Consider the following 45,644-nt stretch of genomic DNA (forward strand, 5'->3'; position numbering starts at 1 on the left):
CCGGACGATATCGGCGCGCCGGATGGCCGTCACCCCGGCCAGGGAGTTCAACCCGTTCGGCTCGTCGATCGGCTGGCGGTCACCAGTAGCGGGATGCCGACCCCGTGCCGGGCACTCGCCTCCGCGAGCAACGCGGCCAGCCAGCCCAGCGCGTCCAACGTCCACTCGGCGAGGGCCCCCTGGAAGGTGACCCGGTGCCGAGCAGGTCCCTGCCACAGTTCATCGATGACGGCGGGTTCCAGCACCGGATGGTCGTCGTTCGCCGGAGAGAGCGAGTCATCCGAGAAGACGTGCTKGTCGAGTTTGCGCAGCCAGTCGAGCATCGCGGGGGCGGCGGAACGGATGGCCGGGTCCTGCCCGCCGTCCACCGTCACCCGCACCCGCGTTCTGTGCCGCGGGGCGCAGTCGGCGAACCAGCCGGCATCCTGCAGTAGACTTCCCACGGCGGGTGTCCGTGGCGAGATCCCGAGGCCCTCCACCGGCGACACCTGCACCGGCAGCAGGAGCTGCACCGGCAGCAGGAGCTGCACCGCCGTCAGCCGCAGCGTGCCGATCCGCGCCACGACATCGTCCGCGCAGGCCAGGAACGGCTGCACCGGCAGGGGGCGGCGGTTCGGGACCGGTTCGGTCAACGACACCTGGAACCAGGCGGCGCGGGACGGCGACGCCCCGGCGGCGGCAGGCCGGTCCTGCCCGGCATCGTTCATCCCCCACAGGCCGCCGGAGGCGTCCGGCATGGCCTCGGTGAGCCAGCCCAGCGCGGACGACCTCGCGACGAACAGGCTGTACGCGTCGGAGGATGCGACGAAGGGATCCCGCCACGGGTGCGGCGCCAGCTCGCCGTACAGGGAGGCGAACAGGGTGCCGGCGGGCCCGGCCGCGTCACCCTCGTGCACTACCGCCGGCACCTGATGTTCCGACCCGTCGTGACGAGTTTGTTCGGGTCGTCGGGCACGCCCACCAGATCCACGTCGATGACGCTACGCCACCCTGTCAGACTGCCGCTCCTGCAGTGGCCCCGCCCGGTCGCCCGGTTTCCGGCGCCGCCGCCGGACTTCACCGTCGACCGGCCCACCGCGCCGACGTTCCGCCACGTGCCGTCGCTGTAGTACTCCTGCAGCTGGACGGTGACGACCGCCTTGGTGACGTCGCAGTCGATGTTGACCCACCAGCCGTGTCCGGACGCCTCATGAGCGGAACTGGAGACGTGTACGTCGTCGCCTCTGGTCTCGAAATAACACACCCGCGCGGATTTCGTGATGCCGGCTGGGGAACTCCTGCCCCGCAGGCCATCCGCGCCGACCGCGCCAGCCGCGACCGCGGAATCCGGGACGGGCGCGGGTACCGGCCCCGCCGGCGCCGCGATCGCCGCGGTCACCGAGATCTGCGACGTTCCGATCAGCACGGTGCTCGCAATGCAGGATCCCACAGCGAGCCCACGAAGAGAGTGACGCACAAGCGCACCTCCGAATCTGGTAGAGCAGCGGAAAGAATACCACGTGCCCGGGACGGAAATTGACGACACGCACGGCACCGGCCCCACCGATCCCATCCGGTGCCGGTGGTCACAAAAAAAATTGCATCGCCGCCATGCCGCGTCAAGCAGGCAGCCGTCCACCCGGCCCGTGTCGGACCCTACCGGTCGCCGACGGAAATCTTTTTCACATGGCAGACGAAAACGGCTCGCGCAGGCGTTTCTAATTCAGCCCCGTGGTAATCGTCTCGATGCCGCGCACGACGCCGCGCACGACGCCGGTGGTGTCGCTGCCGCCATGGGCGTGGAACGCGTACGGCCGGTCGGCCGTACGCCGCGCTCCCGTCGGTCTGGAGCGATCCCGCTTCCGTGGACCGGGGGTGTGAGACGGCTACGCCGAGGCCCGGCGAGCAGGACGTTCCCGCTCGGATCACACCGGCGCCCACCAGCCGGGATACATCACATCCGGTTCCCCGGGCCGGTACATTACGGCCATCGTGTCCAACATGCGCGGTCCAGGCGATGCGCCGCGGCGGCTCGACCGGCCGCTCGGCGGCGTACACCCGGTCCCGGCGGTCCCGGCGGTCCCGCTGTCTCCGACGCTCCCCGACGAGGCACCCAGCCCGATGAGTACGCCCGCGCGGGGCGGCCGCCATCCCGCCGGCGCGTCCGGCCGCCCGCCGGCAGCCGCCCCGCGGGCCGGCTCCGCCTGACGGACCGAACGATCCGTGTTGCTCTTCATCCCGCTGGCCCTGTGCGCCGCGTTCCTGCTCGCGTCGTCCGCGGCTCTGCAACAACGCGCCGCCGGACGCAGCCGGTTCGCCGCCCGTGACGACCGGACGCACGCGCTGCCCGGAATGGGGCATCTGGTCGACCTGGCACGCGAACCGATGTKGCTGCTGGGCTGGCTGACAAACGTCGCCGGGTTCTTCACCCAGGCGCTCGCCCTACACCTTGGTTCCCTCGCCGAGGTGCAGCCCCTCATGGTCACCCAGTTACTGTTCGCGCTCCCGCTGGGCCTGGTCCGCACCCATCTACGGATGGCGCGGGGAGCATGGTGGGCGGTGGCATCGATCTGCGCAGGCCTCGCGCTGCTCCTCACGGTCCAGGGACGCCTACCCGCCCATGCTCCCCTGGACGAATACCGGCTGGCGCTGACCATCCTCGCGATCATTGCCCTCGCGGCGACGCTGACGGTCTTCTCCCGCGGCCGGCGACCAGCAATGCGTGCGGCGATGCTCGGAGTCGGCGCCGGGCTGTTCTTCGCGCTGAGCGCCCTGCTGATGAAGCAGGCCACCGACGAGACCCTGAACGAGGGGATCGCTACCACCGCGACCCACTGGTTCGCCTACGCCCTGTGCGGAGTCACGATGGCCAGCCTCGTATTCGGGCAGATGGCGTTCGCCGTGGGTCCGCTCGCGCCGACCGTCACCGCCATGAACATCACCAATCCGACGGTCTCCTACACTCTCGCCGTGCTCGTCTTCGGGGTACCCGCCCCGGACACCCCCGGGGTTATCACGGGTGTCACGGTGGCGGCTCTGCTGGTCGTGGGCGGGGTCGTCCTGCTCGCCCGCTCGCCCGCCCTGCCACGCCCCACCCGTCGCCTGCCTGACGTCTCTCKCCACGATGCCCCCGCCCCGATGCCCCCCTCCTGATGCCCCCCTCCTGGCGGGCGACGAGGTCGAACTGTTACCGGTACTCGCGGAAGTCCAGCCTCCGGCCATCGAATGGTTCGCGCTGGAAGGRCTGCACCTGACGAGCGGGAGTCTCAGCGCCTGGCGACGGCAGGTTCGATCATCTCCTCGGCGGGGCAGGACGTCCGGGCAGGATGACGGGGACGACGGGCTCCGGGGACCGCCGCGGTCGCTCCGCCTGGTGGCGGCCGACGCGGGGCAGGCCCGGGGCGGGATCCGGGGAGCTGGCATGGGAACATCATCCGCACCGTTGCGCTGGACCACCCGATGCGTCATCGCGGGCGGTGGGCCGGCGGGGATGATGCTCGGTCTGTTGCTGGCCCGCGCAGGGGTGGACGTCATCGTGCTGGAAAAGCACGATGATTTTGCCCGTGACTTCCGCGGTGACACGATTCACCCGTCCACGATGGCAGTGATGGCGGAGCTGGGCCTGCTGACGGACTTCCTTCGCATCCCGCACACCCGGGCCGCCACGCTGGCTTTGGATATGGCGGGCCGGCGCCGGACCGTTGTGGACTTCCGGCACCTGCGGACGCCCTGCCCGTTCATCGCCCTGATGCCCCAATGGGACTTTCTCACGTTTCTGGCCGAGCGGGCCGGTGCCTATCCGACGTTCCGCCTGGCGATGAGCACCGAGGCGACCGACCTGGTCCGGGCGAATGGACGGGTCGTGGGCGTGCGCGCGGCCGGCCCCCTCGGGGAGGTCGAGATCCGGGCGGATCTGACGGTGGCCGCCGACGGCCGGCACTCGACCCTGCGGTCCCGTGCCGGCCTGCCGGTGCGGGAGCGCGGCGCTCCCTTCGACGTCCTCTGGTTCCGGCTGCCGAAAGACATGGGTGACAGGTCCGCGAGCGGCCGCCGGGCGGCGAGGGACGGGAACGGGAACGAGGAGGGGAACGGGCGTGGGGAGGAGAAGGGGAACGAGCGTGGGGAGGAGGGAAACGGGGACGGATTCACCCTGGCGCACCTCCGCAAGGGCCACGCCCTGATCACCCTGGATCGACGCGACTACTGGCAGTGCGGCATGGTGGTCCGGAAGGGGTCGGCGCAGCGGCAGCCAAGGACGGCCGGCGGGCTGGCGGCGTTCCGTGCGCAGATCACCACCGCGGCGCCGGCGCTGTCCGGTGCCGTTGACGACCTCACCGACTGGGACCAGGTGAAGACCCTGGTGGTGCAGGTCGACCGGCTTCGCCGATGGTTCCAGCCGGGTCTGCTCTGCATCGGCGACGCCGCCCACGCGATGTCCCCGGCGGGCGGCGTCGGGGTGAACTACGCCGTCCAGGACGCGGTGGCGACGGCGAACCTGATGGCCGTGACGCTGCGGGCCGGGCCACCCGAGCCGGCCGAGCTGCGGCGGGTGCAGCGCCGGCGGACCTGGCCGGTCGTGCTCATGCAGATGATCCAGGTCCGGCAGGGCGCCTTCCTGGTACGCCTGTTGGGTGACGACGAGCGGCCAGCGCACGGCGGCAGCCCGTCGCGCCAGGTCGCGCGTGCCCCCCTGACGAACGCGACGACGAACGCGACGGCAAGGACGATGACGGGGGCGGTGCGGGCCGGGATGTCCAACCTGGTGACGGCCATGATGTCCTATGGGGTGACCGCCACGGCGGCGCCGCGGATCGGGCGGGTGCTCGGGCGGGTACTCGGGCGGCTACTCGGGCGAGTCATCGGCATCGGATTTCGGCCCGAACACGTCCGCACCCCCGACGTGTTCGCCGAGGATGCCGGATACACCAAGAATGCCGGATACGCCAAGAATGCCGGATACGCCGAGGGCGTCGAGCGGGCGAGATGACCCCCCACGCCTCGCCGCCCGTCCGTCGCAGGCGGTGTCGCCTCAGCGGTTACCGAACAGACCGCCTAGGCCGCCACCGCCGAAACCGCCGCTTGGGCCGTGACCACCGTGACCGCCGTGCTGGTTGCCCTGGAACCCGCCCTGACCGAGGCCGAACTGTCCGGCGAGACCGGCACCCGCGAGCGCGTTGTACGGCGGAAGTAGCTCGCAGGGCTGCACGATGACGAAGCCCTCGCCGGTGAACTGCATCTGCCAGCTCTCCCCGGTGTTCCCCCGGGGTCGCCACACGGCCGAGGACGTCACCGCCGCCTGCATCGAGACCTGCAGGCTCGATGACCAGCCGACGACCGCGTCGGCGTCCGCGAAGTAGTAGTTCTGATGCGTTACGTGCATGACCAGCGGCGCCCCGGACGTGCAGACAGCGACCCGGCCGTTGCCGCGCAGCTCGACCTGGTAGCTCCCGACACCGGCGATGCCGACCTGGCTGTCCACCCGCACCAGGTCCCAGGTCAGGTCGGCGTTGAAGGCGAGCACGTTCTTGCCGTCGACGGTGAGCCCATCACCGACCAGGTCGAGGATGTGGATGTCCTGCGCCTGGTTGGCGAGGAAGACCGAACCCGATCCGGAGACCTGCATGAGGTTCAGGCCCTCGCCGCCGCTGAAGAAGCTGTGGAAACGCGAGCCCCAGCCCTCCCAGTGCGCGTCGAAGTTCGCGGCACCCTGGTAGGCGACCATCGCGCCCTTGCGGGCATAGAACTCCCGCATCCCGCGGGCGCCAAGCGTCGCCTTGAGCATCTTGCCGTTCTGCAGGGAAAACGGCTCGTCCGAGGGACGCTCGGGATTGTCCAGGAGACTGCTGCGGATGCCGCCGGCCGGCCCACCGGAGCCACCGGGAGGTGTCCCCTGGCCCGGCGGATAGCCCTGGCCCGGCGGATAGCCCTGGCCCGGYGGATAGCCCGGACCACCGCCGGGATAGTTGCCCTGCGGACCACTCGGGTGGCCRCCGTACATCCCGCCCTGCGTCATGTCGCCGTCCCCGTCCTCTCCGCGGTGCGCTCCGCCGTCCGGCGCCGGTACCCGGCCGCCCGCCCCCACCGTGCCATCGCGGCCTCAGCCCCGCACCGAGAAGGTCGGCCGCTCGTCCTCGCTCGGTTGCACGACGACGAACCCCTGGCCGGAAAAGCCGAGCTGGAACGCCTCCCCGGAGCCGCGCCCGATGAGCCCGCCGAGCCGGGCGGTGCGCCGGGGCTCGACGCGCAGCCCATCGGTGTAGGCGACGAGGGCGTCGGTGTCGACGTAGGTCGACGCCTCCCGGGTGTCGAGCACGATCGGACTGCCCTTGGCGGTCAGCGCCACCCAGCCGTGCCCACGCACCACCACGTTGAACATCCCCATTCCGGACAGCATGGTGATGCCGCGGACCCGCTCGATGCTCCACTGCAGCCCGGCGTCGAAGGCCAGGATGTTCTTGCCGTTGACCGAGAGTCCCTCGCCGGCAAGCTGCGCGACGATGACCTCCTTGCCGTAGTCCGCGAGGTACAGCAGCCCCTGGCCGGTCGCCGTCATGAGCGGAACGCCCTCACCCGTCGCCCAGGAGGAGGCGATCCGGCCGAGCTGCGGCGGCTGCGGATTGAAGTCGATCAACCCCTCGTAGGCGATCATTGACCCGACCCGGGCGAAGAGATCCTGGCCCGGGTTCATGACCACCTTGGCGATCTTCGAGCCGTGCCTGCTCATCCGTTCCATGATCGGAGTTGGTCCGTAGTGCTGGATCAGGCTGCCCTGCACGGCCCGCTCCTCTCCCCCGGCGGTCCTCCCGCCAGGCGCGCTTCCCGGATGGTCGACACGCCTCAGACCTCGTACGGCTGGACGACGATGAAGTGCCCCGCGAACCCCATGAACTGCAGAGCCAGTGCCTCGCCGCTACCGCCGGCGTAGATCTGCCGGGAGATCCGGACCTGAGTGGACACGCTGACCCGCATGCCGGTGGTCCAGGCGACGAGGGCGTTCATGTCCGCGAAGGTCGGGCCCTGCACGGTGAGGGTCATCGGAGACCCCTTGGTCATGACGACCACCGAACCCGGCCCGGAGACCTCGAAGTGGAAGAACCCCCCGCCGGGGATGCCGGGGCTCTCGATCCGACGCACCTCGGTGCGCACVGTGGCGTCCATCGCCAGCAGGTTCTTCGCGTTGACGCAGAGGGAGGAGCTGCCGAGCTCGACGATGTGCAGGTCCGCGGCGTCCTGGGCAAGGAAGACCTCACCCGAGCCCTTGCAGGTCATCAGCTTGAGGCTCTGGCCGGTCAGCTTGCCCTCGATGAGACCGCGCAGCCCGCTGCTCTTGTAGTCGAACTCGACGCTGCCCTGGTAGGCGACCATCGACCCGCGCAGCGCCAACGCGTCCGGACCGAGGGTGACCTTGACCAGCTTGCCGTTCTGCTGGGTCCACCGACCGGCGGTCGGCACCTCACGGTAGGGATCCAGGCTGTTCATCGCCCCGGGCAGGGTGGGTCGCGCCTGCGACGGCAGGATCTCGGGTCCGCCGAACGCGCCGGTCGGCGGCATCCCACCCGGCATGCCGGTGGCGGGCATCCCACCCGCGAAGCCCATGGGCGGCGGTGCAGCGAGCGGAGCGCCGAAACCGGGAGCGCCGAAACCGGGAGCGGGGGCCGGCTGCGGCGCCTCGTCGGCGACCTCACCGCCGTAAGAGCGGATGAGCTCGGCCAATCCCCCCTGGAACCCCTGGCCCACGGCGGCGATCCGCCACACACCCTTGCGGTAGATGTCGGCGATCATCACGGCGCGCTCGCTGGTGAAGTCGGCGCCGGTGAAGGAGTAGCGCAGCACCTCGGTTCCCGCGACGACGACCCGCAGGTACCCCGACGAGATAGCCGAGGCGCTACCGGCACCGTCGAGGGCGGCGCAGAACGACAGCCGGCCGATCGAGGCGGGCACCTGGTCGAGGGTGACCCGGAACGCCTGACTGTCGCCGGCCTGCGGCCCGAGGAGCTGGATGGACTTCTCCGGCGACGCCGGCTGGTTGAAGAAGACGAAGTAGCGGTCGTCGGTGAGGCGATCGGCGCCGTCCAGGCCGAAGCAGGAGATGTCCCACTCCCCCGGCGCATTGATCTGGATCCCGACGTACAGGTCGGTGCCCGGGGTGATCGTCGACAGCTGCGCCTTCTGCCCTCGACTGAACTGGGTGACCAACACGCTCCCTCCACCTGGCATTCCGTGCCGGACCGGCGCAACCATGACCTACCGGCGTTACCGTGCCCAACCGGCCAGCCAGCACCCGCCCGCATCCGCACGAACCGGACTGCCGGCAACCTAGCAGCTGYCGGAGAGTACAGCCGAACACGTCGGCGCCGGGAACGCTGTCGATCCCCGGACAAGACGATTCGCGGACAGGACGATTCGACGACGACACCGGCATCGGAGCGGCTACCGGTGAGGCTCCTCTCGCGCTCCGACATGGTCGGGCGTTCACTGGACAGATGCGCTACGTCGAGGGCATCACGACAGCCAGCGGTAAGAAGATATCCAAGATCGGCCTCGGAACCTGGCAGTTCGGGTCCAGGGAGTGGGGGTACGGGGCGAGCTACGCCGACACCGAGGCCGGGCGCATCGTGCGCCGGGCCCTCGAACTCGGGGTGACGCTGTTCGACTCCGCCGAGATCTACGGGATGGGACGCAGCGAACGCATCCTCGGCTCGGCGCTGGCCGGGATCCCGGACGCGCTGGACCGGGCGTACGTGGCGACGAAGGTGTTCCCCGTGCTCCCGCTGGCTCCGATCGTCGAGCAGCGGGCGGTCGCGAGCGCGAACCGGCTCGGGGTGCACCGCATCGACCTGTATCAGGTCCACCAGCCCAATCCGGTGATCAGGGACGGCCAGACGATGCGCGGGATGGCGGCGCTGCGCGCCGTCGGCCTCGTCGGGGACGTCGGGGTCAGCAACTACTCGCTGACCCGCTGGCAGGACGCCGAGGCGGCGCTCGGCGCGCCCATCCTGTCCAACCAGGTCGAGTACAGCCTGGTTCGGCGCAGGCGKGGCGAGGAGCTGCTGGCGTTCGCCGCCCGGGAGTCCCGGATCGTGATCGCCTGGAGCCCGCTGAGCCAGGGGCTGCTCTCGGGCCGCTACGACGTCACGAACCGCCCGACCGGGCGGATCCGCGCGATAAACCCGCTGTTCCTCACCGAGAATCTGGCCCGCGCCACCCCGCTGCTCGACGTCCTACGCGAGGTCGCCGCCACGCACGACGCCACCCCCGCCCAGATCGCGCTGGCCTGGGCGATCCATCATCCGTCGGTCGTCGCGATCCCGGGGGCGTCCAGCGTCGCCCAGGTGGAGAACAACGCCGCCGCGGCCGACATCACGCTCACCGAGGACGAGTACGGCACGTTGACCGCAGCCGCGCAACGCTTCGAACCGCTCGCCGGCACGTCGGCCTTCGCCGCGCTGGCCGCGGAACGGCTCCACCGCTGACCGCTGTCCGGCCAGTCCGAGGCGCCCGGCCAGTCCGAGGCGCCCGGTCAGTCCGAGGCGCCCGGTCAGTCCGAGGCGTCGTAGGTGGTCACGTCGTCGGAGGAGRTGTCGTCGGAGGAGATGATGTGGAACGGCGGGCACACCCCGGTCGAGTGGTGGGCCGCGGCCTCCAGCGCCATCCGGACCCGCTGTTTCGGGTCGAGGCCCCGGGTGCTGTGCAGCGAGCCGCAGGCGTACTCGTCGCCGCTGCCGACCGCATAGTAGTTGTCCGCGCTGCGGCCGATCTGGTAGTCCGAGTCGATGCGGTAGAGGTGTCCGCGGAGGCCGACCAGGAACAGCCCGCCGCTCTCATTGCCGGAGTCGTTGCGGGCGAAGCCGCCGTCACGCAGGCAGTCCCGGACCACCGCGATGAAGTCCGTCGCCATGAACCGATYGAGATCCCAGTCCTGCGGGACCGGGGGCACGAGGCTGTAGCGGAGCAGCTGGCCCATCCGGAACGAATCAGTGAACCCCATAATGAACTCACTGTTACGAAACACCTTGGTATCCGCACGGACAGTGATAGACCAGCCAGCGACACCGGCGCTGTCCCCACCGATCACGACCCGGCCGTCCTGCTGTACCCCGACGATGCAGGTCACGAAGCGGAATGGTACCGGTTCGCCCCGAAGCCGGACGCCGTACCCCATCCGCGTCACCAGCCCGTTGACACGCTCCGCCCGTTGACACGCTCCGCCCGCTGTCACCCGCCCCGCCCGCTGTCACCCTGCCGACCCGGGAGCCGTTCCGGCGGTCCGGTCGTCAGGCGGATGTGAGAACGTGTCCTGCGCACACACGAGAACGGAAGCGGAGGACGGGCACACCATGGGGATGAAGCGGTTCATGTCGCGGCTCGGCGTGGGCGGGGCCGCGGTCGAGACCGTGCTGGACCGTCCGGAAACCCTGCCGGGCCAGGTCGTGACCGGTCTGACCACCGTCACCGGCGGCAAGGTCGAGCAGAAGATCGAGAAGGTCCTCGTCGCGCTCGAGGCGACCGTCGAGGTCGAGACCGACGACTCGACCTGGCACGARCAGGTCACCTTCGGTACCCAGCAGATCGGTGGCGGCTTCACTATCCACCCGGAGCAGCAGATCAGCGGCCGCTTCGAGCTGCCCGTGCCGTGGYAGACCCCGATCACCGACATCGGCGGGTGGCATCTGCACGGGATGAAGATCGGGGTGCGGACCAAGCTGGCCATCCCCGGGGCGGTGGACCCGGGTGACCTCGACGCGGTGAACGTGCACCCGCTGCCCGTCCAGGAGGCGGTGCTCGCCGCCCTCGGTGACCTCGGCTTCCACTTCAAGTCCGCCGACGTCGAGAAGGGCCGCCTACACGGCTCCGACCTGCCCTTCTACCAGGAGATCGAGCTGAAGCCGTCGGGCGAGTACGCCCGGCGCATCTCCGAACTGGAGGTCACCTTCCTCGTCGACGGCTCCGGGGTGGACGTCGTCCTGGAGGCCGACCGCCGCGGTGGGCTGCTGTCCTCCGGCGGCGACGAGCTCAGCCGGTTCCGGCTCGGCCACCACGACACCGACCGGCACCAGCTCGCCGGGCTGCTCCACCAGCAGCTGGAGCACCTGGGCCGCCGCCGCGGCTGGTTCTGAGCGCTCTACCCGTCCGGGGGACGTCGGCTCACCTGGTGAAGCTGCAAGAATACGGTATGTGAAGATCGAGGAGCTGGAGGCGGATCGTACCTGGCTGGCGTTCGACCCCATGCGGCAGCTTCGGCCGCACCTGACCTCCACCGGGTTCGTCAAGCTCGTCAACGAGGTCCAGCGCCCCGAGGGCTACCGCCTGGTCGCGTCATGGGACGGGGAGCTGGGACGGGTGGTCGCGGCGGTCGGATTCCGGCAGGTGACCTCGCTCGCCTACGGGCGGCATCTGGTCATCGACGATCTGTCCACGATCCTGGCGGCGCGGGGGCGGGGGCACGCCACCCGGCTGCTCGCCTGGAGTGAACGGGAGGCGCGCCGGCTCGGCTGCGAACATATCCATCTCGACGCCGGCACCCACCGCTACGAGGCGCACCGGCTCTACCTGCGAACCGGCTTCACGATCGCGGCCTTCCACTTCACCCGCCGACTCTGAGGTCCCTCCGCAGTCCCTCCCCCGGCCGTCAGCCGTCCGGCGGTCAGGGGACAGGGGGTCAGGGGGGCAAGGGGACAAGGGGGTCAGGGGGTCAGGGGGTCAGCAGCCGGGGGGTCAGCCAGTCGACGACCGCTCGGACGAACGACCTGCGGTGGCGCAGATCCGCGATCTCGTGCCCCTCGCCGGGAAAGAGCAGGTAACGGCAGTCGACGCCGCGAGCGAGGGCCGCGGCGACCGTCTGCTCCGCCTCGATCACCGGGACGTTGGTGTCGTTCTCCCCATGCACGACGAGCAACGGCGCGGCGAGGGCGCTCATCCGGTGCAGCGGGGACAGCGCCCGCAGCAACGCCGGCTCGGTGCGTGGATCACCGTACTTGGTGACCGCGGACGCGGCGATCCACGGCTCGGTGTACTGATAGAAGCTCTCCAGATCAACCATCCCGCAGACGTCTACCCCGACCCGGAACAGCTCCGGGAAGTGGACCATCGCCGCCAGCGTCAGATAGCCGCCGTAGGAGCGGCCGGCGACGCCGATCCGGTCCGGGTCAGCCAGGCCCGTCGCGACCAGATGCGCCACGCAGCTGCGGACGTCGGCGATGCCGCCGAACCGACGATGGGTGTGATCGGCCTCCTCGAACGACCGGCCGAATCCGGTGGAGCCGCGCACGTTCGGCGCGAACACCGCGATCCCCCGGGCGAGCACGGCCTGGAACAGCGGGTTGTAGACGGGACGCTCCTGCGCCTCCGGGCCGCCGTGCAGGTGGAGCAGGGTCGGGACCGGTCCTCGCGGGCCGTGCGGGCGGTACCACCAACCGGACAGTTCCCGGCCGTCGTGGGCCGGCAGGGCGCACGGCACCGGACGGACCAGCCGCGGGTGGTCACCGGTGCGGGGCCCGGGGATCCCGGGTACACGCGCCGGCGCGGATAGCCCGGATGGCATGGATGGCCCGGATGGCCCGGATGGCCCCGGGCTGTCGGATCCCAGGCCGTCAACGTCGATGTTCAGGACGACCCGCGGTCCCGGGATGGTCACTGCCTCGACGGGAGCGTGCGAGATCAGCCGACGGTAGCCGGCGGATGGCGCGGTGAGATCCCAGGTCCAGATCTCCCCCGGCCTGGTGGCACCATCCAGGGCAAGCACGAGCTCCCGCCCCCCGGGCCGGACGAGCACGCCGGTGACGACGTCGCGGGGAAGCGGCGGCAGCGTCAGTGACCGTCCGGTGGGCAGATCGACCAGCGCGAGCTCGCTGCGCCCGCCCACGTTCCAGACGACGACCGCCCGATCCGGATCGAGCAGGGCGAACCGCTCCAGATCGGCGTCATCCCGGGCGGCGAGGACCCGCGGCCCGCCGGTCGGATCGCCCGTGGGGTCGACGGGGACGTCGAACAACGCGGCCCGGTCCCGCCCGATGTCGCACAGCAGCAGCAGGCGACGGCCGTCGGCGACGAACCGACCGGTCACGGTGGTCGCCGTCCCGCCGGGCACCTGCCATGACCCGCCGATCCCCTCCCTGGCTGCGATCCCCTCCCTGGCTGCGATCCCCTCCCTGGCTGCGATCATGGTGTCGACCACGAGCACCCGCCGGACGCCACGGGGGCCCTCCCGCAGCAGCAGGCGGTACCCGCCACCGGCCGGGCCCCGCCCCGGACCGCCGCTCCCCGTCCCGTCCGGCGCGGGGTCGGGGAGAACGACGACGTCGCACACCTGCAGCGCCACTCCGGCGGCGAGGCGGGTCCGTCGCCCGTCGGAGTCGATCAGCACCGCGGCGGTGCGGCCGGACGGATCGGAGCGGTCGGACTCGGTCACGACGAGGCCGTGGCCGTCGTCGGTCCAGCGGGCTGGGGTGGCGGCCCGCCTCCCGCCGCCGGCCAGGTGGCGCAGGTCACCGCCGTCCGCCCGGACGGTCCGGACCTCGGTGAGCTCCCCGCCGCCCGGCGCGACGTGGACGGCGATCCGGTCGTCGGTCGGCGACCACAGGACCGCCCGGACATGACCGGGGCCGGTGTCAACCGGGCGCTCCCGGCCATCCGGGTCCCGGATCCACAGCGCGGGGGCGCCGCCGCGATCGCCGACGAAGGCGAGCCGACCATGCGGGCCGGTACTCGGTGCGCGACAGCTCGCCGCCGCGACCCAGGCGTCGGACAGATCGCCGGGACGCCCGGAGTCGACGGTGTGCGCCACCACCGGCCGTCCCACCACCRGCCGTCCCACCACCGGCTGCGCCACCACCGCGGGTCGGATCATGTCACTCCAAGGGATCATGCGACTCGGTCGTGCGATGTACGTGGGTCGTGCGATGTACGTGGGTCGTGCGATGTACGTAGATCATGCGACCGTGTGGGTCTGGAGCCACATCTCGRGCAGCGYGGCCTGCCACAGGGCGTTCGCGCCGAGCGCCGTGCGGTTGTCGTTCGGGGCGGCGAGCATCGTCTGGACCCACACCGGCCGGAACAGACCCCGCGCCTTCGCCGCCGGATCGGTGAGCGCCTCGCGCACCCGGTCCAGGAACGGCCCGTCGAGATGGCGGATCGCCGGCACCGGGAAGTACCCCTTGGGTCGGTCGATGACGTCGACCGGCATCAGCGGGCGGCCGATGTTCTTGAGCACACCCTTGCCGCCGGAGGCGAGCTTCAGCTCCGGCGGGCAGGCTGCGGCGAGCTCGACCAACYCGTGGTCGAGGAACGGGGTGCGGGCCTCAAGCCCCGCGGCCATCGTCATGTTGTCGACCCGTTTCACGGGGTCGTCAACGAGCATGATCGTCGAGTCGATGCGCAGCGCGGCGTCAACGGCGGTTTCGGCGCCCGGCCGGGCGAAGTGGGAGGCGACGAAGTGCCGGCTGGCATCGGCCTCGATGAGATGGTGCGGCTCCACCATCGCGGGCAGGTCCCGGTGCGGTCGGTCGGCGAAGACCCGCAGGTAGGCGTCGACGGCGTCGGTCCGCCCAACACCCGCCAGCGGCGGATACCAGGAATACCCGGCGAAGACCTCGTCGGCGCCCTGCCCCGACTGCACGACCTTGACGTGCCGGGAGACCTCCTGGGAGAGCAGGTAGAAGGCCACGCAGTCGTGGCTGACCATCGGCTCGCTCATCGCGGCGACGGCCGCGTCGACGGCGGGCAGCAGCCTCGTCCCCGGCACCCGGATCTGATGGTGGTCGGTGTCGAAGTACCGGGCGATGACGTCGGAGTAGACGAACTCGTCGCCGGGCTCGCCGCCGACGGCCTCGAACCCGACACTGAAGGTCGCGAGATCCTTCTGCCCCGCCTCGGCGAGCAGCGCGACGATCAGACTGGAGTCCAGCCCACCGGACAGCAACACGCCGACCGGGACATCGGCGACCATCCGGCGGCGCACCGCGAGGCGCAGCCGCTCGGCGATCGCGTCCTGCCAGTCACGGGCGGTCCAGTCCGCGTGCGCGGGATCGCGGGTGAAGCTGGGACGCCAGTACAGGTCGTCGGTCGAGGTGCCGTCCGGCTCCACCACCCGCACGGTCGCCGCGGGCAGCTTGCGCACCCCGGCCAGAATCGTGTGCGGTGCGGGCACCACGGAGTGGAACGACAGGTAGTGGTGAAAGGCGACCAGGTCGATGTCGGAGGAGACGCCGCCGCCGGCGAGCAGGGCCGGCAGGGTGGAGGCGAACCGCAGGCGCTCRCTGTTCCCGGTGAGGTAGAGCGGCTTGATGCCGAGCCGGTCMCGGGCGAGGATCAGCCGTCCGCTGTCCCGCTCGGCGATGGCGAAGGCGAACATCCCGGCGAAGTGGTCGACGCAGCGTCTCCCCCACCGGTGGTACGCCTTGCCGATCACCTCCGTGTCGGAGGTGGAGAAGAAGCGGTAGCCGGCCGCGATCAGCTCGTCACGCAGCTCCTGATAATTGTAGATGCACCCGTTGAACACCGTGGTCAGGCCGAGTTCGTTGTCCACCATGGGCTGGGCACCGCACTCGGACAAATCGATGATCTTCAGGCGACGGTGCCCGAACGCGACCGGGCCGGCGGACCATACTCCCACGCCGTCCGGGCCCCGCRGCACCATCGTCGCGGTCATCCGCACCACCGCGTCGACGTTCGCTCCCCGGCCGTCGAATCTCAGCTCGCCACTCAGCCCGCACATGTGCGCTCCCGTCGATCGATGAGGTCAGGCGAGATCCATTCCCCGAGGCTTCCTTCCCGGTACCGCAGCCGTTGACTACGACCTCACTTTCGAGGACGGAGATTTCACAACAGTGTCCGCGATGTTGCCAACTCCCTCGGTCGCCAACCCGCACGGAACCGCAGCGCATCCCGCACGGAACCGCAGCGCATCCCGCGACGGAAGACCGGGCCACCCTGGATCCGACTACGGAGAGTATCGGCCACGGAACGGTTGACGGCGGGGAATCACCGGCTAACGGCGGGGAATCCAGGTGTCCTTGGATCCCCCGCCCTGCGAGGAGTTGACGATCAGACTGCCGGGAGGCGCCACCCGGCTGAGCGCCGCGGGCACCACCCGCGGCTCCCGCCCGGCGTAGACAAAGACCCGCAGATCTACCGCGCAGGGTTCGAGATGGCTGTCATGCCAGGTCGGATGGGTCGACAGCGACACCAGTTCCTGGCCGATCCACTGCCGGGGATTGGCCAGGATCCGCTCGCGGACCTCGGTAAGCCGGTAGGGCTCGGCGTGCGGCCCGATGACCACGCCGGACCCGCCGTACCCGTCGACCGGTTTCACCACCAGTTGATCGAGGTTGTCCAGCACGTGTTCACACTGCTCCGGGTCGCCGCAGACATAGGTCGGCACGTCATCGAGCACCGGCTGCTCGCCCAGGTAGTAGGTGACCATCCGCGGGACGTAGGCGTAGACGACCTTGTCGTCACCCACCCCGTTACCCAGAGCGTTCGCTATGCCGACCCGGCGGGCCCGGATCGCGCGCAGCAGCGGGAGCCCCAGCGGGGTGCCGGCGGCTCCGAGGGCGCCGAACAGGTCGTCCTCGTCCATCCGGCGGTAGAGGACGTCGACGCGGCACCGCCGGGAGCCGTCGATCCGGTAGACGACGTCGTTGTCGTCGACCAGCAGATCCGCCGGTTCCACCAGCGCGACGCCCATCTTCTCGGCGAGCAGGGAATGCTCGAAGTACGCCGCGTCGGTCTTCCCGCCGGTCAGCACGGCCACCGCCGGGTCCCCCGTCGCCGCCGCCGGGGCCGCCGCGACCAGCGCCTCGTGCAGCAGGGCGGGTATGCCGTCCAGTCGCAGGATGCCGGCCGGCGGACCGAGCTCCGGCAGCACCGACTCGGCGAGCCGCCGGCCTTCCATGGCGTAGGCGATACCGGACGGCACGCGCAGGTTGTCCTCCAGCACCAGCCAGCCGCCGTCGCCGCCGCGGACCAGGTCGATGCCGGCGACGGTCACCCGGATGGCGTCCGGGCCGACGGCGCGACCGCCGTGGCGCAGGCTCGGCGCGTCGTTGACCACCCAGGCCGGCACGATCCCGTCGGCGACGGCCGCCCGCTCGCCGTAGATGTCGTGCAGGAACGCCTCCAGGGCCCGGACCCGCTGGCTCAGCCCGGTCGTCAGGGTCGTCCAGTCGTCGGCGGCGATGATCCGCGGGACCAGGTCGAACGGAAAGGGACGGCTGGCGGAGTCCCCCGAGGCCCGGAAGACGATCCCCCGGTCGTTCTGCTCGGCCTCGCGCGTCCCGACCCGTTCGTCGAGGATGCCCGGGCCGAGCCGTTCCAAGGTGCGCATGACGGCCCGGTACTGGGGACGGACCGCGCCGCGGGCGTCGACGATCTCGTCGTACCCGGTCGGCTGGTAGCGCTCGAGCAGCCGCGGCGCGATCTGGTCGGAGGCGGACACAGCGGGCGCGCTCCCMAGCGCGGCCGCCGCCCCCGCGGGCGGGACGTCGCGGGTCTCGGCCAGCACCAGATCCGCGACGTCGGTGAGCAGACCCCGACGGGCGAAGGCCCGGYGCTGGCGGTGCGCCGAGCTGCCCCGGCCGACGGCCTGTTCGGCCAGGTTGTCGATGAGCTCCCAGTCGTCGAACCGTTCGAGCTGCGGGCGGACCTCGGTGAGCAGCCGGCGCAGCATGGCCTGGGCCGGTATCGGGCCRGCACCGAGGATGTCGACAAGGTCGCCCTCCAGGCCGGACCGGGCCGCCCGCCAGGTCGCCGCGCGCAGCAGCTCCGCGCGTGGCGGCGGGGCCTGGCCGCCGGCCTCGATCTCCTCGATGGCCTGGCACACCAGCGCCCGGAACAGCCCGGCGATAAGGATGACGTTGTCGACGTCCGGGCAGGCATCGCAGATGCGCAGCTCGACGGTGGGCAGGTGGGCCGACGGGCGGACGTCGAAGTAGACCATCCCCGGGTCGCTGATCACCCCGGACTTGATCAGGTCTGCCACGAGCTGGTCGTACTCCGCGGCGGTCCGGAAGGACCCGGCGACCCCCGCGGTCGGCCAGCGCTGCCACACCAGCGTGCGCATGCTCGCGTAGCCGCTGTCGGCGCCCATCCAGAACGGCGAGCTGGCCGAGAGCGCCAGCAGCATCGGCAGCCACGGCGCGGTCCAGGCGACGACGGCCATCGCGAGGTCGCGGTCGGCCACGTCGACGTGCACTTGGGCGCCGCAGATGAGCTGCTCGCGCGCGACGATCTGGTAGTCCTCGGTCATCTGCTCGTAACGGTCGTCCCGGGAGACGTCGAGCAGATCCATGTCCACGATCGGCACGGTGCCCGCGGCGGCCGGCCCGAGCCCGAGCTCGCCGGTCACCTCCGCGAGTCGCCGCCGCAGATCGAGCAGGTTCGTCCGCAGCTCCAGCAGATCCGCCGTCGRCTGACTGTTCGTCTCGACAACCGATTTCAATAGCTCTGGAGAGAACGAGTCCCCGTCGAGTCGACGGAGGACCTCCTCGGCCCTGGGAACGAGCTGACGGGTAGTGAGATCGAGGATGTGAAATTCCTCCTCGACGCCGACGGCCACGATTCGTGCGTCGCTCATGGCGGGCTACGCTACGGCCGGCCGGTTACGCATGCGTGTCACAGATATGACCCGCCTCGGGAAGAATCCCGCGCTACTCGCCACGGACCTGCACCCCCACCCTTGTCATCGTCGGGTACCGGCCGCCACCCGACACCTCAACCCGACGCCTAGCCCGGCCCACCCGCGCGGCCACTCTCGTCCGACCCGTCCGTCCGGCCCGTCGGCCCTGCTGGTGGGGCCGACGGGCCCACCAGGGTCTCTACTATCCCGCCGGGCCTCGATAAAACGTGACGAAGCGTGCAGGGCGCGGCGTGTCCGATGCGGCGCGCGGTCGCCCGACCGGCTCACCGGCGGGAGGATCGACGGGTGTGGCGGGACGGACGGATGCGGCGGGACGGACGGATGCGGCGGGACGACGATCGGGCTGCTGCCGGGCCTGTCCCGGGACGAGGGAAACGACCATCTCACCGTCAGCCTCCCGACCGGGATGGGCGAGCTGCGCAACGGCCTGCTCGTCCGCGGCAGCGACGCGTTGGTCGCCGTCGGCGGAAGCTGGGGAACGCTCAGTGAGATCTCCTTCGCGCTCCGGACCGGGAAGACGGTGATCGGTCTCGACACCTGGGCCGTGGACACCCGGGATTCATCGCTGCCGACCGTCATCCCGGTCCAGGATGTTGACGATGTGGTGCCGCTCCTTCCAGCACACCTCAATGATGCCGGCCCTCGATGACGTCTACCGCTTGATGACGTCTACCGCTTTTTGTCCGACACGGTTATGACCCCCATCATAGGCGTTCCGAAGTTGCCGTTGGCGTCCTGGATGCCGCCCTCCGGCCCAGGTGCGACCGGCTGGTTGAAGTCATCCAGGTTCGAGTGGAAACGACAGCGGTGGAGGAAGGATCCCGCCTTGCGGAAAGTTGGGGTGAAACTTTCTCCCGGATCGAGCACCTCGTCGGTGCCCCGGTGGTCCGATGCCCGAGAGAAAGAGGCCGACATTCCGGAGTGCTGTGAAAGTTGTTGTGAACAGGGAGTTACCCTGTTCGCCGACGGCCAGCTCGCCATTGCGAGTTCCCGCCCATTGCGTGTCCCCGCGGCCGCGGCGCGGCCGTGGAACACCTCGTGAACCGTCCGGCGTATAGCGTCGAAGGCGCCGGACCCGACGGGTCCAGGCAGATCGGCCGGGTTCCGCCGGCCGCGGCCCGCGCACAGCCTGCGCACGGGGCCGGTGCAGGGAAGGATCGCGATGTTCTCGTTCGGGATACTGCCGGCCCTGGCGGGGCTCATGGCGGCGGCAATCGCCGCCGGGCTGTGGTGGTCGGCGGACTGGTGGGGGGCCGCCGCCGTGTCCGGCGCCCTGCTCGCCCTGGCCGTCCACGACGTCACGCAACGCCGGCAYGCAATCCTGCGGAACTACCCGGTGTTCGGCYACCTCCGCTTCATGCTGGAGTCCATCCGGCCGGAGATCCAGCAGTACTTCATCGAACGCAACTACGACGGCCGCCCGTTCGACCGCGACATCCGGACGAGCATCTACGAACGCGCGAAGGGCATCCACAGCGACCAGGCGTTCGGCACCGAGCGCGATGTCAACGCGGTCGGCTACGAGTACCTGCTGCATTCGACGGTGCCACTGGCGGTTGCGCCAGGCACCCCGCCGCCCCGGGTGCGCATCGGCGGCCCGGACTGCACCCAGCCGTATGACATGGCGCTGCTCAACATCTCGGCGATGAGCTTCGGAGCGTTATCGGGCAACGCCGTGCTCGCGATGAACCGCGGCGCGGCGGCGGGCGGTTTCGCCCATGACACCGGGGAGGGCGGTCTCACCGAGCATCACCTGCGCTACCACGCCGACCTCGTCTGGGAGATCGGCAGCGGCTACTTCGGTGCTCGCACGGCGGACGGCGACTTCGACCCGGCGCTGTTCAAGGACAAGGCGGCTCTTCCGTCGGTCCGGATGGTCGAGCTGAAGCTGAGCCAGGGCGCCAAGCCCGGCCTCGGCGGCATCCTGCCCGCGGCGAAGGTCAGCGCCGAGATCGCGCGGGCCCGCGGTGTCCCGGCCGGGGTGACCTGTGTCAGCCCGCCGGGACACCGGGTCTTCTCGACTCCGCGGGAACTGGTGCTGTTCATCGCCCGGATGCGGGAGCTCGCGGGTGGCAAGCCCACGGGATTCAAACTGTGTATGGGGCCCCGGCGGGAATTGCTCGCGATCTGCCGGGCGATGCTGGCCGAGGGGATCACCCCCGACTTCATCGTCGTCGACGGAGGTGAGGGCGGCACCGGCGCCGCGCCGCTGGAATACGAGGACCACGTCGGTACTCCGCTCACCGAGGGCCTGATGACGGTGCACAACGCACTCGTCGGCGTCGGCCTGCGAGACCAGGTCCGGATCGGGGTGAGCGGCAAGATTGCCACCGGGGTGGACATCGTCAAACGGCTCGCCCAGGGCGCCGACTACACCAACGCGGYCCGCGCGATGATGATGGCGGTCGGCTGTATCCAGGCGCAACGCTGTCACACCAACACCTGCCCGGTCGGGGTGGCCACCCAGGATCCGCGCCGCGCCCGCGCGGTGGACGTCGCRGACAAGGGCGAGCGGGTGCGCCGCTACCAGCAGGCCGCGGTGGCCCAGGCGGTACAGATGATCGCCTCGCTGGGCTGCGCCGGTCCCGAACAGCTGCATCCGGGGATGCTGATGCGCCGGGTCACCCACACCGACACCCGTAGCTACGCCGAGCTGTACGAGTGGCTCGAACCCGGGGAACTGCTCGTCGAGCCGCCGGCGGACTGGGCCGCGGACTGGGCTGCGGCCGACCCGGACCGCTTTCGCCCCTGATCCAGGGGTACCACGACGCTCTTCGGGAAAAGCTCTTCGGGAAAAGCTCGTGCGGGAAATGGCCGCGCGCTTCTCATCCAGACAGGAAGGACCGGAGGATGCCAGCAATCACGCCATGTCTGTGGTTCGACACTCAGGGCGAGGAGGCGGCCAGGTTCTACACGTCGATCTTCCCGAACTCGCGGATCGTCGACATCACCCGCTACGGCCCGGCCGGRCCCCGTCCCGAGGGCACGGTCATGACCGTCCGGTTTGAACTGGATGGCCAGGAGTACGTCGCGCTGAACGGCGGACCCGAGTTCACCTTCTCGGAGGGGATCTCGCTGCAGGTCGGYTGCGGTTCCCAGGCCGAGATCGACGAGTACTGGGACCGGCTGACCGACGGTGGCGAGGCAGGACCGTGTGGGTGGCTCAAGGACCGGTACGGGCTGTCCTGGCAGATCGTGCCCACGGCCCTGTCTGAGCTCCTTGACGATCCCGACCCGGGCCGGTCCCAGCGGGCGATGCAGGCGATGCTGAAGATGTCGAAGCTCGACATCGAGGAGTTGCGCCGGGCCGCCGACGAGGCGTGAGGCCCGGCGACGGACGCAACGGGCGCCGCGCTCAGGGCACGGGCGCCGTGCTCAGGGCACGGGCGCCGCGCTCAGGGCACGGGCGCCGCGCTCAGGGCACGCTGGCGAGACGACGCCGGGCGGCCAAGGCCACGGCGATGCCGCAGGTCAGGGCGACGAGCAGGACGATCGGCCCCTGCCGGACGAACCAGGGGGCGACCTGCGGGTGATCGACGAACAACAGCTCGCAGTGCGGCAGGGCCAGGAACGAGCCGACCACGGTGACCRCCCCGAGCACCCGTCGCGGCGCCTGCCCGGTCAGGCCGAGGAGCACGGCGCCCCAGGTGAGATACCAGGGATAGAGGACGGGTCCGAGCAGGGCCAGGCTGAGTAGTGCCAGCCCGGCGGTGGCATGCGGTTCGCGGTCGCGGACGGTCGCCAGCAGCCAGACGAAGATCCCGGCGGCGACGGCCACGCCCGCGGCCCGGGTGGGTCCCACCAGATCCTCGAAGCGCATCGCCGATCCGGCCATCCTCGCCAGGGCGGACAGAAGATCGGCGAGGCAGGTGGTCGGGGCGTAGAGGGTCAGTCCGGCGGCCGGTGTCCGCGCGGCGCGCAGCCATCCGAAGCCGTCGGGTACCAGACTCGAGAGCACCACGACGACGCTCGCCACGACGGCGAGGTCCCGCCCAGCGACGGCGGCGGCGCGACGGAGCCGGGATGAACGCCGACCCGATCCGACCGAGGCTGCGGTCGCGGCGGTAGCGGCACTCACCGCCGCGACCGACCGCCAGACCAGCACCACCACGACGACCAGGGCCGCGGGCCACTTCACCAGCGCGGCCGCGGTGATGAGGACGAGACCGAGCACCGGCCTGCCGCGGTACACCGCCGTCAGGCCGCTGGCAAGCAGCGCCAGCAGGATGGCCTCAAGATGGATCGCGCCGACGAGCTGCAGCAGCACGATCGGACTACCCGCGCAGAACGCCAGCGCCCAGGGCCGTCGCGCCGCGGAGGACACCCGCACCACGCACACCGCCATCACGACGACGCTCGCCCCCGCGACGATCCGGTGCAGCAGGACCGCGCGCAGGACGTCACCGCCCGCAAGCGCGGTCACCAGCCGGAAGTAGCCGAGGGCGACCGGCCCGTAGGGCGACAGCGATGATCTCCAGATCGGATCGACGGCTAGCAGGATGGGACGGGCGCCGAGCGCGGTGGGCCCGGCGGCGTAGGGGTCGAGCCCGGCGGCGAGCATCGTCCCCTGCGCGGTGTAGCAGTAGACGTCGAGGCTGAGGATCGGCGGGCCGAGCAGCACCGGAACGGCCCAGAAGCCGATGACGAGGCCTATCCGCGGGACCGACAGGTCGCCGTGGTGCGCGCGCTGGCACAACCGGAACCATGCGCCGACGAGCAACGCCACCCCGATGATCATAAAAGCGGGTAGCGGAGAGGGGCGGTCGAACGGCACCGGGTCGAGYAGCCCGAACCAGCGTGACGGGGTCACAACTCCGGGCTGCAGGGCCAGTCGCCCCGCCACCAGCACCACCAGCACCGATCCGGCGGTCCCACATCCCGCGAGCAGGACGATACCTCCGTCGAGGCGTCCGCCGACGCCCCTACCGGGGCGCGACGAACAGCGTCGAGCAGGATCGCCCGGTCGGGCGGTTCCGTGCGGCGCGGCRCACTCTATCTCGTCCATTCCGGTATAAAGCCTGACGTTTCTACATCGCCAACAGGCAGCGCGCCCGGGAGCACCCGGTGAACAATACCTGTCCTGTATGGATGTCGGAGCCCACGGGCGCCGGCCCGGCCCGCGGTGTCCTGCCTCGGCGCCGGGCGGCTACCGGCGGCTACCGGCGGATGGCGCCGGGATGAACGGCGGATGGTGGCTGCCGGGCTCCCTGCTGGCGGACCGCCTCGGGGTGCTATGCCGAACGCATGCGGCAAGCGAGAACCATGGGCCMGGCAACCGTTACCGCCTGCCCCAACGGGGAGACGGCAGGCCCGGGACCGGTGCCGGTCGCCTCGGCGCGACCGACGGCGCCCGTCGTGACCACGGGCGTCGTCGCCGCGCTGGTGGTGCTCGCGGTGATGATCGCACCGCAGCCGCAGACCGACTTCGCTGTCTACCGGCTGGGGGGGCAGGCTGTCTGGGACGGGTCCGCCCTTTACCAGGTGCGTACGGCGGCCGGCCTGCCCTTCACCTACCCACCGATCGCGGCGGTGCTGTTCACGCCGTTCGCCGCCATCCCCCTGGGGGTGGCTGAGGTCGTCTGGGCCGCGCTGACCGTCGCGGCACTCATCCTGCTGCTGTCCAGGCTGCGAGCCTGGCTCATCCCGCCGACCGACACCGCGCGGGCCGCCGGGGTCGGGCGGGCACTGGGCTCGCGCTGGGCGCCGCCRCTGCTGCTGGTGGCGGCGCTCGCGACGGAACCGGTTCGCAGCACCATCATCTTCGGGCAGGTCAACATCCTGCTGATGCTGGCGGTCTGGCTCGATGYCGGGCCCGGACGGCGGTCCACACCGTTCGCCCGACTGCCACCCGGTGCTCTCACAGGTYTCGCCGCGGCGGTGAAACTGACTCCGTTGATCTTMGTGGCCTACCTGTGGCTGGCCGGCCGGCGCCGGGTGGCGATCGCAGCGGCGGGGACGTTTCTCGCGGCCCATGCCGTGGCGTTCGCGCTGGCACCCGCGGCGTCCCGCGCCTACTGGGGCGGGGTGTTCGCGGATCCGGGCCGGATCGGCTCGGTCACGTACGCCGGCAACCAGTCGCTGTCCGGCGCGATGACCCGGATCTGGGGAGACGGCGCGTCGGTCGTCCAGATCCACCGGCTGGTGGTGGCCGCGGTCGCCGTCGCCGGGCTGGTGCTCGCGGTGCGGCTGCACCGGCGCGGGGAGCCCGTCGCGGGCCTGCTCGCCTGTGCGGTCACCGGACTGCTGGTCTCGCCGATCTCGTGGAGTCACCACTGGGTGTGGGCGGTGCCGACGCTGCTCTGGCTCGCCACCCACGCCACCCACGGCACCGACGGCACCGACGGCACCGACGGCCGAGCCTCACGCCGGTACGTCGGAGCGGCGCTCGCCGGCTACGTGTTGTTCGTGGCCTCCCCCGTCTGGTGGATCACGCCACACGACCAGAACTGGCCGCACCGCCGCGACCCGACCATCCTCCTCACGAACGCCTACGTGATCGCCGGTGTCGTACTCCTGGTCACCCTGGCGCGCGTCGCAGGCCGCCGGGACCTGTACCGCCCATCACGGAGAATGCGACATCCGGACCTGGTGCGCCGGGGCGTCAGGGGCTAGGTGGGCCCGGGATGCGTGGCAGGTCGGGCCGGGCGAGATCGGGCCGGGCGGGATCGGGGAGGGTGAGCTCGGTCGGGCCGAATCGGTCGGTGAGGAAGCGGCTGTGCGCGAGCAACTGGGCCGTGTCGCCGCGGGCGGCCGCCTCGGTGACCTCACGCATCCCACCGGCGAGCAGGGCCAGCGTCGCCAGCAGGACATCGCGGGGGGTACGGCCGTCGGGCAGCCGGTGGGTCTCGGCGTAGGCCCGCGGCAGCCCCAGATAGGTCTCCACCGCGGTGGGCAGGTAATCGGCGACCGTCCGCTCGACGGCGAACGTCTCCGGCGAGCCGGGACGCAGCAGGTGCGGGGTGTCCAGGACCTGCCGCAGCGCACCGATGACCTCCTCGGCGGCGGCGACGAGTGCCCGGTCGTCCGGTGCCCGGTCGATCAGGGCCCGGTACTGGGCCTCGACCGTCGCCCKCAGATCATCCACGTCGATCCCACCGCCCGCGACCGCGGCGCGGCGCGGCGGTGCGACCAAGGCGCCGATCGCGTAGAGCGCCGCGACGACCGGCGGCCAGAACGGCCAGTCCACCAGGCCCGCGGCACTCGCGCCGGCGCCGGCGAGCGCGCATGTGCAGCCGGCGATGTTCTTGGCCGAACCGAACCAGGTGAGGATCCACTGTCCCCGGCCGGGGATCGGCGCCGACGGGGGTGGTGCCGGGCGCGGGAGCCGCGGTGGACGCGGCGTCGGCGGTTCACTGGTAGCCACGGATGTCCTTGAACGCGTCCGCCAGCGACGAGGTACGGGCGTCGAACACCGCGCCACCGGTGTCGGCGGAGATATCCCGCAGCGCCGCCGGGTCGGCCTCCCCGAAGGCGATCGTGAAGGTACGCACGGCACGCGCGGCCGCCGGCAGCCGCTGATAGGAGGAGCGGAAGTCGGCGGCCGAGATACCGGAGTTGTTCTCCCCGTCGGTCATCAGGACGATCGACGTGAGGTAGCCGGGGTCGGCCTCAACGGCCGCGCCGGCAGCCCGGTAGCCGGCCTCCAGCGCCGAGTAGATCGCGGTGCCGTCCTGGAGCCGCAGGCCGTCCACGAACGTGTTGACGCCCGCCAGATCCGCGGAGCCCGGCCGCGGGTCGTTCACGGCGAAGTCCACGGGGTCGTTGGCCCGGCCGGCGAAGGTGATCATCGTGATCTTCTCGCGACCCCGGAACCGGGCGAACCTGCCGGACAACGTGTCGTCCGCACCGGTGAGTCCGCGCAGCGCCGCCTGGAGCGCCGCTATCCGTGATCCGGCCATCGACCCGGACACGTCGAGCAGGAAGATGGCGTGGCTGGGCCGCCGGAACCGGTCGAGGTAGGCGGACAGCAGCTGGTCGGCGACCTGCCGGCTCGCCGGGAAGGGCAGCTCGGTGAGCGTCCGCGTCGGGAACCGGGCGTCCAACGCCACCCCGGGCAGGGCCGGCCGGCGGCTCGTGGCAGTCTGCAGCCGGTGCTGCGTCCGCGGCAGGCGCAGCCAGCTGACGACCCGGTCATAGAGATCACGCTTGTCCGGCCGCAGCAGCAGGAGAGGGTAGTCGGAGGTGACGATCCCGTCCCGGGGATAGATCAACTCCAATGGTTCGCGCAGCCGGTGCCCGGCGTTCAGGGCCAGCAGCACCGACTCATAGTTGATCATGCCGCCGAGAGTGTCCTGGGAACGGGCGTAGGCGTCGGTCAGGAAACCGGAACTGCCCGCGGTCAGTGCCTGGCCAGAGAAGAACGAGGTCAGCTGGGCAGGTCTGATGTCCTGCGGGCGCAGCGCGTCCGAGGTGCCGGCGAGTGCCGCCGCCACCCCGACCAGGGCGGAGAAACCCGAGTTCGACGCCGCGGGATTCGTCATGGCGTAGGAGAGCTGGCCGGCCGCCACCTTCGCGGCGATGTCGGCCCAGGTCACGTTGGGGTTGCCGGTCCAGCCGAACTGCCGGGCCAGGCTGCGTCGGACCCCGAACACCACCGGTGACAGCATGATCGACGATCGCGCGGCTACGGACGTCGCGCCGTTCGGCAGCAGTCGCAGGTACCGGTCGGAGGCGAACCAGGCGGCGTCGGCCTGGGCGGTGCCCCTGGTAATCGCGTCGGCGCCGTCCAGGGTGCCGGTGTAGCTCAGCCGCAGGGTGACGCCGGTCGCCCGGGTGAGATCGGGAAGCAGCGGCTGGATGTCCTGGAGTTCGGAGCCGGCGAGGACGGTGAGTTCGCCTGCGGACCCGCCGGTGCCGGACCCGCCGGTGCCGGACCCGCCGGTGCCGGACCCGTCCGCCGGTCCCGGGCCTCCGCCCGAGCAGGCGGCCACGAGCAGCACCGTCAGGAGACACGCGAGCAGGGCCGCGGGCGGCCGTCGGTTCACCGGCCGCCGCCCGGCAGCGTCAGCTCGCCACCGCCGTCGGGGTACGAGCCGAGCTCGCCGATCTCGCCCGCGGCCGACCGGTCCAGGTAGGCGGTGGCCCTGCCGATCTCGGTGGACAGCGCGTCCACCGTCGTCCGCATGGTGTCCAGCGCGGCGGCGCGGTAGTCGTCGATGGCGTCGATGGTGGCGTAAATGTTCGCGAAGGCCTGCTGGAGGGTCCGCAGCGAGACGGTCGCCGAGGACGCCTGCCGGTGCACGTCGGCGCTCTGCCGGCGCAACAGCTCCGACGTGCMAGAAATGATCTTCTCGGTGGTGCTGTTCAGGGCCGAGATCTGGTCAAGGACCAGCTTCTGGTCGGCCAGCGCCTGGGCGACGATCACCGCGGTGCGCAGGGCCGACACGGTCGTGGTGCTCGCCCGGTCCACACCCTTGATGAGTTCGAGGTTGTTGCGCCGGAGCAGGTCCAACGCAAGGTAGCCCTGTGCGCCGACGGCAAGCTGGGTAAGCAGGTCCTGGTGCTTCTGGCGGACGTAGAACAGCACGTCCCGGCGAAGCTCCTCAGCCCGGTCCGGATCGGCGCCCGCGAGCGCCGCGATCCCCGTTTCGAGCTCACCGTCGAGTCTGCCGGCGAGGTAGGCATACTCCCGCAGCCGGCCGATCGCCACCCACAGGTTCTGCTTCTCCTGCTCGATGGCGGCGTTGTCCCGGCGCAGCTCCTCCTGACCGTGCTGCAGGGCGCGCAGGATCCCGTCCAGATGGGCCTGCGACGACCGGTAGGACGCGAAGTAGTCCCGCAGCCGGTTGCCGAAGGGGAGCACGCCGAGCAGCTTTCTGGGGGCGTCGAGATTCTGCCGGGAGGGGTCGAGGTCCGCCACGACCCGGCGCAGCTCGACCAGGGACTTCGACACCGCCGAGGTCTGGTCGAAGGGCCCGGAGTTCATCGCCCGGGTGGGCTTGTCGAGCAACCGGTTGGACACCGACGCCGATTCCCGGATCTCCTTCTCCCCCAGCCGGTGCACGGCGGCGACCTTCGACGCGAACGCCGGCGAGTGGGCATCGATGGACAGCAGCGTGCGCGCGAACGTGCCAGCCTGCTCGTCCAGTCGGGCCACGGCGTCCGGATCGATCGGAACGGCCGGTTCGGCCCGGTCAAGGGGCACCGGTGCCACCGGCTCGGGCGGGGTCAGCACCAGGCCGCCGGGTGACGTATTGCCAGGTGCCGTATTCCGGTCGGCGGCCGGCGGTTGCGTGGTCAACCGGGTCTCCCCTGCGCCTGGTTCACAATCTTGTCAATCATGCGTTCCTCGATGGCGGCGGTGGGCGGTTCCACCACGTCGACCAGTGACGGCGGCGGCGCGAGACCCCGTTCGGTGGCCAGGCGGCGGCCGTACGCGGCATCCGCGGTACGAAACCCGTGCTGAGCCGCGAGACGCTGCAGCTGCGGGTCGGTGGCAAGCAGCCGCCCGGCGGCATCGCCATCGGCGGTCAGCGGTACCACCGTGTGCTTCGCGTAGATCGTTGGCTCCGGGTACATGAGGACCATGTCGGGGCTGATGGAGCCGTCCTTCGCGAGCTGGCGGGCGACGAACTGCGCCTCGTAGATCATGGCCATCGGCGTCTTCCCCATCCCGATGGTGAGGAAGTCGTCGAAGGGTTCCTGGGTGGACTGCTCGACATAGCCCTGCTTGACGAACAGCGGTGCGCAGCGGGCGGCCACCCGATCCGCCGCGGCGCTGTCGGCGACGACGTTACCGCCGTTCTCGACATAGCTGGCGATCGCCAGGTACAGCGCCGCGGAGTTCGACGTCCGCACATCCGTCGAACTGATGAGCACGGACTTGCCGGTCTCGAAAGCGGTGTTMCCCGGCAGGTCCGACCAGCGGGTGTTCTTATCGACCAGATCGAGGTAGCCGCGCATGTTCAGGACGCGGTGGCCGCCGTCCATCCGCACGACCCCGGCGTTCTGCAGCAGTGACGCGATCGGCTGGAAGGTGGCGATCGCCATCGGGCTGAAGAAGGGGACGTAGGACTTCGTCACCTTCSTGGCGGCCCTGATCCGGTCGGCCTGCGGCGCATCGGCCGGAAAGGCCAGGTCATATGGGGTCAGATCGCGGCTGGTGGCGATCTCCCTGGAGCCCGCGGTATCGACCTGCAGCCGGTAGCCGAGCTCCGCGAGCCGGGCGCCCACCGCGGGGTCCGCGAAGAAGTCCCGCTTCTCCGAACCGGCCAGGACCMGGACGGTCCGCACGTTGCCATCGGGCGGACCGCCGCCGGCGTCGCCCCCCAGCCGGGGGACCACGATCAGGGCCACCACCGCAATCACGAGCAGACCGGCCAGCAGGAGCCCGACGGTCCTGCCCCGCTGCGCCGAACGCACCAGCCCTCCGCCCGAATCCCCCGATTGACCCCTCTGCCCCCATAATGGTAGATCCTGGCGACACGTTCTCGACGTTCAACCCACGCGACCGTTTCCTGGTGACCGGTGGATCGCCGCGGCGCCCGTCCGTGGGAGACGAGGGGGTGCCAACTGTCGCTCGTCCAGTAGTCATTGGCGCTCTATAGTGAGCTATGATGGTCATGTGAACCTCAAGGAGTGGGCCGAGTCGCAGGGTGTGGCGTATGTGACCGCGCGCCGTTGGTACGCGGCCGGCAAGCTCCCAGTTCCGGCGCGCAGGGTCGGCGGGCTGATCCTCGTCGGCGAACCTGACCAGCCGACGGGCGATGGGCTGACCGCGGCCCACGCCCGGTCGAAGCCGGGCAGCGCTGGGCGGCGGCAGCGCGCCGCCCAGCTCGCGRCGATCCATGTCCGGGTCGCGAACCAGCGCCACAACGGGCTGCACAAGCTCACGACCCGGCTCGCCCGGTCCCACGACACGGTCGTCGTCGAAGATCTGCACGYMGCCGGGATGGTCCGTAACCGGCGGCTCGCCCGCGCGGTCGCCGACGCCGGCATGGCCGAGGTCCGCCGGCAGCTTGCCTACAAGACCCGCTGGTACGGATCGACGCTCGTCGTCGCCGACCGCTGGTATCCCAGCTCGAAGACCTGCTCCGGCTGCGGCTGGCGAAACCCAAGCCTGACGCTGTCCGAGCGCACGTTCACCTGCCAGTCCTGCGGGCTGGTACTCGACCGCGACCACAACGCCGCGATCAACCTGCACCACCTCGTCGCCGCCAGTACACCGGAGACGGTAAACGCCCGTGGAGCCGACCGTAAGACCCGCGCGAKCGGGCGGGTGGCTGGGAAGCGGGAACCCGGCACGGCCACGGCCGGTCAGACCGKGGGTGCCTCGCCGAGAGGCGAGGCGGCATAGGTGCGGCTGAGCCGGGTGGTACTGAGCCGGGTGGTACTGAGCCGGGGTCAGCCCAGTACCACCCGGTGCGCGCCGGTGTAGAGGTTCATCGACGTACCGCGCACGAACCCAGCGAGCGTCATCCCCGCCTCCTCGGCGAGGTCCACCGCGAGCGTCGAGAGCGCGGAGACCGCCGCGAGCGCCGGCACCCCGGCCATCAGCGCCTTCTGCCCGGAACCGACGACAGCCACCGCACCCCGACGGGTCGGTCTCATCGGCTCCGGGGCCGGCCGGGACCGCGAAACGGCCCCGGCCGGTGGGAGGATTCGTTCCCTCAGTAGTTGACGCGAGTCCAGCTGAAGACGCCCGGGGCAGCCGGGTTGATCGTGAGCTTCAGGTAGTCGTTCGCCTGAGCGCTGCCATCGACGACGACGCGGGTCACGTTGGGAGCCTGCAGGGTCTTCGGGGCCAGCGGGTGGATGCCGTAGAGCGGGTCCGTGCTCGTGAACGGGTGGTCGACCCGGAAGTTGTGCGAGTCACCCTGCAGGATGAGCACCGGCTTACCGAAATGCTCGGCGAGGGTCCCGATCCGCTTGACGATGGGATCGAAGCCACTCAGCCCGTCTCCACCGGCGGCCAGCGCGCTGGTGTCCCACATATCGGCCTGCATGAGCAGCGCGACCCCCGGCGCCCCGGTCCGGCGTGCGACGTTGAACGCCTCGTTGATCCACTCAAGGTCCGCGTCAAGCCTGGTAGAATACTCTTTCCGCTGCTCCGCGGACAGCGGCGTCACCCCGAACCACGGGACGARGTCGTTGTTGCTGCCCTGCACGTTAAGTGTCGAGAAAACCACACCGGACTGGGTCCACATGGTGTTCTCCACGAAGGGCGCGTAGGCCGGGTCCGCGGATTCGCTGGTGACCTGCCGGGCGTTCACGCCGAGGGTCYGGCCTGGGACAGGGAAGAACACCTGACGCAGTTTTCCGAGACGTTCGAGAGGATTGTAACCACCGTTGTTCGCGCGGTGGCAGTCGGTCCACTCGTTGTCGCCGGGGGTGTAGACAAAAGGATCCTGGAACTGGTCGAAATCCGACTTGATGGTGGCGAAGTACGAGTCCGAGCAGACKCTGCTGCCGTTCTTGATATCGCCGAGATGCGCGACCAGCGAAACGTCGGGATCGGCGTTGATCTTGCCGATGTCGGTGGGAAACTCGGCGATCTTGGCGGCGCCGTAGGGGATGTCGCCGATCACGGCGATCGTAGACGGAGCGGTCCCGGTCCCGGCGCCGAGCGGGGTGGCCGCGTTCGCCGAGATCGGGATCGACACGGACGCGGTCAGCGTACCCACGGCCAGTGCCAACAAAAGCCTGCGGTGCCGCATTGCCGGGCTCCTTCACCACGAGGACCGCACGGTTCTTTTCCGGGGACGGCGATTCATCGGGCCGACGGCCCGCCACCCGCACTCCGGACGTCCGGAAGCTATCGGGTCGACCGGAACGCCCCCGGAAGGGGTGATGAACCTTCACMCACGGCCAGCACAACACGGGTTACCCTACCCCTGCCATCTCGGCCGCTGAACACCGGCGGCCGGCGACGGGAGTCGATCGAGGGAGGCACCGATGGAGGCAGGGGCATCCCCTCMCCCGCGGACCGAGCGGACCGAGCGGACCGAGCGAGAATGTCGGMGCGTCGAGGAACGGGGGCTGTGGTTCGACGAGCTGGAGACCGACGTCGTCTACGTCCACCGGCCCGGGCGGACCGTGAGCGAAGCCGACAACACCCTGTTCAGCACGCTGACGATGAACACCCAGGCGCTGCACCTCGACGAGGCATGGAGCACGACCCAGACCTTCGGCACTCGGCTGGTCAACAGCATGTTCACCCTCGCGACGCTGGTCGGCCTGTCGGTGAGCCGGCTGACCCAGGGAACGACCGTGGCCAACCTCGGATTCACCGAGATCCGCTTCCCCGCACCGGTGTTCCCCGGCGACACGCTCTACGCCGAGACCGTGGTACGCGACAAGCGGCTCTCCCGCAGCCGACCCGGGCAGGGGGTGGTCACCTTCGAGCACACCGCGCGCAACCAGCACGGTGACGTGGTAGCCGTGGCGGTACGGTCCGCGCTGATGCTGCGCCGGGCGGCGGACCGGTGATCGGGCAGCTGCCCGGCCCGGCGTTGCTGTTCTGCCCCGCGGACCGGCCCGACCGATTCGCCAAGGCGGCCGCCGCGGCCGATGGGGTCATCCTCGATCTGGAGGACGGCGTGGYGGCGGCGGACCGGCCGCGGGCACGGCGCGCGTTGCGGGAGAGCATCCTCGACCCACTGCGGACGATCATCCGGATCAACCCCGCCGGGACCGCCGACTACGACGAGGACCTGCGCGCCCTCGCCGACACGCCCTATCCCGTCGTCATGCTGGCCAAGACGGAGTCCGCCGAGCAGGTCGCCGCCGTCGGGCCGCGCCGGGTCGTCGCCCTGTGCGAGACACCGCGCGGCGTGCTCGCCGCGGCCGAGATTGYGGCCGTTCCCACCACCATCGGCGTCATGTGGGGCGCGGAGGATCTCGTCGCCGCGCTGGGTGGCCGGTCGAGCCGGGACGAGGCCGGCCGCTACCGGGGCGTCGCCCTGCATGCCCGGGCGAGCGTCCTGCTGGCGGCCGGAGCGCACGGGCGGGTCGCCGTCGACTCCGTGTACCTGGACATCGCCGATGTCGACGGCCTCGCGGCCGAGGCTCGTGACGCCGTCGCGAGCGGCTTCGCGGCGAAGGCGTGTATCCACCCGAGGCAGGTCGCGGCCGTGCGGCAGGCGTTCGCGCCGTCCGCCGACGAGGTGGCKTGGGCGCGGCGGGTACTCGACGCGGCGACGCACTCCGCCGGCGTGTTCTCCTTCGAGGGACGGATGGTCGACGCGCCCGTCCTGCGCCACGCCGAACGCACCCTTGCCGCCACCGAGCATGATCCTGCTGTCGCCGTCACAGACTCACCCGCCGATCAGCGGCGGCGCCAGGACCTACCACGATCTGTGGATAACCCGGCCCGGCATGGCCCACCCCGGCCTGGCCGGGGAAACATGGAGGGTTGAGTACGGTCTGGCGGCGTCAGACCGTACTCAACCCTCCACAACTCTGCGTAGAGAACTCTGGTCAGCCGGTCGAGGTGAGCGCGGCGACGAGAGAGGTGTCGTGAGTCGYGGTCCGGAACCGGGAATCGTCGAGCACCCGCAGGAGGAAGGGCACGGTCGTGGCCACGCCCGGTCCCTCGATGCGCAGCTCTGACAGGGCCGAGCGCATCCGCCGGACCGCGCCGTCGCGATCCGGCGCCCAGGCGACCACCTTCGCCAGCAGGGAGTCGTACCGGGTCGGTATCCGGTAGCCGGGGTGCGCGTGGCTGTCCACCCGGACGAAGGGCCCGCCGGGGAAATGGCACTCCGTGAGCGTTCCGGGCGCGGGGGCGAATCCCCGGACCGGGTCCTCGGCGTTGACGCGGCACTCGATCGCGACGCCGCGCGGGACGACCGCGTCCTGGGTGAGGTCGAGTTTCTCCCCCGCGGCGATCCGGAACTGCTCGGCGACGAGGTCGATGCCGGTCACCATCTCCGTCACCGGATGCTCCACCTGCAGCCGGYAGTTGACCTCCATGAAGTAGTACGCACCGGCCGGGTCGACCAGGAACTCGACGGTGCCCGCGCCGACGTAGCCCGCCGTGGCGACCCCGCGCAGCGCGGCCCGCCCCATCTCCTCGATGAGGTCCGCGGGCAGGCAGGGCGCCGGCGTCTCTTCGATGAGCTTCTGGTGGCGCCGCTGCACCGAGCAGTCCCGGGCCCCCAGGTACACGCCGTTGCCGTACTGGTCGCAGAGCACCTGGATCTCCACGTGCCGGGCCGAGGGCAGGTACCGCTCGACGTACACCCGCCCGTCGCCGAAGACGGCCTGCGCGCCAGCCCGGGTCTCGGTGTAGGCGCGCAGGAACTCCTCGGGCTGCTCGACGATGCGCATCCCCCGACCGCCGCCGCCGGCGGCGGCCTTGATGATCACGGGATAGCCGATCCTGTCGGCGAACACCTCTGCCTCGTCCGCGTGGTCGATCGCGGTGTGGCTTCCGGGCAGCAGCGGAAGGCCCGCGGCAACCATCAGCGAGCGGGCGACGGCCTTGTCCCCGAGCTTCTCCATGACCGAGGCGGGCGGTCCGACGAAGGTGATGCCCTCGGACTCGCAGACCTCCGCGAAGTCCGCGTTCTCGGAAAGGAATCCGTATCCGGGATGGATGGCGTCCGCGCCGGCGAGCCGGGCGGCCTCGATGATCGTCGGGATGTTGAGGTAGCTGCGGCCGGCGGGGCCCGGACCGATCTGGACGGCCCGGTCGGCGAGCCGGGTCACCATGCTGCCGCGGTCGTCGGCCGAGTAGACGGCGACGGTGCGCAGGCCGAGCTCCCGGCAGGTACGCAGGACCCGCAGAGCGATCTCGCCCCGGTTGGCGATCAGGACGGTGGTGACCATCAGCCGCGGGCGTCCGGATCAATGGCGATCAGCCGTTCGCCGTACTCGACCGATGTCGCGTCGGGCTGGCACACCTCGACGATCCGGCCGGCTGTGTCCGCCTCGATGGGGATCATCAGCTTCATCACCTCGAGGATCGCGACCTGCTGCCCGGCCTTCACGGTGTCCCCGACCCGGACGAACGGCCGCGCACCGGGTTCGGGAGCGTAGTAGAAGACCCCGACGCTCGGCGCGGTGACGTAGCTCAGGCCAGCGTCACCACCGGCGGTCGACGAGTCCGCCGGCCGCTCCTCGACCGGCGCGGCCTCGCCGGGAACGGCACCACCGGAAACGGCACCACCGGAAACAGCGCCACCGGAAACAGCGCCACCGGAAACAGCGCCACCGGAAACAGCGCCACCAGGAACGGAGCGAGGCGCGGGAACCGGATGACGACGCGGCGGCGCCGTCGCCTGGACGGGCTCGCGCCGGTCGTCACCGAGCTCGGCCAGGTCGGTCCAGGCCAGCTCCACGACGATGTCGCCGGCGGTCACCCGCAGGTGCGACGGCGGCCGCACCGCGTTCGCGTACAGGGCAAGGGCATGGTGCTGCACCGCGGCCAGGACGGTGTCGACGTCCGCCGCGTCGATGGCGGACAGCGGGCCGGACGCGGCGGTCGACCATCCCGGCGCCGTGCCCGGATCGTCGACCGCCCGGTTTCCGTTGGAGGAGACGGCGCCGGAGCGGCGCGCTGCCACAGTCGTGCTCATGAACTCTGCTCCCTGTGTTCGGAGTGTCCCGGGTGTTCGGAGTTGCCCGGGCGTCCCGGGGGTGACGCGCCGGCCGGCTCACCCGCCACCGCGCCGAAGCGACGGAAGCGCAGCCACCGCCGGTACACGAGCTCCTCCGGGCCGGCCAGTCCCAGCGTCGCCAGCGTCGCGCGCAGTGCGGCACCGACGAGCGCCGCGGCGTGGACGGGATCGGCCGCGGCACCGCCGTCAGGCTCGGGTACGACCCCGTCGACAATCCCGAGCTCCAGCAGCTGACGCGCGTCCACGCGCAGCGCCTCGGCAGCCTTCGGCGCGGCGGTCGCGTCCTTCCAGAGGATCGACGCGCATCCCTCCGGGCTGATCACCGAGTACACCGCGTTCGCGCACATCAGCACCCGGTCGGCGACCGCGAGCGCCAGCGCCCCGCCGCTGCCGCCCTCGCCGGTGACGACGGCGACAACCGGAACGGGCAGCGCCCCCATCAGGCGCAGGTTCTCGGCAATCGCGACCGACTGTCCCCGTTCCTCCGCCTCGACGCCGGGATGGGCGCCGGCGGTGTCGATGAAGGTGACCACCGGCAGGCCGAGCTTGGCCGCCAGCCGCATGACCCGCGCCGCCTTGCGGTACCCGGCGGGACTGGGCATGCCGAAGTTCCGCTCGCTGAGCTCCGCGACCGTGTGCCCCTTCTGGGTACCGATCACGGCCAGCCCGACTCCGCCCAACCGGCCGAGACCGGCGACCATCGCCGGGCAGTCGGCGGAGGCCCGGTCGCCGTGCAGCTCGTTGAAGTCGTCCAGCAGAAGCGAGATCAGGTCGAGGGTGGTCGGGCGCCCGAGCGCCCTGGCCTGCCGCACGGCGTCCCAGGGATGACGGACGGGCAGGTGGAGCACCTCGGTGATCACCCGCTCGGCTCCGTCATGCCCGTCGGACAGGCCGCCCCCGGCTGTGGCGCCCTCGGCCGTGGCGCCCTCGGCCACCTCATGAACGCCGGTGGCGACGCGCAGGAGCCGGGACAGCGCGGCCCGCAGGTCGCCACGGGGAACAATCATGTCCACGATTCCGTGGTTCAGCAGGAACTCCGCCGTCTGGAAGCCGGGCGGCAGCTTCTGGCGGATCGTCTGCTCGATCACCCGGGGACCGRCGAACCCGAGGCGGGCACCCGGCTCGGCGACGATGACATCACACAGAGTAGCGAATGAGGCTGCCACTCCCCCGAACGTCGGGTCGCTGATCAGTGCCACGGTGAGCACGCCCGCCTCGTCGAGCCGGCCGAGCATCTGGCTCGTCTTGGCCATCTGCATCAGCGACAGCAGGCCTTCCTGCATGCGGGCACCGCCGGAGGCGGTCACAATCACCAGCGGTGTGCGCTCGGCCAACGCCAACTCGCCCGCCCGGGTGATGGCCTCGCCGACGGCCGATCCCAGGCTGCCGCCCAGGAAACGGAAGTCCATCGCCGCGACGATCACCTCGGCGCCGTCGATGCGTCCCCGCGCGCAGACGACCGCCTCGGCCAGTCCGGTCCGCTCGCGGGCCTGGCGCACCCGGTCCGGATAGGGGGCCGAATCGGTGAAGCGCAGCGGATCGGGATCCGCGGGCACGGGCGTCGCCAGCTCGGACCATCCCGGGTCCAGCAGCTGGGCGAGCCGACTCGGGGCCGTCAGCGGCGCGTGCCAGCCGCACTCCGGGCAGACCCGGTTGGCTGCGAGGAACCGCTTGCCATAGAGAAGGGTCCGGCATCCCCCGCACAGATGCCAGGCGAGGCGGTCCGCGGTCGACTCCGCCTCGACGGCTGGCACGGGCACGGGCGCCGGCGCGGTCGTGCCCGCGGTGGCTCCGGTCGTGGGCGCGGTCACCGGGCACCCGCCGTCAGGACGTACCGGTGCGCCGGCGAGCTCTCGCGCGTGGCCGGCGGTCGGTAGGCGGCCGCCCGCGCCGGCAGCCGCACCCCGGCGAACCGCAGCGCCGCGGCCCGCCCGGTGTAGGCGGCGCCGAGCATCAGCTCACCCGCGACGTCCACCGCGCTGCGCCGGTCGACGTCCGCCAGGTAGCTGCCGGCCGCCCAGGTGTTGAAGGCGCCCAGGGACGGGCCGCACCAGATCTGGTAGTCGGTGATCCGGTCGGGCGCGGCGGAGATCGCCCAGCCCGAGGACAGCCCGAGATACCAGCGGAACACCAGCGCCATCCGTCTCTTCGGGTTGGCCTGCGCGCGTTCGATCTGCTCCGGGTCGCGCCGGCTGAAGTAGTCGACGGTGTCGGCCCATACCTCGTCCACGGACCGGCGCAGGACCGAACGCTCCAGCCAGTTCCGATCCTCCGCCGAAAGGTCGTCGAGGGAGTCGTGGGCGCGGTAGAGGTCGTACAGCCGGCGGCCCCGCCCGGCGAACATCGTGCCGCGGCGCAGGACCTGCACCTCGGCGCCGATCTCGAACATGTCGGAGGCCGGCGCCATGTCGATGTCGTTCGGGCCCGCCTTCGCCAGCAGCGCCCGCGCCGCCGCCGACTGACCGGACTCGACGCACGCCTGGTTCACCGAACCGGTGACGACGTAGGCTGCGCCGAGCGCGAACGCGGCGAACACCGCCGATGGCGTACCGATGCCACCCGCGGCTCCCACTCTCGGCGGGCGGCGGTAGCCGAGCTCGGCGGCGATCCGGTCGCRCACCGCGATGATCTCGGGGAGCAGGACCGGGAGCGGCCGGCGGTCGGTGTGGCCGCCGGAGTCCGCCTCGACGGTGATGTCGTCGGCCATCGGCACCGTGCGGGCGAGCGCGGCCTGCTCGGCGGTCAGGGTGCCATCCGCCACCAGCGGGCGCAGCAGCGCGTCCGGGGCGGGGCGCAGGAAGAGCTCGGCCACCTCCCCGCGGGAGACCTTGGCCACCACCCGGTGCCCGACGTGTACGCCGCCAGCGCCGCCCGGCCGCAGCCCCGCGGCCCGGTAGGCGACGATCTGCGGGGTCAGCTCCAGGAACGCGGACGCCTCCACGCAGGTCACCCCGTGGCGCAGGCAGGCGGCCAGGATGGCCCGTTCCAGCTCCAGCTCGTTCGGGCTGTGGATCAGATTGCAGGCGAAGGGCGCCGGGCCGAGCTCACGGCGGATCCGCCCAAGCGCGTCGTCGATCCGGTCGGRCAGCACGCCGGCCGCCCCGTACGTGGCGAGGAAGCCCGCCCGTGCCATCGCCACGACCAGCTCCGGCGAAGCGATGCCGTTCGCCATCGCGCCGGTCATGTAGGGCTGACGCACCCCGTAGTCGGTCAGGAAGGACGCGGCTCCCAGCCGCTCGGGGCGGGCCGGCGGCGCCACAGCCAGCACCGTCGCCCCCGCCGCGCGCAGGCTCGCCGGGTCGTCGGTGGCCGCGATCGCGCCGCCCTGTTCGCTCACCACGACGCAGGGCGCGTCCAGCCGGGCGAGCAGGTCGTGGATCTCCTGGGCGGATCGCGCGAGCCGCGGCCCGCCCGATCCAGGGCGCRGCGTCGCCGGCGCGCCACGGACCGTCGTTGTCGTCGTCACCATGATTGCGCTCCTCTACCGCGCGCTTCGGCGGCGATGTCGGTCAGTCCGTAGATACGCATACCGGGTTTCCAGACGCTGGCGTCCGYGACGACCCGTGCCCGGGCACCGTCGCGGCGGACGTCCTTGATGTGGACCTCCAGCGTCATCTCCCCGTCATCCGGGCGGATCTGGCCGCGGTAGCGCCAGCTCATCGGCAGCCCGGCCGGCACGACGAAGACCGGCTCGACGAGGTCGTCGGTCAGGCCCTCCTGGACCATCCACTCCTGCAGCGCCTGGATGACGGCCTCGACACCCAGCGAGCCGGGCATCACCGGGTCGAGCCAGAAGTGCCGCGCGAAGAACCAGTCGTCCGGGCTCGTGGGGCGGACGGCGTGCAGGTAACCGCGGCCGAAGTCGCCGCCGCCGTCCACCACCGTGATCTGGTCGAGCAGGGCCATGGCGCCCTGGGCGCACAGCGGCGCGTTCGCGGCCCGCCGGGCGGCCACGTCGATGGTCCGCCGGTCCGCCTGCGCCGGGTTGGTGCGTTCCAGCCAGGTCGGCACGAACGCGCCCTGATCGAGACCGTTCTGGTTCGCCAGCGTCCGCTGGGTAAAGAAGCYGAACAACGACTCACCGACGTAGAACGGCTCGCCGTCACGGTCATCGCCGTCACGGCCGGACCCGTGCGATCCGGATCCGTCGACCGGCACGAGGAACAGCTCGTACTGGAAGTTCTGCAGGATCGCGCCGCTGAGCACGGTCGTGGACAGCAGGGTCGAACGCTGCCGGATGGTGCGTCCMGCCAGGTCCACCTCGCGCCGGACGGTCGCCGTGCCGTCKAGGTTGCGCAGGACGTAGTCGTTGGCCGGGTCGGTCAGGGTCGCACCCAGGTAGTAGCCCAGCAGGAGCGCCGACTGTAGCGATGTCTCCATGTGCACGATGTTCGGCATCGTCGGGCTGGGGCTGTCGGTGTAGTACCAGGAGTCCGCCGGCGAGTCGTACTCGGTGATCATCGACGCGCCGCCGCTGAGCTGACCGCGCGCGCCGTCCACCCGCATGACCCGGTCCACCAGCCGCAGGCCGCCGCCGGGCAGCCGGCAGACCGTCCGGCCCGCGGCGGAGGCGAACTCGGGACCGAGCGCGATGGCGAGGTCGCCGCGCGCCGCGTGGAACATCTGCAGCTCACCGAGCAGCGCCGACTCTCCGGTCGCGCCCACGCGGCCGAGGAAGGCCGGCAGGACGCCGCCGTGCGCCGGACCCACGGGGGTGCCCGGACGTTCCCGCACGGCCAGGGCGATCCCGCGGATCGTGGCGACCGGCCCGTGGGCGTCCCGCAGCTCAATGTCACCGCGCAGCCAGGGCCGCGGCACCAGGTCGATGTCGGTGACGGTCAGCACGAGCTCCAGACCGGCCTCGACGGCCGGCCCGGCACCGTGGCCGGGCGCGTGGATCTCGATCGACAGCCGGCCGAGCCCGTCGGGGAGTTCCAGCCGCTCGTCGGGCAGCGCGACGTCGAGGTGCGCATCCGCGATCACCAGGTGCAGACCGGCGGCCATCGCGAACACACTCACCGCCTGCCAGGAGGCGGTGAGCGCCGCGATGGCCAGGTGGGTCGGATCGGGCTGCCCGTCGTGCTCCACGCGGCCGGTCAGCCGGCTCACCGAGGCCCGCAACTGGCCCCGGCCGGCCGCGCCGCCCCGCGGCGCGAGCTCCGGCACGGCGGCCAGCGGACCGCCGGGGGCGAGCCGCACCGACGGGTTCACCCCCCGCTGGTCGTAGCGGGCGCCGAAGACGCCGGCAACGTCACCGCGCGTCAGCCGGTCCAGGTCACCGGCGTCGAGGGTGGTGCGGGTGGTACGGCCGGGCAGTTTGAACGCGTCCTCCGTCCAGCCGCGCGCGCCCCGGGAGCCGGAGGCAGCACCCACCGGCTCCAGGGCGGCGAAACCGGGCGGGTTCCCCGGCGCTTCGATGCCGGCGAACCCGGCAGCCCCGGCGAGACCGCCATGGCTCGCGCCGTCCCGCGCGAGCCACCGGAACACCCCGCCGAGGACCTCCAGGAGCACGTCGGGGCCGCGGGTGACCCGCAGCGCAAGTGTGACCTCCGCCGTGGCCGGGTCGAACCCGCCGGGGGCCCCGATGCGGGTGGTGGCCTGAACACGCAGCTCGTCCCCGACCCGGGGCAGCGGTCCGCTGGTCACCAGAGCCGCCCGGGTCAGCACCCAGTGCCCCCCTCCCCGGGGTGCCAGGTGCGCCGACCCGCGCAACACCTCGTCCAGGGCCTGGCGGACCACGGCGGGCAGCGACACCCAACCGTCGATCGCCGCGGCGTCCCGGGCCACGACGGTGACATCCACCGTCAGCTCGGCAGGCGCCGTGATCTCGACGGGGGCGATCGCGGGAGCGGGMCGCGGCGGAGTGCCGGGCGCCGAGGCACCCGCGTGCCCGGGGAGCCCCGTATCGTGGCAGGCCGGCCGGTCCACCGCCGGGGTGCCCCATCCCGGCCCACCCCGACCACGATCACCCACGGCGGCCGGAATCCGGCCGCCGGGCGGTGCGATGGCGGCCATCGCGGCCAGCGCCCGGTCGGCCAGGGCGGCCTGCGTGCGCATCGCCGAGGCGTGGGCCGCGACCACCGAGGCCCGCAGCCGACGCAGGGTGGCCGTGGCGTCGTCGACAGCCGGGGCGGCTGCCGTACCCACAGCAGCCGTGTGGCCCACGCCGCTCAGGACGTCCGCGCCGCGGGTGGCTGCCGTGATCTCCCTGCCCCCGTCGGCGTTGTCCTCCTCGCCCCCCTCGACATCGCCCCCCTCGACATCGCCCCCCTCGACGTCGCCCCCCTCGACGTCGTCAGGGCGGTGGGTGCCGCCGGGCCGCGCCTCGAACTCCGGGCCGGCCTGCATCGCCGCCCAGACGGCGGCGTCGGTGGGCTCGCCGTCGAAACCCAGCCCGTCCTGCGTCGCCTCGACCGTGATGGTCATCGTGATCCCTCCCATCGCCCGTGCAGTGCCTGGTCTTTCGGCCACCGACCGGACCTCATGCCCGGTCACCCGACTGCCACCGCTGCGCCCCCTGACGGATCAGATCCGCCATGTCCGGGGTGCCGACGAAGGTGAAGTCGGACAGGCGCTGCAGCACCCGTCCATCCGGGGTGTGGGCGGTCACGGTCACCGTGACCGTCATCGGGCCGGGTCGGACGTCGTCGACGACCACGATGAACGTCTCGTTGGCCGGCAGCGGAGCGAAGAACTCCGCGTGCCCGATCTCGATCGGCAGGGCGCCCACCTCGTTCAGGGTCCACCGGGCGAGCACGCTCCCGGCCGCGGCGAGGATGTCGCACAGGACCGGGCGGTGCAGCGCGCCCGCGAACGCGCCGCCGGCGAAGGGCAGTTCCGGCAGGCGGCACTCAGCCACCAGACGGCCCGGCTCCCGCACGAGCAGGCGCCGGATGCCCCGCATCAACGGCCCGTGGATGAGCAGCCCGTCGGTGTAGACCCAGGCCGCGTCCTCGCCCTGCTCGCCGAGCCGGTAACCATCGGCGGGCCAGCCCGGGGCGGTCGGGGCGGCCCCGGCGGCCTTGCCGACCTCGGTGACCTCGGCGAGCACGAGGGTGCCCGCGTAGTGCGAGGTCGGCAACGCGCCGCCGCTGTCCCCGCGAACGGTCGCGGACACCGTCACCGGCCCGCCGTCACGCCCGTCACCGGGCCCACCGCCGGTCCCGTCGACGGGCCGCGCGTCGAGCCAGTAGTCCCGCAGGTGCGCCCCGTCGAACACGATCCCCTTGTGCACGATGAAGTTCCGGACCTCGACGACCTGACGCCCGGGCAAGGCTCGTTCGACCCCGTTGACCAACCAGCCGAGACCGGCGGTGGCGGGCAGCACCGGGGCCGGCCCGATCTGGTGCTGGTCGATGACCGTCTCGGTGTCCATAGCCGCTATCGAACGGTGCGCCACGAACGCGGCGGGCGCCGTGCCACCCGCGGCCCGCGCGAGCGGAGCGGATCCACCGATGAGGACCGCGCCATCCGCGCCGTGGCCGTCGACGAGTTCCGCGACGAAGCGGCGCGCGCCCTCGTCCGGCGGCAGCAGCGTCACGCCCCGGGAKCGGAAGAGCTCCCGCAGGTCGGCCGTGACCATCCCGCCGTCCCAGGCGCCCCAGTTCAGGGCGACCACCCGGCCGGTGAGCCCGGTCCGGGCCCAGGCCGCGACCCTGGTCAGCGCCTCGTTGGCCGTGGCGTAGTCGGCCTGCCCCGGGTTACCGAAGACACCGGCGACCGAACCGAACAGCACGAGATGACGCAGCGGTGCCCCCTCCAGCGCCGTGAGCACGGAGCGCAGGCCGGCGAGCTTCGGGGTGAGCACCGACCGGATGGCCGGGACGGTCTTGTCCGTGAGCATCGCGTCGGCGAGAGCGCCGGCGCCGTGCACGACGCCGGTGACCCGGTCACGCCAGGGCGCGAGCGCCGCGGCCGTCGCCACCGGATCCGAGGCGTCCACGGCCTGGTAGTGGATCCGCGCGCCGGTCGCGGCAAGGTCACCGAGGGTGGCCCGCACCTGCCGGACGGCGATCACGGCGGYAGCCGCGGCATCGACGTCGGGCAGCCGCACCTTGCGTCCCTCGGCACGGGCCCCGGCGAGATACGCCGCCTTGAGGCCGTCATCCTCGACTCCGGCCGCCCAGCCCGGCTCMTCAACCAGATTCGTGCGTCCGAGCAGGACGAACTCGCAGGAGGCGCGGCGCGCCAGCTCCTCGACGCAGCGCGCGGTCACTCCGCGGGCTCCGCCGGTCACCACCAGGACGTCATCCGGGCCCACCGGGGGCCGGAGCGTCGCCGGGGAGGTCGTCCCGGTCACCCCGGCCGCCTCAGCCACCCCGGCCGCCTCAGCCACCCCGGTCACCCCGGTCACCCCGGTCACCCCGCCCTGGACATACTCGACGGACCAGCGGCGTCCCTCGGGATCCAGACCGACCTCGACGACGTCCCGGGCGGAATCGACGGCCTCCGCCAGGACGGCCGCCGCGAAGGTGTCGTCGTCGAGYGCCGGATGGACGTCGACCGACCGGCAGACCAGCTCAGGTGCCTCGAGCGCGACGGTCTTCACCAGCCCGGTGATCCCCGCGGTGACCGCCCCGGCTATCGAGGACCCGCCCCGATGGCCGAGCAGCCCGTCGACCCGCGTCACCGTTAGGAAGGCCGCGCGCCGGCCCGCCGAGGCCGCCGCCCGCAGTGGTACGACGAGCCCCTTCGTGGCCAGGATGGCGTCGGCGAGCCCACGCGCGGCGACGTCGAAGTCGGCCAGCCCGGTGGCGCCGATCCCGGCTCGATCGTCCTCCCCGGCGCGGTCCGGCTCAGCCCCGGATCCGGCGCCCGGTGATGCCGGAGCGCCGAGGGCGAGCAGGCAGAGGTCCAGGCGGACCGATCCGGCGACAGCCGCGAGCGCCGCCTCGACCGCGGCGCCATCCCAGCCGAGGAGGCCGGCGGTGTCGGAACCCGCAAGGGACCCGATCGCGATCCGCTCGACCGAGATGCCGCGCTCCCTGAGGTGGCGGACCAGCGCCACACCACCGGCGTCACCGACCTCGATCACGAGCGCGCTGGGCTGGACGCCGAAAGGATCGTCGAGCGGGTCTACGGCCGGCAGAAGGCGCGGCACCGCGCGCAGCCGCTCGATGGGCGCCTCGGTCGGAACGGGGTGCGGCGCCGATGCAGTCGCCGTGGGCATCGACGCCGCCGTCTCAGTAGCGGTGGGCGGGGTCGACTCGGGTGCGGCGCTGGCCGGCGCGGTCAGGCCCAGGCCATCACGCAGGAACGAGGCCACATCCGCCAGCGTCCGCATCTCCGCCGCCCGCTCCGGACCCACCGCAGGAACACCCGGGAACCGCTCCTGCAACGACCCCAGAATCTGCACCCGCTTAATCGAATCAACCCCCAGATCCGACTCCAACGCCATCGACGGCTCCAGCACATCCACCGGATAACCCGTCTTCTCCGCCACCACCTCCGCCACCGCCGACTCAATAACC

At 71.6% G+C, this 45,644-nt stretch carries 32 protein-coding genes and 2 pseudogenes; 12 read left to right on the forward strand and 22 right to left on the reverse strand.

Translation table 11 applies throughout. From position 1 onward, the window contains the following. Positions 1-47: 47 nt before the first annotated feature. The gene (locus CcI156_RS06150; protein WP_083718331.1) at positions 48-908 is read right to left on the reverse strand and encodes a hypothetical protein; all 861 of its coding nucleotides are present in this window, start codon (positions 906-908) and stop codon (positions 48-50) included. After that, complete coding sequence (locus tag CcI156_RS06155; RefSeq protein WP_083342742.1) at positions 896-1,429, reverse strand: hypothetical protein; 534 nt, start codon at positions 1,427-1,429, stop codon at positions 896-898. The genes CcI156_RS06150 and CcI156_RS06155 overlap by 13 nt, the downstream gene beginning before the upstream one ends. Positions 1,430-2,202: 773 nt before the next feature. Here CcI156_RS06155 and CcI156_RS06160 point away from each other — a divergent pair. Together CcI156_RS06160 and CcI156_RS06165 are read left to right on the forward strand one after the other, a co-directional pair. Beyond that, complete coding sequence (locus CcI156_RS06160) at positions 2,203-3,132, forward strand: DMT family transporter (protein ID WP_076804694.1); 930 nt, start codon at positions 2,203-2,205, stop codon at positions 3,130-3,132. Positions 3,133-3,400: 268 nt separating this feature from the next. Continuing rightward, entirely contained in the window at positions 3,401-4,966 is a 1,566-nt protein-coding gene (locus CcI156_RS06165; RefSeq protein ID WP_011437288.1) for an FAD-dependent oxidoreductase, read from the forward strand. A 42-nt stretch (positions 4,967-5,008) separates the two neighbouring features. Here CcI156_RS06165 and CcI156_RS06170 read toward each other — a convergent pair whose 3' ends face one another. The 3 genes from CcI156_RS06170 to CcI156_RS06180 form a co-directional block, all read right to left on the reverse strand. Further along, a complete protein-coding gene (locus CcI156_RS06170) occupies positions 5,009-5,992 on the reverse strand; it encodes an AIM24 family protein (RefSeq protein WP_011437289.1) in 984 nt (327 codons plus the stop codon). Positions 5,993-6,076: 84 nt separating this feature from the next. Continuing rightward, the gene (locus CcI156_RS06175) at positions 6,077-6,754 is read right to left on the reverse strand and encodes an AIM24 family protein (protein WP_011437290.1); all 678 of its coding nucleotides are present in this window, start codon (positions 6,752-6,754) and stop codon (positions 6,077-6,079) included. A 62-nt stretch (positions 6,755-6,816) separates the two neighbouring features. Continuing rightward, entirely contained in the window at positions 6,817-8,175 is a 1,359-nt protein-coding gene (locus tag CcI156_RS06180; RefSeq protein ID WP_035912209.1) for a TerD family protein, read from the reverse strand. Positions 8,176-8,462: 287 nt separating this feature from the next. Between CcI156_RS06180 and CcI156_RS06185 the strand changes: the two genes are divergently transcribed. Then, positions 8,463-9,452 carry an aldo/keto reductase gene (locus tag CcI156_RS06185; protein ID WP_011437292.1) on the forward strand — a complete coding sequence of 330 codons (990 nt, stop codon included), beginning with the start codon at positions 8,463-8,465 and terminating at the stop codon, positions 9,450-9,452. A gap of 65 nt (positions 9,453-9,517) precedes the next feature. Here the strand turns inward: CcI156_RS06185 and CcI156_RS06190 are convergent, their stop codons facing one another. Beyond that, the gene (locus CcI156_RS06190) at positions 9,518-10,093 is read right to left on the reverse strand and encodes a hypothetical protein (RefSeq protein ID WP_076804739.1); all 576 of its coding nucleotides are present in this window, start codon (positions 10,091-10,093) and stop codon (positions 9,518-9,520) included. A gap of 223 nt (positions 10,094-10,316) precedes the next feature. Here CcI156_RS06190 and CcI156_RS06195 point away from each other — a divergent pair, with 223 nt between their 5' ends. Together CcI156_RS06195 and CcI156_RS06200 are read left to right on the forward strand one after the other, a co-directional pair. After that, positions 10,317-11,096: a sporulation protein gene (locus CcI156_RS06195; protein ID WP_076804698.1), complete on the forward strand. Its 780-nt coding sequence runs from the start codon at positions 10,317-10,319 to the stop codon at positions 11,094-11,096. 58 nt (positions 11,097-11,154) lie between these two features. Further along, a complete protein-coding gene (locus CcI156_RS06200) occupies positions 11,155-11,580 on the forward strand; it encodes a GNAT family N-acetyltransferase (RefSeq protein ID WP_011437295.1) in 426 nt (141 codons plus the stop codon). Positions 11,581-11,671: 91 nt separating this feature from the next. Here the strand turns inward: CcI156_RS06200 and CcI156_RS06205 are convergent, their stop codons facing one another. The 3 genes from CcI156_RS06205 to CcI156_RS06215 form a co-directional block, all read right to left on the reverse strand. Continuing rightward, on the reverse strand, positions 11,672-13,825 hold the full coding sequence (locus CcI156_RS06205; protein WP_076804700.1) for a prolyl oligopeptidase family serine peptidase: 2,154 nt from the start codon (positions 13,823-13,825) through the stop codon (positions 11,672-11,674). Between the two features lie 81 nt (positions 13,826-13,906). Continuing rightward, the gene (locus CcI156_RS06210; protein WP_076804701.1) at positions 13,907-15,691 is read right to left on the reverse strand and encodes an N-acetylglutaminylglutamine amidotransferase; all 1,785 of its coding nucleotides are present in this window, start codon (positions 15,689-15,691) and stop codon (positions 13,907-13,909) included. A 273-nt stretch (positions 15,692-15,964) separates the two neighbouring features. Further along, positions 15,965-18,550, reverse strand: coding sequence for a carboxylate--amine ligase/circularly permuted type 2 ATP-grasp protein (locus CcI156_RS06215; protein ID WP_076804703.1), 2,586 nt, complete (start codon positions 18,548-18,550; stop codon positions 15,965-15,967). A gap of 31 nt (positions 18,551-18,581) precedes the next feature. Between CcI156_RS06215 and CcI156_RS06220 the strand changes: the two genes are divergently transcribed. The 3 genes from CcI156_RS06220 (at position 18,582) to CcI156_RS06235 (ending at position 21,937) form a co-directional block, all read left to right on the forward strand. After that, positions 18,582-19,262, forward strand: a complete 681-nt coding sequence (locus tag CcI156_RS06220) for a hypothetical protein (protein WP_232235132.1) — start codon at positions 18,582-18,584, stop codon at positions 19,260-19,262. 513 nt (positions 19,263-19,775) lie between these two features. Then, positions 19,776-21,365, forward strand: a complete 1,590-nt coding sequence (locus CcI156_RS06230; protein WP_076804705.1) for an FMN-binding glutamate synthase family protein — start codon at positions 19,776-19,778, stop codon at positions 21,363-21,365. A 98-nt stretch (positions 21,366-21,463) separates the two neighbouring features. Continuing rightward, positions 21,464-21,937, forward strand: a complete 474-nt coding sequence (locus tag CcI156_RS06235; RefSeq protein ID WP_011437301.1) for a VOC family protein — start codon at positions 21,464-21,466, stop codon at positions 21,935-21,937. A 91-nt stretch (positions 21,938-22,028) separates the two neighbouring features. Here CcI156_RS06235 and mptB read toward each other — a convergent pair whose 3' ends face one another. Further along, complete coding sequence (gene mptB, locus CcI156_RS06240) at positions 22,029-23,465, reverse strand: polyprenol phosphomannose-dependent alpha 1,6 mannosyltransferase MptB (RefSeq protein ID WP_139341427.1); 1,437 nt, start codon at positions 23,463-23,465, stop codon at positions 22,029-22,031. 503 nt (positions 23,466-23,968) lie between these two features. Between mptB and CcI156_RS06245 the strand changes: the two genes are divergently transcribed. Beyond that, positions 23,969-25,225, forward strand: coding sequence for a glycosyltransferase 87 family protein (locus CcI156_RS06245; protein ID WP_139341428.1), 1,257 nt, complete (start codon positions 23,969-23,971; stop codon positions 25,223-25,225). Here CcI156_RS06245 and CcI156_RS24575 read toward each other — a convergent pair. The 4 genes from CcI156_RS24575 to CcI156_RS06265 are packed head-to-tail and all read right to left on the reverse strand — an operon-like array spanning position 25,215 to position 29,974. Next, complete coding sequence (locus CcI156_RS24575; protein WP_011437304.1) at positions 25,215-25,976, reverse strand: hypothetical protein; 762 nt, start codon at positions 25,974-25,976, stop codon at positions 25,215-25,217. The two genes, CcI156_RS06245 and CcI156_RS24575, sit on opposite strands and share 11 nt — an antisense overlap. Continuing rightward, the gene (locus CcI156_RS06255) at positions 25,963-27,597 is read right to left on the reverse strand and encodes a VWA domain-containing protein (protein WP_023841174.1); all 1,635 of its coding nucleotides are present in this window, start codon (positions 27,595-27,597) and stop codon (positions 25,963-25,965) included. Before CcI156_RS06255 ends, CcI156_RS24575 begins: the two co-directional genes overlap by 14 nt. Further along, positions 27,594-28,853, reverse strand: a complete 1,260-nt coding sequence (locus CcI156_RS06260) for a toxic anion resistance protein (protein ID WP_083718335.1) — start codon at positions 28,851-28,853, stop codon at positions 27,594-27,596. Before CcI156_RS06260 ends, CcI156_RS06255 begins: the two co-directional genes overlap by 4 nt. Next, entirely contained in the window at positions 28,850-29,974 is a 1,125-nt protein-coding gene (locus CcI156_RS06265; protein WP_076804711.1) for a hypothetical protein, read from the reverse strand. The genes CcI156_RS06260 and CcI156_RS06265 overlap by 4 nt, the downstream gene beginning before the upstream one ends. A 358-nt stretch (positions 29,975-30,332) precedes the next feature. Here CcI156_RS06265 and CcI156_RS06270 point away from each other — a divergent pair. Next, positions 30,333-30,908 (forward strand): annotated as a pseudogene (locus CcI156_RS06270) (RNA-guided endonuclease InsQ/TnpB family protein); the annotation flags it as partial. A gap of 47 nt (positions 30,909-30,955) precedes the next feature. Here the strand turns inward: CcI156_RS06270 and CcI156_RS06275 are convergent. Together CcI156_RS06275 and CcI156_RS06280 are read right to left on the reverse strand one after the other, a co-directional pair. After that, positions 30,956-31,117, reverse strand: a pseudogene (locus tag CcI156_RS06275) (formate dehydrogenase accessory sulfurtransferase FdhD); the annotation flags it as partial. A 104-nt stretch (positions 31,118-31,221) separates the two neighbouring features. Next, entirely contained in the window at positions 31,222-32,268 is a 1,047-nt protein-coding gene (locus tag CcI156_RS06280; protein WP_076804715.1) for a metallophosphoesterase, read from the reverse strand. Positions 32,269-32,506: 238 nt separating this feature from the next. Between CcI156_RS06280 and CcI156_RS06285 the strand changes: the two genes are divergently transcribed. Together CcI156_RS06285 and CcI156_RS06290 are read left to right on the forward strand one after the other, a co-directional pair. Further along, entirely contained in the window at positions 32,507-33,040 is a 534-nt protein-coding gene (locus CcI156_RS06285) for a MaoC family dehydratase (RefSeq protein WP_217697674.1), read from the forward strand. Further along, positions 33,037-33,969, forward strand: a complete 933-nt coding sequence (locus CcI156_RS06290) for a CoA ester lyase (protein ID WP_076804717.1) — start codon at positions 33,037-33,039, stop codon at positions 33,967-33,969. Before CcI156_RS06285 ends, CcI156_RS06290 begins: the two co-directional genes overlap by 4 nt. 61 nt (positions 33,970-34,030) lie before the next feature. Here CcI156_RS06290 and CcI156_RS06295 read toward each other — a convergent pair whose 3' ends face one another. From CcI156_RS06295 to CcI156_RS06320, 6 genes are all read right to left on the reverse strand, one after another. Next, complete coding sequence (locus CcI156_RS06295) at positions 34,031-35,383, reverse strand: acetyl/propionyl/methylcrotonyl-CoA carboxylase subunit alpha (protein ID WP_076804719.1); 1,353 nt, start codon at positions 35,381-35,383, stop codon at positions 34,031-34,033. Beyond that, positions 35,383-36,132, reverse strand: coding sequence for an acetyl-CoA carboxylase biotin carboxyl carrier protein subunit (locus CcI156_RS26145; RefSeq protein WP_011437314.1), 750 nt, complete (start codon positions 36,130-36,132; stop codon positions 35,383-35,385). Before CcI156_RS26145 ends, CcI156_RS06295 begins: the two co-directional genes overlap by 1 nt. Continuing rightward, entirely contained in the window at positions 36,129-37,985 is a 1,857-nt protein-coding gene (accA, locus tag CcI156_RS06305) for an acetyl-CoA carboxylase carboxyl transferase subunit alpha (RefSeq protein WP_076804721.1), read from the reverse strand. The genes CcI156_RS26145 and accA overlap by 4 nt, the downstream gene beginning before the upstream one ends. After that, complete coding sequence (locus tag CcI156_RS06310) at positions 37,982-39,643, reverse strand: PfaD family polyunsaturated fatty acid/polyketide biosynthesis protein (protein ID WP_076804723.1); 1,662 nt, start codon at positions 39,641-39,643, stop codon at positions 37,982-37,984. Before CcI156_RS06310 ends, accA begins: the two co-directional genes overlap by 4 nt. After that, the gene (locus CcI156_RS06315; RefSeq protein WP_139341429.1) at positions 39,637-42,600 is read right to left on the reverse strand and encodes a beta-hydroxydecanoyl-ACP dehydratase; all 2,964 of its coding nucleotides are present in this window, start codon (positions 42,598-42,600) and stop codon (positions 39,637-39,639) included. The genes CcI156_RS06310 and CcI156_RS06315 overlap by 7 nt, the downstream gene beginning before the upstream one ends. A gap of 55 nt (positions 42,601-42,655) precedes the next feature. Next, positions 42,656-45,644, reverse strand: a 2,989-nt coding sequence (locus CcI156_RS06320) for a KR domain-containing protein (protein ID WP_139341430.1), incomplete at its 5' end; no start/stop codon positions are given.

Origin of the sequence: Frankia sp. CcI156 (assembly GCF_001983015.1) — a bacterium.
Taxonomy (GTDB): domain Bacteria; phylum Actinomycetota; class Actinomycetes; order Frankiales; family Frankiaceae; genus Frankia; species Frankia casuarinae.

Bases quoted from the DNA above. Each gene is read 5' to 3' on its own strand.
- CcI156_RS26145 (WP_011437314.1), bottom strand. From the start codon at position 36,132: ATGAGCACGACTGTGGCAGCGCGCCGCTCCGGCGCCGTCTCCTCCAAC.
- CcI156_RS06220 (WP_232235132.1), top strand. From the start codon at position 18,582: ATGCGTGTCACAGATATGACCCGCCTCGGGAAGAATCCCGCGCTACTC.
- CcI156_RS06165 (WP_011437288.1), top strand. From the start codon at position 3,401: ATGGGAACATCATCCGCACCGTTGCGCTGGACCACCCGATGCGTCATC.